General features: G+C 50.0%; 52 protein-coding genes and 2 tRNA genes (1 of these 54 running past the window's edge). 23 read left to right on the top strand and 31 right to left on the bottom strand.

The window, feature by feature from the left end; all coding sequences use genetic code 11:
* From KGZ93_02285 to KGZ93_02275, 3 genes are all read left to right on the top strand, one after another.
* Positions 1-847 carry the 3' portion of a hypothetical protein gene (locus KGZ93_02285; protein MBS3908456.1) on the top strand. 728 nt of this gene lie to the left of the window's left edge, so 847 of the gene's 1575 nt are visible here — the last part of the coding sequence; the start codon falls outside the window, past its left edge; its stop codon occupies positions 845-847.
* Positions 848-856: 9 nt separating this feature from the next.
* Complete coding sequence (locus tag KGZ93_02280; protein ID MBS3908455.1) at positions 857-1477, top strand: hypothetical protein; 621 nt, start codon at positions 857-859, stop codon at positions 1475-1477.
* 367 nt (positions 1478-1844) lie between these two features.
* Complete coding sequence (locus KGZ93_02275; protein ID MBS3908454.1) at positions 1845-3203, top strand: diguanylate cyclase; 1359 nt, start codon at positions 1845-1847, stop codon at positions 3201-3203.
* Here KGZ93_02275 and KGZ93_02270 read toward each other — a convergent pair.
* Entirely contained in the window at positions 3200-5200 is a 2001-nt protein-coding gene (locus KGZ93_02270; GenBank protein ID MBS3908453.1) for an O-antigen ligase family protein, read from the bottom strand. The two genes, KGZ93_02275 and KGZ93_02270, sit on opposite strands and share 4 nt — an antisense overlap.
* Before the next feature lie 348 nt (positions 5201-5548).
* On the opposite strand from KGZ93_02270, the gene KGZ93_02265 reads away from it, so the two are divergent.
* From KGZ93_02265 to feoB, 3 genes are all read left to right on the top strand, one after another.
* Positions 5549-5989 (top strand): transcriptional repressor, encoded by a 441-nt coding sequence (locus KGZ93_02265; GenBank protein ID MBS3908452.1) that lies wholly within the window; start codon positions 5549-5551, stop codon positions 5987-5989.
* A gap of 62 nt (positions 5990-6051) precedes the next feature.
* Positions 6052-6294 (top strand): ferrous iron transport protein A, encoded by a 243-nt coding sequence (locus tag KGZ93_02260; protein ID MBS3908451.1) that lies wholly within the window; start codon positions 6052-6054, stop codon positions 6292-6294.
* Complete coding sequence (feoB, locus tag KGZ93_02255; GenBank protein MBS3908450.1) at positions 6272-8173, top strand: ferrous iron transport protein B; 1902 nt, start codon at positions 6272-6274, stop codon at positions 8171-8173. The genes KGZ93_02260 and feoB overlap by 23 nt, the downstream gene beginning before the upstream one ends.
* A gap of 217 nt (positions 8174-8390) precedes the next feature.
* Here the strand turns inward: feoB and KGZ93_02250 are convergent, their stop codons facing one another.
* Positions 8391-10424 carry an O-antigen ligase family protein gene (locus KGZ93_02250; protein ID MBS3908449.1) on the bottom strand — a complete coding sequence of 678 codons (2034 nt, stop codon included), beginning with the start codon at positions 10422-10424 and terminating at the stop codon, positions 8391-8393.
* A gap of 151 nt (positions 10425-10575) precedes the next feature.
* Positions 10576-11415, bottom strand: coding sequence for a zinc metalloprotease HtpX (locus KGZ93_02245; protein ID MBS3908448.1), 840 nt, complete (start codon positions 11413-11415; stop codon positions 10576-10578).
* A 201-nt stretch (positions 11416-11616) separates the two neighbouring features.
* Here KGZ93_02245 and KGZ93_02240 point away from each other — a divergent pair, with 201 nt between their 5' ends.
* A complete protein-coding gene (locus KGZ93_02240) occupies positions 11617-12663 on the top strand; it encodes a YchF family ATPase (protein MBS3908447.1) in 1047 nt (348 codons plus the stop codon).
* An 83-nt stretch (positions 12664-12746) separates the two neighbouring features.
* Here the strand turns inward: KGZ93_02240 and KGZ93_02235 are convergent, their stop codons facing one another.
* The 9 genes from KGZ93_02235 to KGZ93_02195 form a co-directional block, all read right to left on the bottom strand.
* On the bottom strand, positions 12747-13484 hold the full coding sequence (locus KGZ93_02235) for a cytochrome b/b6 domain-containing protein (protein ID MBS3908446.1): 738 nt from the start codon (positions 13482-13484) through the stop codon (positions 12747-12749).
* Positions 13485-13490: 6 nt separating this feature from the next.
* Positions 13491-14486: a 4Fe-4S dicluster domain-containing protein gene (locus KGZ93_02230; protein ID MBS3908445.1), complete on the bottom strand. Its 996-nt coding sequence runs from the start codon at positions 14484-14486 to the stop codon at positions 13491-13493.
* A 256-nt stretch (positions 14487-14742) separates the two neighbouring features.
* Complete coding sequence (locus tag KGZ93_02225; protein MBS3908444.1) at positions 14743-14913, bottom strand: SEC-C domain-containing protein; 171 nt, start codon at positions 14911-14913, stop codon at positions 14743-14745.
* 180 nt (positions 14914-15093) lie between these two features.
* Positions 15094-15390, bottom strand: coding sequence for a nucleotidyltransferase family protein (locus tag KGZ93_02220; protein ID MBS3908443.1), 297 nt, complete (start codon positions 15388-15390; stop codon positions 15094-15096).
* A gap of 601 nt (positions 15391-15991) precedes the next feature.
* Positions 15992-16597, bottom strand: a complete 606-nt coding sequence (locus KGZ93_02215) for a DUF4352 domain-containing protein (GenBank protein ID MBS3908442.1) — start codon at positions 16595-16597, stop codon at positions 15992-15994.
* A gap of 682 nt (positions 16598-17279) precedes the next feature.
* Positions 17280-18329, bottom strand: coding sequence for an SIR2 family protein (locus KGZ93_02210; GenBank protein MBS3908441.1), 1050 nt, complete (start codon positions 18327-18329; stop codon positions 17280-17282).
* Between the two features lie 11 nt (positions 18330-18340).
* Complete coding sequence (locus KGZ93_02205) at positions 18341-20260, bottom strand: hypothetical protein (protein ID MBS3908440.1); 1920 nt, start codon at positions 20258-20260, stop codon at positions 18341-18343.
* 216 nt (positions 20261-20476) lie between these two features.
* Positions 20477-21175: a hypothetical protein gene (locus KGZ93_02200; GenBank protein ID MBS3908439.1), complete on the bottom strand. Its 699-nt coding sequence runs from the start codon at positions 21173-21175 to the stop codon at positions 20477-20479.
* Between the two features lie 116 nt (positions 21176-21291).
* Positions 21292-23205, bottom strand: coding sequence for an S-layer homology domain-containing protein (locus tag KGZ93_02195; protein MBS3908438.1), 1914 nt, complete (start codon positions 23203-23205; stop codon positions 21292-21294).
* Positions 23206-23348: 143 nt separating this feature from the next.
* Between KGZ93_02195 and KGZ93_02190 the strand changes: the two genes are divergently transcribed.
* Positions 23349-23651 carry a helix-turn-helix transcriptional regulator gene (locus KGZ93_02190; protein ID MBS3908437.1) on the top strand — a complete coding sequence of 101 codons (303 nt, stop codon included), beginning with the start codon at positions 23349-23351 and terminating at the stop codon, positions 23649-23651.
* 1673 nt (positions 23652-25324) lie between these two features.
* On the opposite strand, the gene KGZ93_02185 is transcribed toward KGZ93_02190, so the two are convergent.
* The 3 genes from KGZ93_02185 to KGZ93_02175 form a co-directional block, all read right to left on the bottom strand.
* On the bottom strand, positions 25325-27799 hold the full coding sequence (locus tag KGZ93_02185; protein MBS3908436.1) for a toprim domain-containing protein: 2475 nt from the start codon (positions 27797-27799) through the stop codon (positions 25325-25327).
* A 128-nt stretch (positions 27800-27927) separates the two neighbouring features.
* Entirely contained in the window at positions 27928-28104 is a 177-nt protein-coding gene (locus KGZ93_02180; GenBank protein ID MBS3908435.1) for a hypothetical protein, read from the bottom strand.
* Positions 28105-28191: 87 nt separating this feature from the next.
* Entirely contained in the window at positions 28192-28575 is a 384-nt protein-coding gene (locus KGZ93_02175; protein ID MBS3908434.1) for a hypothetical protein, read from the bottom strand.
* Positions 28576-29075: 500 nt separating this feature from the next.
* Between KGZ93_02175 and KGZ93_02170 the strand changes: the two genes are divergently transcribed.
* The 3 genes from KGZ93_02170 to radC all read left to right on the top strand — a co-directional run bounded on the left by KGZ93_02170 (position 29076) and on the right by radC (position 32240).
* The gene (locus tag KGZ93_02170; protein ID MBS3908433.1) at positions 29076-30209 is read left to right on the top strand and encodes a hypothetical protein; all 1134 of its coding nucleotides are present in this window, start codon (positions 29076-29078) and stop codon (positions 30207-30209) included.
* Between the two features lie 104 nt (positions 30210-30313).
* The gene (locus KGZ93_02165) at positions 30314-31762 is read left to right on the top strand and encodes a recombinase family protein (protein MBS3908432.1); all 1449 of its coding nucleotides are present in this window, start codon (positions 30314-30316) and stop codon (positions 31760-31762) included.
* 1 nt (position 31763) lies between these two features.
* The gene (radC, locus tag KGZ93_02160; protein MBS3908431.1) at positions 31764-32240 is read left to right on the top strand and encodes a DNA repair protein RadC; all 477 of its coding nucleotides are present in this window, start codon (positions 31764-31766) and stop codon (positions 32238-32240) included.
* An 11-nt stretch (positions 32241-32251) separates the two neighbouring features.
* On the opposite strand, the gene KGZ93_02155 is transcribed toward radC, so the two are convergent.
* Positions 32252-32503: a hypothetical protein gene (locus tag KGZ93_02155; GenBank protein ID MBS3908430.1), complete on the bottom strand. Its 252-nt coding sequence runs from the start codon at positions 32501-32503 to the stop codon at positions 32252-32254.
* Positions 32504-32645: 142 nt separating this feature from the next.
* On the opposite strand from KGZ93_02155, the gene KGZ93_02150 reads away from it, so the two are divergent.
* From KGZ93_02150 to KGZ93_02140, 3 genes are all read left to right on the top strand, one after another.
* Positions 32646-32981 (top strand): hypothetical protein, encoded by a 336-nt coding sequence (locus KGZ93_02150; GenBank protein ID MBS3908429.1) that lies wholly within the window; start codon positions 32646-32648, stop codon positions 32979-32981.
* Positions 32982-33435: 454 nt separating this feature from the next.
* Positions 33436-34350: a DNA adenine methylase gene (locus KGZ93_02145; GenBank protein ID MBS3908428.1), complete on the top strand. Its 915-nt coding sequence runs from the start codon at positions 33436-33438 to the stop codon at positions 34348-34350.
* 10 nt (positions 34351-34360) lie between these two features.
* On the top strand, positions 34361-35095 hold the full coding sequence (locus KGZ93_02140) for an HNH endonuclease (protein MBS3908427.1): 735 nt from the start codon (positions 34361-34363) through the stop codon (positions 35093-35095).
* A 348-nt stretch (positions 35096-35443) separates the two neighbouring features.
* Here the strand turns inward: KGZ93_02140 and KGZ93_02135 are convergent, their stop codons facing one another.
* The 4 genes from KGZ93_02135 to KGZ93_02120 form a co-directional block, all read right to left on the bottom strand.
* Positions 35444-36580: a DUF3800 domain-containing protein gene (locus KGZ93_02135; protein MBS3908426.1), complete on the bottom strand. Its 1137-nt coding sequence runs from the start codon at positions 36578-36580 to the stop codon at positions 35444-35446.
* Positions 36581-36870: 290 nt separating this feature from the next.
* Positions 36871-36943, bottom strand: a tRNA-Ala gene (locus KGZ93_02130).
* Between the two features lie 305 nt (positions 36944-37248).
* The gene (locus KGZ93_02125; GenBank protein MBS3908425.1) at positions 37249-37968 is read right to left on the bottom strand and encodes a capsular biosynthesis protein; all 720 of its coding nucleotides are present in this window, start codon (positions 37966-37968) and stop codon (positions 37249-37251) included.
* A 68-nt stretch (positions 37969-38036) separates the two neighbouring features.
* Positions 38037-38113: transfer RNA gene (locus KGZ93_02120), tRNA-Ile, on the bottom strand.
* 303 nt (positions 38114-38416) lie between these two features.
* Here KGZ93_02120 and KGZ93_02115 point away from each other — a divergent pair.
* Complete coding sequence (locus tag KGZ93_02115; GenBank protein ID MBS3908424.1) at positions 38417-38890, top strand: bifunctional nuclease family protein; 474 nt, start codon at positions 38417-38419, stop codon at positions 38888-38890.
* 33 nt (positions 38891-38923) lie between these two features.
* On the opposite strand, the gene KGZ93_02110 is transcribed toward KGZ93_02115, so the two are convergent.
* Positions 38924-39280 (bottom strand): hypothetical protein, encoded by a 357-nt coding sequence (locus tag KGZ93_02110; protein ID MBS3908423.1) that lies wholly within the window; start codon positions 39278-39280, stop codon positions 38924-38926.
* A gap of 270 nt (positions 39281-39550) precedes the next feature.
* Here KGZ93_02110 and KGZ93_02105 point away from each other — a divergent pair, with 270 nt between their 5' ends.
* On the top strand, positions 39551-39889 hold the full coding sequence (locus KGZ93_02105) for an STAS domain-containing protein (GenBank protein ID MBS3908422.1): 339 nt from the start codon (positions 39551-39553) through the stop codon (positions 39887-39889).
* Between the two features lie 46 nt (positions 39890-39935).
* Here KGZ93_02105 and KGZ93_02100 read toward each other — a convergent pair whose 3' ends face one another.
* The 10 genes from KGZ93_02100 to KGZ93_02055 all read right to left on the bottom strand — a co-directional run bounded on the left by KGZ93_02100 (position 39936) and on the right by KGZ93_02055 (position 51835).
* On the bottom strand, positions 39936-41381 hold the full coding sequence (locus KGZ93_02100; GenBank protein ID MBS3908421.1) for an RtcB family protein: 1446 nt from the start codon (positions 41379-41381) through the stop codon (positions 39936-39938).
* A 44-nt stretch (positions 41382-41425) separates the two neighbouring features.
* Positions 41426-41842: an archease gene (locus KGZ93_02095; protein MBS3908420.1), complete on the bottom strand. Its 417-nt coding sequence runs from the start codon at positions 41840-41842 to the stop codon at positions 41426-41428.
* Positions 41843-41925: 83 nt separating this feature from the next.
* Entirely contained in the window at positions 41926-44388 is a 2463-nt protein-coding gene (gyrA, locus tag KGZ93_02090; GenBank protein MBS3908419.1) for a DNA gyrase subunit A, read from the bottom strand.
* 27 nt (positions 44389-44415) lie between these two features.
* Positions 44416-46314, bottom strand: coding sequence for a DNA topoisomerase (ATP-hydrolyzing) subunit B (gene gyrB, locus KGZ93_02085; GenBank protein MBS3908418.1), 1899 nt, complete (start codon positions 46312-46314; stop codon positions 44416-44418).
* Between the two features lie 105 nt (positions 46315-46419).
* Complete coding sequence (locus tag KGZ93_02080; GenBank protein MBS3908417.1) at positions 46420-46965, bottom strand: DUF721 domain-containing protein; 546 nt, start codon at positions 46963-46965, stop codon at positions 46420-46422.
* A gap of 61 nt (positions 46966-47026) precedes the next feature.
* Positions 47027-48094 (bottom strand): DNA replication/repair protein RecF, encoded by a 1068-nt coding sequence (recF, locus tag KGZ93_02075; GenBank protein ID MBS3908416.1) that lies wholly within the window; start codon positions 48092-48094, stop codon positions 47027-47029.
* A gap of 24 nt (positions 48095-48118) precedes the next feature.
* A complete protein-coding gene (locus KGZ93_02070) occupies positions 48119-48334 on the bottom strand; it encodes an RNA-binding S4 domain-containing protein (protein ID MBS3908415.1) in 216 nt (71 codons plus the stop codon).
* Between the two features lie 3 nt (positions 48335-48337).
* Positions 48338-49435, bottom strand: coding sequence for a DNA polymerase III subunit beta (dnaN, locus tag KGZ93_02065; GenBank protein ID MBS3908414.1), 1098 nt, complete (start codon positions 49433-49435; stop codon positions 48338-48340).
* A gap of 188 nt (positions 49436-49623) precedes the next feature.
* On the bottom strand, positions 49624-50970 hold the full coding sequence (dnaA, locus tag KGZ93_02060) for a chromosomal replication initiator protein DnaA (protein ID MBS3908413.1): 1347 nt from the start codon (positions 50968-50970) through the stop codon (positions 49624-49626).
* A gap of 16 nt (positions 50971-50986) precedes the next feature.
* Positions 50987-51835, bottom strand: coding sequence for a histidine kinase (locus KGZ93_02055; protein ID MBS3908412.1), 849 nt, complete (start codon positions 51833-51835; stop codon positions 50987-50989).
* An 817-nt stretch (positions 51836-52652) separates the two neighbouring features.
* On the opposite strand from KGZ93_02055, the gene rpmH reads away from it, so the two are divergent.
* From rpmH to mnmG, 7 genes are all read left to right on the top strand, one after another.
* Complete coding sequence (gene rpmH, locus KGZ93_02050; GenBank protein ID MBS3908411.1) at positions 52653-52787, top strand: 50S ribosomal protein L34; 135 nt, start codon at positions 52653-52655, stop codon at positions 52785-52787.
* Positions 52788-52796: 9 nt separating this feature from the next.
* Positions 52797-53141, top strand: a complete 345-nt coding sequence (gene rnpA, locus KGZ93_02045; protein MBS3908410.1) for a ribonuclease P protein component — start codon at positions 52797-52799, stop codon at positions 53139-53141.
* Complete coding sequence (yidD, locus tag KGZ93_02040; GenBank protein MBS3908409.1) at positions 53141-53350, top strand: membrane protein insertion efficiency factor YidD; 210 nt, start codon at positions 53141-53143, stop codon at positions 53348-53350. The genes rnpA and yidD overlap by 1 nt, the downstream gene beginning before the upstream one ends.
* 17 nt (positions 53351-53367) lie before the next feature.
* On the top strand, positions 53368-54045 hold the full coding sequence (locus KGZ93_02035) for a membrane protein insertase YidC (protein MBS3908408.1): 678 nt from the start codon (positions 53368-53370) through the stop codon (positions 54043-54045).
* Complete coding sequence (locus KGZ93_02030) at positions 54029-54643, top strand: protein jag (protein ID MBS3908407.1); 615 nt, start codon at positions 54029-54031, stop codon at positions 54641-54643. The genes KGZ93_02035 and KGZ93_02030 overlap by 17 nt, the downstream gene beginning before the upstream one ends.
* A 152-nt stretch (positions 54644-54795) precedes the next feature.
* Positions 54796-56178: a tRNA uridine-5-carboxymethylaminomethyl(34) synthesis GTPase MnmE gene (mnmE, locus tag KGZ93_02025; GenBank protein ID MBS3908406.1), complete on the top strand. Its 1383-nt coding sequence runs from the start codon at positions 54796-54798 to the stop codon at positions 56176-56178.
* Between the two features lie 76 nt (positions 56179-56254).
* Positions 56255-57671, top strand: a 1417-nt coding sequence (gene mnmG / locus KGZ93_02020; GenBank protein ID MBS3908405.1) for a tRNA uridine-5-carboxymethylaminomethyl(34) synthesis enzyme MnmG, incomplete at its 3' end; no start/stop codon positions are given.

Here is a 57671-nt window from a genome sequence, read left to right as displayed (position 1 = left end):
CGGCTTCAACAACGCCGGAGATGCGGTCGGCATACGCGCTGTAGTAGACAGCGCGGTGACGCCGCAGAGCAATCAAGTCCTGAACGGCAAAGTTTACGGTATCGTAAACTCCGGTGGTGACGACTGGATTAACGCGCTGAAGAAAATTAACAACCCGCAGCGCACCAACAAACCGTTCTGGCTCTCAGGCTCCTGGCTTCTGATCAAGAACCCTGACCGTGAGATCGCCTCGACGACTACACCCAACGTAGGCAGCGGCATCTTGACGCTCGGCGGCACAGCGATGGCGAATATCGCTTTCGACTCACTCGGCTTGCCAATCTTGGGAGCGGAGCGTGTTGCGACAATTACGGCTGGTCAAGAGATTCCGGACTATATCACGGCTAATCTCTACGAGTTCGACAACACGACGTCGTATCCGGTCAACAAGATCCCGATCGACTGGGACTCTCCTATGGGTAACGCCAGAACCCTGTGGAAGAGGTCTAACACTCTGGGTGTAACGACAAACTACGGCTTGAGTAACGGCAAGCCCGCGGGCTTCCTCGGTTTCAATGTGCGCCGTTCAGAGGCGCTAAGAGTCTGGGAAAACTCGGGCACGGTAGCACCGGTGGACAAGTTCATAGAAAACTATGACAGTACAAGCTCGCAGGCGGACGTGGGTGCTCCGTGTAACGTCTGGAGCGTAAGCGACTTCTGCACCGATTGTCACGACGGTAACGCGGGCAAGCACACCATCCGGGCGCCGCTCTTCAGTGAGGATCGAGCGTTACGGAGCGGAACCGATACGCCTTCGAAGGCCGATTACGACCTGGCATACGGCCACGATGTGCAGCCAAGGCACTGAGGTCGGTCTATGGTGTTCAATCCGGAGGATGAACAGAATTTCGGCCCGCACTGCCGTAACTGCCACAAGGGCTCAAGCAGGTGCGCAACGTGTCATAACACGAGCAGCACCGGCGCTGTTACAACGTCTGCGGCAATAGCGGCGGACAACAGCACGAACAAGTCGCTGTTTACGCAGGCACAGACCAGTGCAGGCCACGCAAACCTTTTTGCCCAGAGCAGAGGGGCGGCTGACTCAACCACAATCGGTTACTTCAAGAAATCCCGCAAGACCGAGTGGACTAGCGACTGGAGAACCACGAATACGGCGTTCACTGCGGCGATGGTCGCCGCGCTCTGCGCCGACGACGGCTTCAGCTGGCCGCACCGCACACTCGGCTGGAAAATGCTCAAAGACGACCTCTTCGGTCTGAACTTTGACAACAACACCTGGGTTGGCGTCGGTGAAGGTAGGTTCGATGGAACGACGACCTATACAGCACACGACCTGGACAGCGTTTGTTTGGATTGCCATAATCCAAACATCTGGAATTCAGGTCAAACGGCTGGTAGTGACGGTCATGTCGACGCACCGCCAACGCTTAACTTCGACGACCACTACGACGAGCTGCTCACTCGCGGCTTGCCGTAGCGGTAGCACCCGTGCCTCAGGGCACACCGCCGACCCTCCGACGGGCGGGCCGGCATTAGTAGCAAATGTTCTCTATGGTTCGGATAAACGTGCGCGGACGCCACGAGCGGACGTATCCGCAAGGCTCCCCGACACGGGAGCAACGAGATGGACGTAGCGCGGCACGCGCATCCGTAAGAAACGATTAAAGCGATTGCGCGCAATATAAGGGCTCGCTTGGCCAGCGAGCCCTTATCGCTTTCTCGGTCAACTCTTCTTCCCTGAAAGACGCTCCCCTATGTTATAATAGCTAAAGCTTCAAATCGCCATGACGATATTTTCGTAAGAGGGCTTTTAGTTCCGTCAGACCAATTGGGGGTAGCAAGCCATGGGCAAAAACGACACTATGAACATCGCAATCATCGGCGCCGGCAATGAAGGTTTCTATCTCGTATCCGCGCTTAACGAATGCCAATCCGCGAACATCGTGGGTTTCTGTGGGCGAGGCGGCGACCGACTCAACGCCGCGCTCGTATCCGAACTCAACATCCCCGTCTTCGAAAGACTTGAGGAACTGCCGTCCATCGGCGATGTCGATATCATAATCGACGTCGGCCCTAGCGACGAAGGACTGTCGGACAGCCTGGAAACGCTCGGCGATGTCGAGGTTGTCCGGGGCCGAGGCGCCGACATCATGCGCGTCCTGGCGGAGAAGAGCCGCGGACACCATGAGAGCGTAGAGAGCATCTTCGCGTCGGCGGTCGAGCTTGCCGCGAAAAAAGAGAGCAAGAGCATCTATCGCGCCATCGTCGAGGGCGCGATAGAACTTACCGGGTGCGCGACGGGGAGCCTTCTCATTTTCGACGAGCGGCGCGAGATTTGCCGGCTCGCGGACGCCGTAGGCTACGCCAAAGACCTCGAAGACTATACGAGCTGGGAGATCGAGCCGGGCGGAATAACCGAACTCCTGCTCGATAAGGAAAACCCGCTATATATCGCGGACGCCGCCCAAGAGCCGCGCTTCGACAATCCCGTCATGAACGAGGGGACGATGTCGGTTATCGCCACCGCGCTTCGCGAGGGCGAGACGGTTATCGGTCTCCTGTTCGTCGGTGATTTTGTAAACCGCGCGTTTTCCGATAATCAATTCCGGGTGTTCTACGCATACGCCGCGCAAGCCGCGATGGCCCTTCAGAAAGCGCTCCTGCTCGAGAAAAACGAGAAGCTGACGACGACCGATGCGCTCACCGGGCTCAACAACAGCCGACACTTCTTTGAGCTACTCGACTCGGAGATCAGAAGAGCGAAGCGCTACGGCGGCTACTTCTCCGTTCTCATGATGGACATAGACAACCTCGCGCTAATCAACGATGCCATGGGGCACGCTAAGGGCGATTGGGCCATCAAGCGGGTTGCCGAGATAATCAATTCCTGCTCACGCTTGACCGACTACAAGGCCCGCTATGGGGGTGACGAGTTTGCGCTCGTCTTGCCGAGCACCAGTTGCCCGCAGGCTTCGGTACTTGCCAACCGTATCAGAAGACAGGTCAACGATGTCTTTATCTCGGGCAACCAAGACGAGATGCGCCTCTCGATAAGCGTGGGTATCGCGGAGTTCCCCTGTCTCGGAACTGACGCCGACAGCCTGGTAGCCGCTGTAAACACGGCGCTGACCGTGTGTAAGCGGCGGGGCCGCAACCTCGTCTGCTGTTATGAAGATTCGGGTGAGCCGGCAAGCATGTCCTAGCGCCCCTCCGTGCGCTCTAAGACACCCGGCTGCATTTTCTCGATAATCTTTAGGTACTTCGTGACTTGCTCGTCATCATCGAGCCGCCGCGCTTCCGCGAGCAAAACATAATATGCCCGAACATCCTCTTGCCCTTCGTCGACCATCTCGCGCGCTTTTGCGAGCGCCTTCTCGTTGTCGCCCCGCAATAAAGCGACCTCCAGCAGCCTGCTGTCTATAAAATCAACCTGCGGCCAAAGCTTCTCGGTCGCCTCAAAGTAATCCTGGGCTCTAGCCAACGATAGCGGGTTCTCCTTGAAGCGATAGCTGAGAAGGCTTGCTTCTCCCGCATAGTATGTCAACTCAAAATCACGCTCGTTGAGCGCAAGCCCCTGCTCGGCGATGAGCGCCGCGCGCTGAGCGAAGATGTCGTTGCCCGCGTAAACGGCATAATCCAGATAAAACTCAGCGGCCATTCTCGAATAAGCCGTCTGATAGGGGTATAGCCTCAGGGCGCTCTCGATATGGGGGGCCGCCCTCTCGGGAGCGACCGTCTCAAAGGACTCCCAGGCCGCTTGTTGGCCTTTGTGGATGCGCAGGTCGGCCGCGACAGGCAAGAACGACGCCAAAGCGAGCACCGCGCATGCGGCGCCGACAACGTAGGCACTCGCAGGCGACCCAAGCCACGCCGGCAACTCGACCCTCACTGCCCGACTGCGCCCCGACAAGTTCATGGCGACAGCCAAAAGCATCCAGACGAGAGGCGTCATAAAGACCGCCGGAATCCCGGTTTGCGCCTGAGCGAAATAGCCGGTGAGCGCCGCAAAGAGTGCGCCGGCATAAGGTGTTGCGCGCCTGCCGCGATATAAGCTCAGCGCAACCGCTATTATCATCCACAAGTAGAAGAGGAGTCCGAGAAGGCCGGAGTCGACCGCGGTTTGGAGAAAATCGTTGTGCGCGCGGTCTGTGACCGCGCTCGGCGCGATTTTCGAGTGCCGGTCGGTCTTAAACTGCGTAAACCGGTAGCCCATTTGCTCTAAGCCGAAACCGGTCAGCGGCCGATCGGCGACCATAGCGAGCGATGCTTTCCAAATCTCGATACGCGTAGCGACTGAACCTTCCGAGAAAGCGAAGGTGGAGACAGCGCGCTTTCCTAGATTGTCCGTTGGGAGAACGGCAAAGAGCGCGATTAGGACGACCAAGACGGCCACCACAATATATATTACGCGCATGCGCCCGCCCCGCTCGGCGGGGTTTCGTCGCTTTTTTTTCGCGTGTGCCGCGGCAGGCGGTCGCCCAAGCGCGAAGAGCGCGACCATGCTTGCGCCCAAGCCGACCAAGGCACCCCTCGACTCGGTCAAGAGGAGGCAGACGAAGAGCGCGGGCATCGACAACCACGAAAGCGAGCGCCAATTCGGCTGAGAGCTATTCTTCCCCAAACCATACAAGAGCGGCAGCATGACTACGAGATAAGTGCCGAGCACAATCGGATTACCCAGGCTCGATTGGGCCCTTCTCTCAAAGAGGAGCACTCCCGGGAAATCATACCCCGCGGCTTGCGCGAAGCCATAGAGCACGACCGGAATCAGTCCGACGGCGAGCACCTTAAGGAGCCGCTCGAGGCTCTTCTCGTCGCGAATGGTCTGAGCCGCAATAAAATAGACGACCGCAAACGAAAACAACGCGGGAAGACCTTCATAGCGCTTGTATTTGCCGACCAACCCCAAGAGCGGCTGGTCGGAGATTAAAAGTGAAACGGTAACCGCCGCCACATAAAGAAAGACTATGCCGTCGAGCGGCGAGCGATAGACGGTGAACCCCCGTGCGGCCACCGCGTATCGAAAATAGAGAAAGAGCAGAAGCAGGGTTGAGACCGATAGAAGGGTCGCCTTGGGCAGAGCGTAGACATCCGCCATAAACGGGTACATAACGAGCGGCAAAAGCATCAACGATGCCGCGAGAACCGCGACGAGCGGCGCGAACGTATTCTCTTCCTTTGTTTCTGTCTTCTTCCTCATCGCACGCGCTCTCATTCTCGCTATCGCCCGCCCTCGGACTATCAATCCGCGGGAGGACGGCACGCTACTCGCCCATGGGGCGCCTTCACATATGCTGAGTGGAAATGCTCCAAGGCGCTACTTGCCCCGCTAATAACCTAAGTATAAGCATTTAGCAGACTCAAATCAAAAGCCGCCTCTCTGTCTATCCTAGGCCGGAATTATCGACCAGAGGAATTCCACAATTCAATTGAGCGTTTGTTTATTCCTCGTTATTTAACTGTTATTTTGAAGAATTTCTTAATAAAGTTGTTGACATGACCACGGACTTTGTATTATTATTGAGATACATTCTCAACGGAGCGTGTTATGAGGCCTGAAACGCAGCAGTTTATGAAGTTTATAGAGACAAAAGGGCTGCTCTTTACGACGGAGCGCAAATCGGTTGCCGAAGAGGTCTTCTCTAGCCACGACCACCTCGACGCCGAGGAAGTGCTCAAGAAACTGAAGAGCGCCGGGAGCAAAGCATCCCGCGCAACGGTCTACCGCACCCTCGACCTTCTGGTCGAGAGCGGCCTGGTGGAAAAGATAGACCTCGGCGAGGGTCGCTCCGCATACGAGCATACGGCGGGCCATCCCCACCACGACCATCTCGTCTGCACGGTCTGCGGCGAGGTGTGGGAGTTCGAGGAGCCGCTCATCGAGCAGCTTCAAGAGTGGGCGTGTGAAAAAGCGGGCTTCAAGGCAATCGGGCACAGCCTGAACATCTATGGCTGGTGCGCCAAGTGTAAGCTTGCAGTTAAAGCATAGGGATATTTTTTTGATAAAGGATTGAGATGGAGTCACAATCTCAGATAGACGAGGAGCGTGTTATGTGTCTAGATCAAGTTAAAACCGGCGAAGAGGTAGTGATCAAAGAGATTCCTGACGATATGGCGAAGACGCAGTTCATCCGATTTGGTATCGGTGAAGGCAGCAGCGTCATATGCCACACTAAGGTCCCCTTCGGCCCGGTGGTGTTGAGAAAAAACCGTCAAGAGATCGCGATCGGCCGCGAGTTGGCCAAAACAATCACGGTCGAAAGGAGCGCGCATGTCCAAGGAAAAAACGGCTAAGAAAGAGCTGGGCGCCGTCAAGACGACTCATGGGGGCCACTCCCATGCCGGCTCCCTCGCTATAAATCTGCCCGAGGGCCGCAAGAAAATAGTCCTTGCGGGCAACCCCAATGTCGGCAAATCGGTCTTTTTCAATTACTTTTCGGGTTTATACGTCGATGTCTCGAACTATCCGGGAACGACAATTGAAATATCGCAGGCGCGCTACGGCGATGACGCCATAGTCGACACCCCGGGAATCTACGGGGTCTCCTCCTTCAACGACGAGGAGATCGTCGCCCGCGATATAATTTTAAGCGCCGACATGGTCGTAAATGTCGTCGACGCGGTCCATATCGAGCGCGACCTCTTCTTGACGCTGCAACTTATCGATATGGGCCTGCCGATGGTGGTCGCCCTTAATTTTATGGACGAAGTCGAGGAACAGAGCATAGCGATCGATGTCGACCTCCTCTCCGACCTCCTGGGAGTGCCTGTCGTTCCGACGGTAGCCGTAACGAAGCGCGGTTTGGCCGAGGTAACGGCCGCGCTGGATGACGCACGCGAAGGCAACCAGGACCCCTTCCTCCACAAAAAGCTGCATGAGATGCTCTCACGCGTCGGCTCGCAGCCGGAGGCGCTGATGGTTCTCGAAGGCGACGAACATGTCGCGGCGCGTCACGGCATAAAACCCGCCGCCGACCGAGAGATAATTTACGTCAGGCGTCGCGAGCGGGTCAACGATATTGTCGGCCATGTCGTAAGAGAGAAGGCGCTCGCGGAGACGGTGCGTCAAAAGATGGGCCGGTTCGTCTTGAACCCGCTTACCGGTGTGCCCTTCCTCGCCCTGGTTCTGTACGGACTCTATCAATTGGTGGCGGTCTTCGTCGCGCAAACCATCGTAGGCATCACCGAAGAGGCCGTCATGCAGGGCTACTGGGAACCGTTTATCCGGGGCATCGTCGAGCCGATTGTCAGCGAGAGCACGCCGTTGGGCGAAATTCTTATCGGTGAGTTTGGCGTGCTGACCATGACCGCCACCTACCTTTTAGGGCTGCTCTTGCCGTTGGTGCTCGGTTTTTACTTGGCTCTGGCGTTGATGGAGGACTCGGGCTACCTGCCGAGGCTGGCGACCTTGGTCGACCGAGCGCTAAACGCAATAGGCTTAAACGGCCGCGCCGTCGTCCCCCTGATCTTGGGTTTCGGCTGTGTGACCATGGCAACGATTACAACGCGGCTGCTGGGAACCGAACGCGAGAAGACTATCGCCACCGCGATATTGCAGTGGGCGATTCCCTGCTCGGCGCAGCTCGGCGTCATCACCGTTCTTTTAGCGGCAATCGGCGGATTTTACATCCTGCTATACATAGGCATCGTCTTTTTGACCTTGGCTATCATCGGAACGATCCTGGCGAGGGTGTTGCCGGGCAAATCGGCTCCGCTCCTCATCGACCTGCCGCCGTTGCGCCTGCCGCGCCCGGATAACGTGACACGAAAGGCCGCGACCCGCACCTACTACTTCATGAAGGAGGCGATTCCATGGTTCGCCATCGGCGCGCTCGTAGTCTCGATAATGAAGATTACCCACGCGCTGACCGCCTGGCAGAACGCATGGGCACCGCTCACGACCGGCTGGCTGAAACTTCCCAAAGAGGCGTCGACCGCCTTTGTCATGGGTCTCGTCAGACGGGACTTCGGAGCGGCGGGTCTCTTCGAGATGAGCCTGGCGCCGATGCAGACGCTCGTAGCGCTCGTAACCATAACGCTATTTGTGCCCTGCATAGCCTCGCTGATGATACTTCTCAAAGAACGGGGCCTTCGGCAAGCGATTCCGATTTGGCTGGGAAGCTGGGTGCTCGCCTTCGGCATAGGCGGCATACTCGCCCAGCTGTTGCTGTAGGGTTCCGGTGGTCCGCTTGAAAACATTTGTGGAAAGGTGGCGAGAGTATGCGGTGCGCTAGCAAGAAACCCGAGCTGAAGGTCTGTAAGACGTGCGGCTTTAAGACAGACGATTTGTTGATACTGGCATGCCCGCGCTGCATGAACCCGCTCCCGAGTCACGCCGCGTGTGGCGGCGGCTGCGGGAGCTGCTCGACTCGGAAATAACCGCTTCCATCTCAGTCGTCGCCCGACGCGCTCTTGGTGCGCGACGCGTCGGGCCTGAGCGCAACCAGCCGCTTCTTTAGCCGCAAGACACCGGGGTGGAGTTCGAGTGTTTCTTTGTAGAGCCGCTCCGCTTCGGCGCGCCTGCCCAGAGCCTCAAGAGCGACCGCGCGCGCGACCATTGAATGAGTCTCGTTTTCTTTGAACGAGCCGACAAAGTCGGCCGTCTCGAGTACCGCCCGGTAATCCCCCTTTAACATGTAGGCTTCGAGCAGGTTCTCGTTTACGGTCAGCAGCAGGGGCGTTCGCTTATGCGCCGCCTCCAGACTTTCGACCGCCTTCTCGATATCGGCTTCGTCTCTCGTAAATTCGGCTATGGTCAGATATGTGGTTCCCTGAACGAGACGGAGTTCAGAGCCATTTGGCGCATACTCAAGGCCTTGCTCGACGATTTCGGCGGCGTTGCGCGCATATGAGGGGTCTCCGTGCTCGGCTGTAAAAATAAGATGGATTCTGGCCAGGTTGGCCTGAAAAAACGGTTGGACGAGCAGATATTTTCCAGCCCGTCGCGCGCGCTCCAATGCTCCTTTGCTCAACGTCGACTTAGCCTCCTCGGAGGCGATTAAATATCGCGCTTCCGCGCCTAAGGGAAAAAGAGCGGCGACGGCGACGATTACAGCCAGTGCGCTCGCCGCAACGACCTGCGGTTTTCCGCCAGGAATCCTCGCTTTAACTTCGCGCTGCCGCCCGTTGGAAACGAGCCCAACGATAGCGCCCATGACAAACCAGACGAAGACCTCTTGATCCAATGTGGCGATGCCCGTCAAGCCTTGCGCGAAAGAGCCGAGAAGGGAGCCGAGAAGGCCGATGACTATATAGTCATCGGGATTTCTCTTCAAGTGCCGCGCGCCTTTGAGCGTCACATATATAAAAAGCCAGAGATTGGCGAAGAGCAGCGGCAATCCGCCATCGAGGCTCATCTGTAGAAATATATTGTGAGCCCGGCTGTGGAGGGTGTTTTCCAGGTCGGCCAGTCCTTCGGTCATGTAGAGGTTGAACCAATCTTTGGTCTGATCTAGGCCGAAACCAAAGAGCGGCTTGTCCGCGATCATAAGGAGCGAGGTCTTCCAAATCTCGATACGGCTTGCGAGCGAACTCGAAGAGGCCGCCGCGTCTACGATGCCGCCGATATCGAAGCCTGCCGGCATCGAGACTACGCCGACGCCGGCCGAGAAAGCGCTGAGAAGAAGGATTATCCACAACACGACATCCCTCAACGGCTTCTGCCCGCTGCGCGCCCAATAGTATATGACGACGGCGAACCCGACGGCCGCCCCCATCCAGGCGCCCCTCGAAAGCGAGGTAAAGAGCATCGCTAAGCCGAATAAGACGAGCGCCGCGGCCGTCCCTCGCATCCTCAGTTTCGAAGAGGTCTTCTCTGTATACATAACCGCTTTAGCCAGAAGAACCGGCAGCGCTAGAGCAAGAAACGCGCCAAAAAAAACCGGGTTTCCGAGGGTGGAGCTGACCCGCGCCCCATGTGTGCCCTTCATGCTTAGAACATCGAACCCCATGATCTCTAGTAGGCCATAGCCTGCAATGATAAAAACCGCGGGCACAAAGAATGTCTCGAAGCGCTCGACAAAAACACGCTTGGATGCCGCGTATTTAAGAGCAAACCAAAAAACGATAGCGCAAGATATAAGGCCGGGCAGGTTGTTGTAGCGGTTAAAGCGCCCGGTGACGCTCGCAAGCGGTGTAGCGGACATCGCGACTGAGATGATTGCGACCAACAAGAGCGCGGCGACGGGCGCCAACGCCGGGCTTAAAGGAACCTCGATATAGCCCTCGGCCAACCACCGGCGAGCCTGAAAGTATAAGAGAAAGAGGGCTCCGAGATACAATGCCGTCAGCTTGGGCAAACCGAAGTAGTCGTAGATTAACGGAAAAAACGTCAGCGCGACGATGAGCGGTACGCCTATAGTTCCCCAGCTTATGATTTCGTCGAGTTCCGCGATAAACCGCTTCTTGCTTGCCGAGGCATTCATACTTAAACGTCCTCCTGAAAGAGCCGCTCCCTTGTGCGTACCGAAGCAAATTAGCCTCGCCCCTTCATGATAGGGATTCTATTCTTAAAAAGCGAGAACCCCAGGCTAAGCCTGGGGCTCGTGTCTTAGCTATATAGAGACAAGCTGCCGCTTACGGCTTTCTTTGCCTTAGTCTCGCTACCCGCTCCTGGACGGGTGGGTGGGTGCTGAAGAGCGCCGCCATGCTCCGCCCCGATAGCGGGTTGACGATAAACATATGCGACGTCGCCGGGTTTACCTGCATAGGAATAGCCTGGGAGCCCCGCTCTAGTTTGAGCAACGCGTTAACGAGCCCATCAGGCCGCCCGGCAATCTTAGCGCCCGCGGCGTCGGCGCCGTACTCCCGCGAACGAGATATCGCCATCTGGACCACCATCGCCGCCAACGGCATAACGATAACCGTGACCAGCACCCCGACGATACCGAGCGGATTGTCTCTGTCGTCTCCGCCGCCGAATATAAGACTCCACTGGGCGACATTGGCGATAGCGCTGATCGCGCCGGCCATCATCGCGGCCATCGAGCCTACCAGAATGTCCCGGTTCTTTATGTGGGCCAGCTCATGCGCGAGCACGCCCTCGATCTCATCGCGCGAGAGCAAACTCAACAGGCCGTCGGTCACGGCAACTACCGCTTTTTCCTCATTGCGGCCGGTCGCGAAGGCGTTCGGCTGCGGTGACGGCGTCTTGTACAGACGCGGCATCGGCATGCCGGCCCGTAGTGAGAGATTGCGCATCATTGAGTAGAGTTCGGGTGCTTCGGCCTCGGTGACCGGTTGGGAGCGCGTCATCTTGATGGCCATCTTGTCGCTCCACCAATAGCTCGAAAAGTTCATCGCTATCGCGAAGACGAGCATGACCAGCATCAACGAGTTTCCGCCGATAAACTTTCCGGTTGTGACGAGAAGAACCGTGAGCGTTCCCATAAGAAGCCAGGTTCTAAAGTTGTTCATTTTTTTACCTCCAATATAGTATACAAGCTAATTTTACACTGATTCACGGGCTCCCGCAATAATCAATCCCCGGCGCCGCGCCCGCTCGCTGCGGCGACCGATCTTCTTCCGCGATACGCACAGGCCCGGCGCGGAACATCAGGGTTGTGAGCAGCTAAACTTTGCGCTATAGTAAAAAGGTTCTTCATCTTCGGAGGTTAAATGAAAGTTGGAATCATCGGCCTGTCCAGGGCCGGCAAGACTACGGTATTCAATGCCATAACGGGCTCGACGGCACAGACGGGCTCCTTCGGGGCCAAAAAGGCGAACCTTGCCGTCATCAAGGTGCCGGACGAGCGCGTAACGCACCTAAGTAACGTCTATAAACCGAAAAAAACCACCTTCGCGGAGATCGCTTTTGTCGATGTTCCCGGCGGCGACGAGGGCTCGCGAGCCGCGCTCGGCGGCACCCAAACCATCGACCTCATCAAAGGGGTCGACACCCTCGCTATCGTGGTGCGCGCCTTCAACGACAGCTCATACGCTACCGAGGTCGCCGACCCGCTCGCCGAATTCGAACAGGTTCTAGGGGAACTCGTCGTGCTCGACCTTATAGTCCTTGAGAAGAAGCTCGAGCGCCTCGACAAAGAGCGGGCCAAAGGCGCCGAATACGAGCTGTTCAGGCGCGCCAAGGAATGGCTGGAGGAAGAGCGGCCCCTGCGCACGCTCGAACTGGGCGAAGCCGAAAAGAAACTGCTGTCGGGCTTTCAGCTCCTGAGCATGAAGCCGGTTCTAGTCCTCGCCAATACCGGCGAGACCGAAAGCGCGGAGCTTGAATCCCTAGCGACGGCTTGCGCCGCCCAAGGCGTGCCGCTGGTCGATTTTTGCGGAGCCATCGAGATGGAGATCGCCGGGATGGACGAGGAGGAGCAGGCCGAGTTCTTGGAAGGCCTGGGGATAGCCGAGTCCGCCAAGAACAAATTTATTCGCGAAGCTTACGCTCTATCGAACCTGATATCCTTCTTGACCGTCGGCGAGGACGAGGTCAGGGCATGGACGGCAAAGAAGCGCTCGCTCGCGCCACAGGCCGGCGGAAAAATCCACTCCGACATCGAGCGCGGGTTTATCCGCGCGGAGGTCGTATCCTTCGACGACTTTGTCGAGCACGGGAGCATCCCCAAGGCCAAAGAGGCCGGCAAAGCGCGCCTCGAGGGCAAAGACTACGTCGTTAAAGACGGGGATATCATCAATTTCCGCTTCAACGTGTAATCCTCGGATTATCGGTCAACCCCGAAAGAGCGCGATTGCGCGCAACACCGTATGGGCGGGCCGCTAAAGGACATACTGCCGGCTCAAGAAGCCCGTTTCTCCTTCCCGCCAAAGCGCTTCTTCACCGCGCACATCGAGCGCCGCAGCACATGCGGCTCGGCGACGAGGTCATTATACCAGTGCGCGTGACGCTCTTTTACGTAGTCGAGGTCGACACAGCCGGAGAACATCGATGAGAGCAGCGCCCGGTTTTCTTTGAACGCAAAGGCGACGAGGTGGCCGGCTATCCCCAGAACAAGCATGACCGCCGCCAGATTATGCAACGTCGCGGCAGCCAACATCGCTCCCGCCGACAGGTCGACACCGGGAAGATTTTTGACGACCTTAATAATGCCGGTCATTGTCGCCAACAGCAAGTTGCCGCCGATAAAAGCATACGCCAGGCGCTGCTCGCCCAGGTATTTGTGGCATGCCGGCCCCTTGCATCGCTTCACCATCGCGACGATGACCTCGACCGACTCCTTGAAGTCACCTCGGCGCGGCAAGATGTCGAACTCGCGGCGCGCCACCATATAGGTAATGTGGTAGACAATCGCAAATATAAGTACCGCGCCGGCGATGTAGTGCGCGGCCAAGGTCACGGCATACTCTCCCGCCCAGGCAAAACCGGGGACCGAGGTGAGGCCGTAGCGTTGATACATCGGCATCTGCCCAAACCCCGTAAATATTAGGGTTAGTGTGGAGAACGCCGTCAGCCAGTGGGCTATGCGATTGTGCAAGCTCTGGCGTTTGATGCGACTCTTTTTGTGCGGTATCGATATGTTCACCTATTTCTCTCCTTTCATAACCCTATAAGCGGCGACGCCCGCGGCGAGCGCGCCGGCTACCGGTGCGACCGCGTAGCTAAGAATCATCCCGTTGCCGGTATCGAGGTAATTTTCCTCCCCCGGCTTCATGCCGGGGATGCCGACGCGCTCCGGTTTCGGGGCCTTTTCTTTCTCAGCCATGATCGCCGCATGAACCTTATCGAACGAGACCGGCGAGACGTAGAAGGTCGAGGTACCGCCGTTCTCTTTATCCCCGTAGATGTGGCCGCCGATCTCCCCGGCTCGCGCTTGCGCCAGCTCGCGCACCTCTTCCTTTTCGCCGAAGACCGCGGCGGCGTTCGGACATGCGTCGACACAGGCCGGGTTTTTGCCCTTTCGAATAAGGTCGATGCACAAATCGCATTTATACATAACACCGCCGCCGATAAGGCCGGGCGCGATTTTCATATAGAGACCGACGCCGGCTTGGCGCTGCGGGATATCCCAAGGACAGACATCGCGGCACTTAGCGCCACCGAAACAGCCATCGTGATCGATGACGACCGCGCCTTCGGCCGTCTTGTCCTGGACTCCGAACGGACAGAGATTGGCGCAGGGCGGATTATCGCAGTGCATGCAGCGACGGGGTACGTTCAGCTCTTTGCCCTCGACCTTTACCGTTTGCACATAGGTCCAGTTGTACGGGGTAAGCTTATCGGTCATCTCCCTCTTTTTGGACCAGTCCTCTTTCTTCCCCGTCGGCCAGTTATCGGGAATCGGCTCCTTCGGGTCGGGGAACCGACCGTTGTTTTTTATCCGGCACGCGCTAACGCAAAGCGGGGTGACCTTGCCCGCGCAGCCGTCACACTTGGTCAAATCGATAAAGGTGCCGAAGCTCTTGCCGTCCGGCGTGCCCGCTTCGGCGATTCCGTTTTTACCGGTCGATAATACCAGTGCGCCGGTAGCTCCGGCCGCGAATGTCCGCTTAATAAAATCCCTTCGTGAAATGTCTTCCATCACGCTCTCCCTCCACACCCTAGATACCCCTGGGGGTATAATATAGAATTTTATACCATGCCGGGGTATGCTTGGTCAATGACAAACTACGGCAGGCTCCTCTTTCCTGTTCGTTTGGTGTGTTGGGCGAACGGATCAACCGCTGCTGAGAAGCCCTAGCGGGGTATCACGAAGAAAACAGGTTGACGACATCGCGGTGTTTACGGGACGGTATGGTTTTCGGGTTCTCGCGCGACCGCGCGTATTTTTACCTGCTTCAGCGGCGGGATGCGCACTGGCCGGCTCTTATCGCAGCTAAGCGCTTCTGGTCTTTCTCGAAGTGGCAGTGCTTGTATTTCTTGTCACTTCCACACCAGCACTTCTCGTTTCTGCCAAGCTCTTGCTCGGGGGGCCGGCTTTTGCCAAACAAATTCTTAAATAAACTCATGTCAACATAATAACATGCTCGCCCAATTAATCAATTTCAATCCCCCGGCAGCTCGTCGAAATCGTGTGTGCTCACAAACTCCTCGCTCGGGAGCGGCTCGGTTTTACTGGTCACCCCGGCTTTGTAAACCAGCAGCCTCAGCCCATACAACACAGGATATCTTTGATATAGAGCGAATAATCACGCATAGATCGCCTCGTTTAAGATTCGCTCTTTTAACTCTTTTCTTATCGCAGGCTTTCTGACCAAATCCACTCTACGGCCCAAGATTCGTCGCAGATATTCTTCAAGCCGTATTAGCTCAAAAAGGTCGGGTAGTTCGTGGAAGTCAACGAGTATGTCAATATCGCTACTTCTTCTTTGCTCACCTTTCGCAAATGAGCCGAAGACGGCAATTTCCTTAACCTTGTATCTATCGTGCAAATATTTCTTCCGTGTCTTTATGATTTCTAGCGCATCATTTACGGTTGCTACCATTTCCCATCCAATCCTTGCTCTTTTCGCTAATGTAATTTTACTATACTCCAAGTTATCGTCAAAAACTTAATTCTGAAATCCCCGTAGCTCCGTTATTTCTTTATCGTTTAACCCTGCTGCCTTCATTTAGAAACTGATTTACTGGTGATGCTATCTTGTGCTATTCCGCTAAATCCTTCTCAACCAGAACATATCTCTTTTACGTCTGGCGACGCATCTCGTTCCTCTGTTAGACGCACAGTAGCCAATTTCATCATCTCCCTTATCCTGTAACAGACTTTTAAAATCTATGCCCCCCAACAAGAAGGATAAACTGTTTCGCGGGGACATATTTTCAAATAATGATAAATGTCATCTGATGTCCTTCTAGAGAAGGGCGTGCGATTTGCCTAGATGGATAAACGCTGACACCCAAAGCCTATTCCTCGTATCCACATCTGAGTTCCTCGTCCGGATCGAGCCTCTATGCAGCCTGGCTCGAAAACGCAATTAGCCCCAGCATTTCTACCAGGGCTTATCGGTGGAGGATAACGGGCTCGAACCGACGGCCTCCTGCGTGCAAGTTCGGTTTTCAGGATTGTCTGATCTTTAACTAAATGGTTTAGCGAACGTCAAAACCGAGAGCTTCATCATCAAACGGCTGATAAGTCAAGACTAGGTCGACTTCATCTTTTGGAACTTCATAAACAGCAGTCACCAGACCATCCTTCCCCGGCTCAATAGGATTCATATTATAAAGACCGCCACGGCCGTTAGTTACTACTCGCGCGTATTCTTCTGCTTCTTTGTTTTCGAGCTTAAGCTCTAAGGGGGCAACTACATGGGGTTTTGAGTCTATGTTCCTAACTTTAAGCGTTACTAATAGATACTCATTACCCTCGGCTGGCACGCCCGTGCTTTCAGGACTTTCTCCGGGCTCACCTTTTTGCAGCAGTGCGGTCGCCTCGGGGGAAGACAGATTATCTGTAGCAGTAACCTTCTCCGCAACGGTCTCAAATTTTTTGTTTTGACCTTTTTCGCCAAGCGGTAACACGGCCACGCTCTCTTCTTTAATCTCAGAGTAGCCTTCATCCGACTCAGTTTGAGAAACTTTTTCTCCCGAGACAGGTTTCACCTCAGCTTTTTGTCCGCAACCGGCAATTGCATAACTTCCAATAATGAGCAATCCTGCCGAGATTATTGAAGCCACTTTCATAAACTCTTTCATAAACTTCACCCCACTGATAAATGAAATACAAACTTGTCTCTGAAAATATTCTTAATAGGATGGTTCCTCAAGATTAATCCCTTGGCAGACAGCTTCAGCGCCGGCCTTTTGCACGATTGAGCCAAAGCAACCGCTTTCATAGCATTTTGTTAAATCATATACTTACCGGAGTGTCTTTGGAAGACATTTCTGAACAGTTCTAGGATAAGGTGATTAAGCTCGGCCTTTAGTGGGAAATGAGCACCTCGCTCAGACCAAAACACAAACCTTCGAACTCATCGAACGGCTGCTTAATCAAGCTAATTCTGCGCGTCAGCACTTCTTAGCGGACAATCTGCTCAAGAGAAGAAGGAATTGCTCTCTATTGTATCTTCGAACCTGGTGTTAGCTAACCGTGAAATAGTCTCCTACCAGCTAAAAGAGCCATTTGAAATGATATCCAAATGGCCCAAAACGACTAATCCTGAGATCTTGTGGAGGATAACGGGCTCGAACCGATGACCTCCTGCGTGCAAGGCAGGCGCTCTACCGAACGTTCTTGAACTACGCCCCCAGATATTCTTATATACTTTTGTTAACCAACTAAGAGCTGGCTCAAATTATATAGGTCAGAACAGCGTGCGCCTGCCCTTCAATCCAAGCATACTATTAATTATTAGACCCTAGTAGAGTCCAAGGCTTTTTAAAAACTACTTTCTTCCCCTGTTTCCTCAACCTCATCCGATATGTTGGCAAAAAAGTCTTCAGATAAGGTGTCAAGGAATTCTTTCGCAGTTTTTAACACTGTAGTGAGCTGACTACCCACACCAGGAAATGTTACCTGGAATTCATCTTTTATGTCCTCGGCATCCGGCGAAACAATGATGACTTTTCGGGTGATGTTATTTCTTAGGGCTTGTTTTAAAATGCCGTTAATATGTTCATCTCTGAAGCTATAGCCCAATGTCAGAATCACTTTAGATTCCAAGGAATATTTTCTCAGTTCATAAGCAAAGAATAGGAATGGGTCGATATATTGCATTTTATAATCGGTTCCAAAAATTAAATCAGGTGTCTCGGGGATGTTTTCAACCCACCGCAAAACATCGCCTTGCTCGAAATCTCTTTCCCAGTCAATAGACCCGTGCAGCTTGTATAAGTAGATACCAGGCTGGTATTCATCCCTTGGTTCAAACCTTCTCCAATCCCAAACCCTAGAACTATCAAAACCTCTCTCCAGGCTACCTTCTTGGGGGGCTGTTTTTTCAAAGCATAAATCATAATTTAGGGAGAAAACTCTTAGCGAATAATTATAGTCTGCTTGTAAATCAAAAAACCGTTTGTAGTAATCAGCGGTCCCATAGTTACCAAGAGATATCCACCTTTTAAGTTGCTCTAGTATCTTTCTTTTAAACCGGTTGACTATTTCCAAGTCATGCCCTGCAATCTCCAAAAGCCTTGGGTTCCAGCTACCTATAAAGGGATAAATGATGCTGTTTTCCTTTTTCTCTAGCTCGCCGAGCACATTAACTAGTCTTTCTATATCAAAATTATTTGAGAACTTGCCAGCTATCCCATCTGCATACAATACAGCGCTCTTAACATAGTTGTATATCTTGAAGAACTCTTGCCACTCATGATTATTATCAATTAAGCCCTCAAGGTTACCAATCATTTGCTTTGAGGCTGGTATGCCAGCATCACAACTACAGCCAGCACCAATTAATATTAATAGTTCGTCTTCTCTAAACATGCTCTCCCTCGCTAGAGAAACCACGGTTTAAATGTACTTTCAATCCCCGTTATCTCCTCCGGGAATTGTTTTAAGAACCCCGCAATTAACTGGCAATAATAAATTGATACAGGAAGACTCTTGGCATTGAACCCTCGCCAGTTTGCGCCAGAGAGATTCAAAACATCCTGCAAATATTTAACCCTATCGGCTTCGCCTAGGCTTTCATTGTTGCTCCAGTAGAATTCTATATATGTGGGTCCCGGTGGCATTTTATGAATGGCTTCCTTGTGGTATTGAAGGCCCTCAAACCATACCAAGTAGCTTTTTTGGCGACCACCCGATAGAAGCACGTAACTGCTTTCATATGGTACAAGGCTGTTCGTATGGGCAAACCCGAAGAACTTATTGTCAGAATTAATTCGGAGAACTACAAAATCGATTTCCGATATCCCTTCTTCTTCAACATAGCTATTGATTGCTTGGTAAATGGCTGTAAGTTCTTTTGTTCTAATTTTAAAAGGGATGTGGAGGACATATTTGGTGTAACTTTCACCTAGGAATTCTTTGATTGTCTTTACGATGTTTTCTTTTAGTTGATTTAGATAATCTGTCTCCTCTGCGGAATTTCCAAGAACATTTATTCTCTTATAGATTCCACTCGAATCCGTACAAACCGAATATGCAAAATACTTCACTATCGTATCGTTTTGCTTTTGGTGAGATTGACCTATACCAAAGATTAAACTCTTTTCGTGACTAGGAGAAACCTTCCAAGCCTTTCCGCCCAGTTTAGAGAAAATCTGCAGAGCAATATTCGACACAGACCATTTTAATGATTCCTTTTTTCTAATAAGCTGGCTGGTTACTACCTGCAGGGGAAGGTTTTGCTTTAAAAGATTATACTTCATGAAGTAATAAGTATCTTCATCGTCTTGGTTGCCAATAAGTATCGGCACGAGTAAAGAATCACCGATATCGGTTTTTAGTGCCTGAAGTCTTTCAACTATATTACGAAGGCTTTCCCTGGTATAATCTGGAATCTCGCCTCTTCTTGTGCCTGCGATTTTCAGCTTAAAGGTCTTCTCTAAGCCATTAAACTGAACGCCATAAAGCTCTCCCTTTAGGGCCTTCAATAAATCATCTGCTAAATATTTGTCAGCTGAACGATATATTAACGCCAGCACTATATTCTCATCAATGGCTTCTAGGGGACCATTACTGGTTAAACCTCTGAATTGAGAAATATCACTCTTTCCGTTGCCGAATATATAGGTTTTAGCTTTTAGTCTCTCGACAGGGAGTTCTTCAGGGGTTCGCGAGATACTTAGGCTTGTTCCATTGTTTTGTATAGCGAGAGGAAAAAGCTTATCGTTAAATACCTGCAAGAACGCCTGTATTTTTTGATATTTATCTATATAATAATTCCTGTTGCTTCTGAAGTTGCGATCCAGACTCAAACTCAGCTGTTGCACATCCCTCGAAAAAGGCACATCTGTTTTTTTTCGAAACTTGAAATCAAGCAAGAAACCAAATTTTCCCTTCGGTGTTAAGTAGAAAGGCTCAACCCACACACCGCTCTGCCCTTGCGGATAGTCTTTTAACACAAAAAAGATGTTCCGCCTGAACTCTTTCTGGGGTAGAACGTAAAGGTTTTCAGATAAAGTGGCTATAGCTTTCTTTACGAGTAGATAATATAAGAAATGCTGTGTTAGTTTGCGATTGTAGTCTGGTTTACAGGTGAACTCTTCGAGCTCTTCTTTTGGCTCAAAGGATATCCAGTAATCCATACGTTGTTCTTGGTCGCTGGTTATTGGTAAGGAATTACGATAAAGACCTGCGATGGTGTCTGCTTTTTCCTCACCCCTATATCCTTTTCTCCATATTTTGAACGCGAACTCTTGTGAAGTGAGAGCGTAAAAGTTCAACCTTATTTGCTCTTCGTTTTTCATATTCCTCGGAACCCTAGAGTACACTTATCAATACTTCATATGTCCTGGTAATTACAGGATACCTAAATCCTTTTCTCTGCGCAAATTAACCGACCCTATGGTTATAGAGAAAAAAGGGGGCTTGGATTGCTTATGGATAATCATGCCTCCTCCTAAGGCAGTGGCTGGGTCCGCAGTCTTATCAATCCCGAGCTGGTTATCACAGTCTGCCCCATGCTAATCATCACCAAAGATTTCTTCCTGGGCAGATAATGTTCTACCCTCGGGCGTTGCAAATACAATGGCAACCTTAAATGGCTGGGCATCGACATCGCTGATGCCATACTTTTCTTTGGTGCTTTTCGGCATGCTAAGCTCCGCGTAATAGATGCGAATTTCGTACACGCCGCCCTCGTGGGGCACATGCTCTCTCAGTACGTAATCGTCAGCATTGATGTGCCTCGTTTGACCATACGCTTTTATCCACGTATCGTGAGGCAAATAGGCGTATATATAAATCTCGAGCGATACCTCACCATCACTTATGGTAGGCTTGCCACCTTCATCCTTTAACGCAAAATCAACATCAATGTATCCTTCGGGTTCTGGCGAGGTGCCCATTGAGATTATCTCGATGTTTTCAGCGGGTGAGGCGGATTTGTTGGCAGATAGTGGCTTGTATGTTAAGGGTGGCTGGGCTTCCGTTGTCGGTGGAGATGCTTCGCTGGATGATACTGTAGTATCGGGAAGCTCAATCTCTGCGGGCTTATTCTGATGACTCGTGATAGTAGTCTTTGACTGTCGAGGCTTATATCCTGGCAGACGACCTGCTTGGTATAAATGCGGCAATACCACTCCGATTAGTAGGACAATTAAAACTGATAGCGTTTTAATAGCAAAACGCCGCTCGTAAGAATCATCACCGCTATCCTTCATAGCATCTCCTTTCTGTCCAAATTCGGCCAACATTTAGTATTGTTTAAAGCCAAACCTCAGTTATTACGCTTTATTCAGCCAACTAAGATTTTGGGCATTAGTTAATCGAGATTTTGCTAGTTCAGTTTATCTTTGCCCAGGCACACAATCTTTGAGGCCTCGGCTCTTGTAACCGCTTGCTCTGGCCTAAAACTACCGTCAAGATAACCCCCGACAATGGAATTGTTTCTTGCAGTTAAAACATAGCGATATGCCCAGTGAGAGGTCGATATATCGCTAAAGCTACCCCCCGAGGTGCCTACGGAGAGATTGCTGGCCGTAACTATGATTTTGCTTATCTCAGCCCTGGTTATTCGCTCTGTCGGCTTAAAGGACCCGTCGGGATAACCGCTAATTACTCCAAGCTCTTTGGCTTTTTCTACATAGCCTGATGACCAACCAACACTAACATCTTTAAAGTAGCCTTTGTATGATGCCCCAGGGCTCTCTCCAAGGGCAATTATTATGACTTTTGCAAATTCAGCTCTTGTCATGGGATTATTGGGCTTAAAGGTGCTATCTGGAAATCCGCTAATAATGCCATTTGAGGCTAGCTCTTGAATATAAGAAAAATACCAATCTGTTGTGTTGACGTCACGAAAATCAAAGAGAAGCTTTGCCGATACTGCTTCACTGGCAACACTCTCGCTTCCAGTAGTATCGAGGGCTTTTATTCCGTAATAATAAGTAGTGTTTTGCATAACATGGGTATCCACAAAGGATGTCTTTGTTATAGGCTCCCAGTTAATTCTTGAGCCAGTCTCAGTCGATGAAGTTGAGCGGTAAATGTTATAGCCTGCAATATCATCTTCAGTGTTTGCGCTCCAAGACAATGTTATAGTTTTGCTGTCTGCTTTTGCCTGCAACCCTTGGGGCTTTGCTGGAGGCTCTGGATTGACTTGGGTATAGATGTATAGGTTGGAGCCATTTGCCATAGCAATGTCGGTTCTTCCATCTCCATTGAAATCTCCTGCAGCAAGATACCCTGCACCGAACCCTAATATCTTTTGTGATAATGAAAGTGTGCGGTTCGAGCCCTGGGTAAACACTAAAAGGTTTCCATTATTAGCACTCCAATTATCCATATTTGCAACCATAATTACTACATCGCTTAATCCATCTGAGTTAAAATCAGCAACCACAGGATTCGAAAAACTATTATAGCCGCTTGGCTCAAGGTCATATCGGTTGATTAACCCTTGAGAATAGACATGAAGTCCTTGGGGATCTGAAGATAATATTTCTGCCACACCATCTGAATTTACATCGCCCGCAGCAAGGCTTACCGAAGACATTCGGCTCCAATCGCCAAGCTGTAATTCCTCTGCAAGATAGCTCCCATCATCTTGCCGGTAGCAAATCCAGGTCCTTGAGCTTACACCGCGCGAAGCTATCAGAATCTCCGCTTTGCCGTCGCCGTTAACATCGGCGACATCCAATCTATCGCCATCATAATATGTGATTTCAATTGAGTTCCTGTCTAGCGTGCCATCGGCCTTCTGCAAAAAAGCACTGGTGCCACTAGTCCAATAACCACCGGTAATAACAAGATCTTTTCTTCCATCATTATTAACATCTGCAATCTTTACATCATTGCCACCCATTTTGATAGGCTCAAGCTTGTCAAACGTACCATCAACATGCTGAATAAAGACTGCACACTCGTCAGCACCAACAACAGCAATATCGTCCCTACCGTCACTATTGATATCTCCAGATGTGATAGCTCTGCCGTTAACCGCAAATATAAGCTTAGAGTGTAATTTCCTGTCAGTGCCCTGAACCAGTATAATAAGCGAGCTGTCGGTAAGAACCGCTAAGTCTGTACGGCCATCACCGTTGTAACCACCAGCTGCAATTGCCTTAATCTGCCCAGATAATTTATACTCTACGGGTCTATTTAGCAGGTTCTGAGATGATGATAGAGCAATCGCTGGCGACACAGTAAAGATTAATAGGAAGATAACAACACACACGGATAAGCATTTCATGTTTGCCTCCTAAGCAAGGGATTTCTCTACAATTATAGTTTATGCCCGATCAATAAATCAACAATTAGTAAAGTCGTTGCTCAACATATAAACCCATTGCTACGTTGGCTTAAACAGCTTTAACTAACGGAGCAGGATAAACCATGTCTATAGATAAAAGATTACGGGAAAGACGTGCGGCCTTGGGTCTTACCCAAAAAGAGTTAGCGAAAAAGGTGAACGTTTCTGAACAGCTAATCAGCCTTTGGGAGCTTGACCGAAGATCTCCTTCAGCGACAAAACTTGCTGAGCTATCAGACGCCCTAGGTATTACAACGGATTTTTTGATTAAGGGCATGGAAAGTGAACTGGTTTGTGATATTGAGCTTGCCATCCGTTCCAGTGACCTCTCATCAGAAGCTAGAGACGCGCTTCTAAAAGTCGCAAATCTCTTGAAAGAAAAATAGGCTCGATGTGTATTTAACATGGAGCCCGCTAATAACCCCGGCATTGCTCTTTTCCTCCCTTCAGATTGTCAGCCAAGGACTAACGCCAGTCTCCAAAATAACGAATACTATCCTATTCGTTATGCAGCGCCATTATCCCTTCTGTGAAAATGGGGCCATCGGGAACGATTCTATTTTATTAGCATCGGAAGTCTTGCGAACACTGGAACAGTCGTTTAATTATTGACGTCCTCTTTTGGCTTTTAGCCAGCGCTATTTAATATAAGCCCCTTTCTACGCTTGAGCTGATAAAGCTTGTTAGAGCCAATCCTAGGACTGTTTGCACAAAGATATGGGAGAGCTGGCGGTCTAAGCGAAATATGTCGGTATTTGGGGCTGGCGATTTATGGTTCGACTGATTAATCCATTGAACTGCAAATGAATATATTTCTGAGAACGGGTTGATTTGTCATTTCAGGCAGTGCTTCTTCCCAGCTTCCTGAAATATATAGCTTTACCTGCTAAGACATAACAAATAAAGGAAATATTAACCTCTAGTCTATTCCTCATCTAAATCGCTGTTCATAGTACAATTTGGATCTTTGGTCGATTAATAATGAATTCCCATCTCATCTAGCCCCTAAAGAGTCTGGCATCTATTAAAATAAATATGGGCCGAGGAGTTGTCGCTATTAGTTGCTCGGGCTTATGTTTTACTCAGAGTTATTGCTGGTTCATTTTTATACAGATCCGCCATAATGCTCAATTTCCTTACGCATCCTCTAAGAGCGATATTTTTCATACCATACCCTTTGATATTTGGTTGGCCGACGTTCTTTTAAAGAACTAGCTCCCGACTAATTCCCGACTGGTTCTTCCTAAAATAAGCTTATCTACCAGGCGATATGGTTAACTGGGTCGCTAGACCCATAGGGTACAACAAAAAATATTTCTAAAAACTTATCTATTCGATTTTGCCTATGTCGGCCTTAGATGAGGTAAAAACCTATCCGGTCTTTTCAGTAAAGCATCCAATAATGCAGTATTTACTATGATTTCTGTATTCTCGATTCTATATATCATATGCCTGCTATGAAAAATTCATTGGCTTATCGGTAGTTGACCCCACTGAATTTTTCATTATTATCCCCAATCTTATATCCAGTAAGCCCCATATGGATTTTAATATGTTTGTCCCGGAAAGTAATTATCAAGTAGATACCGCTTGAAATAATTACCATACTAAAGAATTCATCCTCTTTTGTGGGAATAACCTTCAAAGCTGGAATACCTTTTATGTTTTCTAGTAAATGTAGAGGTCTATAATTTATTCGGTAAGCGCTATCCCTTATATTTCAATAAATCCTCCATTTAATAGGTGTTTTAGGTTTTGGTATTTTGTACAACAACCGATTTTAAGACACCTTTAGGGTATCTGATTGCAAGATTAGATGGTTGTCGTTTACGATAATTATTGTTTTAATAGATGACCAAGCAGCTTGGTTTCAAAAAACCAGACTCTATCTACCCTATAATCAACTCAGCATATTTACCTTGCTAATATAGTGAGTCGCTAGCTCAAAAGGTAAGTAAAAATATTTTTTGCTATACCTAGAGAACTAGCGACCCAGTTAGGTGTTTTACCTGATAAATGGCTAAATATGGGGGAGAACTAGTTGGGGTCCAGTATGGAGCTAGTTCGCTCTTGAGCCCATATCACACCCCTGATTATTGTTCTGAGACTCCATAAAACGAGTTTCAAGTTCTTCGGGAGTAAGCAGGGGTGATGCTATATCTTCAATCCCCTTTACAAATCTGTATTGATACAGCTTGCCGGCTCTACCCTCAACAACTTCTAGGCATCCCGCGTCAACCGCCTCATCTATGAATTGTTTTGCATAGTTCTTTCTCCAGCCGAGTTTTTCGCAGAGTAAAGGGCGTGTAACATAGCCTCTCTTTCCATGCCCAAGCACCTTCCAAATGCTTTCAGCTGCATTAACCAGCTCCTCACCCTTTTGAGAGACACGCTTCATAAGGGTTTGGTTTATTACGCTGCCTGCAAGGCTATAGGCAATTTCATAGTCCTTTATGGAGGCCACAACATACTCTTGGCCCTCTACGGTTTGGTGCTCGCGCTGGTATTGATGAAAAAATGCAGAAGCCGCGATTAAGGTTAAAAACCGGTCGTGGTCTCTTCGGGCGCGAGGCAGTTTAGTGGGAAATTCTATAAGCCCTGCGAATGGCATGACTACCTCAAACCCCCGCAATAGGCGCTGTGCGTTTTGAAATGCAGCGACAAGCGCTTGAATGTTATCTTGAGGCTGTGTTTTTTGTATGTACTGCTGGCGCTGCAAATCAAGAACTCGCGCAGTATGCGCAGATGAATCGTCAGTGCTAACAATAAATACTCTTGTTGAGTTTTCATCATGCAAAGAGCCCTCCGTCGTAGTCACTATAAAGGAAAGTGGACCCTCGACCCTTTTTTCATCGGTTGTGATATTTCCCGTCCCTTCATTTTTAATAGGGACAAGCAAAGATACTCCGCCTTCACTTTGCATTGTTCTTATCGTGTAGTCGCTCTCCTCGGAGCCATGCCGCTCGGCGATAATTAGAACCTTGTGCTTTAGGTTTTTGCTAGGCAGATAATAAAGAGCGTTCTTGGTTACCCTCGATACATCCTTTATAGCCTCTGGCGGAAATAGTTTGCTAACCGAATAAACTACATAGCTTTTCCCGGTCGAAGCCTGCCCAGTTACAACGACATTGATGGGCTTCTTAAAAAGGCGCGAGACCATGGCGAGAAAAAGCATTAGTTTCAAAGGTATTTCATCGACGCATCCAAGCCTCCAAAGCACCTCCAACACTTTATCAAGTAGATCCGGTGATTTTAAAAGCTCTATCGCTTCAGCTTTTTCGCTCTCTGTTAGGACAATCTCGGGCTCCGGGTCAGCGCTTGATTCGATGTCCTGGATTGAAAAAGCATCAACTTCTTTCCCTAGTACCCTTATCCCAAGCTTTAGCTTGGCGCTGGCCTTCTTAAGATAGGCTTCGCGCTCGACGCCCTGCAAGGTGCTTAATAGCGGCACAAGCTGGGTGCGTATTGCTTCAACCTTATCGGCATCTGAGAGGCTCTCTATTTCGCTAAGCAGGACATCAAACCATGGCTTAGCGCTCTTAAAAAGTTCGGCAAATTCAGCCTCTTTGCCTTCCATGAAAAGATCGCTGACATCCTTACCATCTGGAAGCGCAGCTACATATGCCTTTATCCCTAGCTTTTGACATATGCTTTTGTATGCTTCCTGGCCAGCCTTATCACCGTCAAGACATACATAGACTTTCTTAACATGATTAAATTTCGATAACCACTCGTCTTTTAGATTGGTTCCGACTAAAGCGGCAGAGTGGTATCCAGCTTGCTCTAAGCTTAAGCAATCAAACGAACCTTCAACCAGAATTATTTTGCTGTGCCTTAACGCAGCTTCATTAAAAAGGTGATGTCTCTCTCCTGTTAGGTTGAGATATTTGGGGCCGCTATCATCAAGATTGCGACCAATCATATTGACCGTCTCACCTCTAGCAAGATAGGAAAAGACAATATGATTAGTAAAGTAATCTATATATTGCCCGTCGCTCTGCTTCTTTATTACACCTGTCTCAGCAGCCAGGTCAAGGTCAACACCTTTGCTCTTTAAATAATCGACCAACCCACCGTCTGCATATCCTATCCTAAATTTCTCAAGAAATTCTTTGTCTATTTTTCTTTCTTTTGTGCAATACTCCAAGGCTTTGCCTTCTAAGTTTCTGGCATAGTAATCTGCAGTAAGTTCTAAAATGTTTCTTCTTTGCCAGTACTTGTTGTCGGGCTCTGAATCGCCAAACCGCTCAGGCATTGGCATGCCTGCCCGTTTCGCCAGATAACGAACAGCATCCAAGAAACTTAATCCCTCATGATCCATGATAAAGCTGACAACATCACCATGCTTTCTGCACCCAAAGCAGTGAAAATGATCCTCATAAACTGTAAAGGACGGCTTGGTGTCTGGATGAAAGAGGCATATGCCTTGAAAAGCGCTGCCAACCTGCTTTAATTTAATGTGTTCTCCAACTACATCCACTATGTTGTTTTCTAATTTAATTCTATCTACAAAATCTCTAAATTTTATTTCCACGTTTACAACCTCCAATTCAGGCTATTTTTCTACAATTGTGACTACATTTCGAACTTCAACTGAAATAAAGTAAAATTAAAGAAGCCTGGGGCCACATGTCGTGACCCCTCTGGCATACCACTCCCGGGCTAAGGGCCTGCAAAACCAGATGCCCGGGAGTTCTTTTCTGCTTGCTCGATCTTTTCTTTCTCACCTCCTTCTTTGTCCTTTTGAACAGAAACATCGACCGTCTCTCTTAGCATCGCATTGGCCAATATAGACGCGGTTATTCTGTAGGCCTCATGTTGCTCCTCGCTTTGTTCCATCACTGCCTCCTTTCGTGAAATGCTTCCTGGGCGATGGTGTACAAGCCCGGCTACCAGGAGCGATGCTGCAAGGTTGTTTGCGCCTATTTATTTCTTGCTGCGCTTTTTTCTGCAAAACCGCTCTTTCGCCGCCAGAATCCTTGCTTCTAAAACAGGATCTATATCATCGAACGTTTCTGGAATTTCGATTTTTGATTTGATAGCCAGAAAGATGAGGGCACCGAGGCGCGTTGTTTTCTTGAGCCGTGCCATAAAGTCAAATACATCTCCGTTCGAAGGGCACGAAAAGCACCAAAACTGGTTTGGACTGTCCTTATAGACTTTGAGACTAGCGTATGAATCTCTGTGAAAACAGCAATACGTTTTCCATAGATCAAGGTATTCCGACATAGGACTTCTGCCATACTTACTGATGGTATCAACAAGTGGGTTGGCATCGGCTACTTGTTTGACAAATTCACCGAATCTCATGATTATCACCTCCTTTGCAATAACTACTTGAGAAACCTGTGATTTACTTACCGATATTGAATTGTCAAAGAACAGCTATCCAGGACCTTGCATTGGATTTAGGCAAGGCTTAACTAAGGACTTGGTATCTGGTTTTTTGGCACAAACCAAGTGCAGATAGTTAAAATGCCTAAGGTTAAAAGTTGCATTTAAATAAAAGGGGGTTTTGTTTTTTTACTTTTCGAGGTAAACTTAGAGGCGAAGAGACCTAATATTCTTCGCTTGAAAGCCTCTGGAGTCCGGCAAGATTACGGAGGCTTTTCCTATTTTCACCGCACGAAAGCATATGCTATCTATCACTCCTTCCGTTTCGTTAGTTGTTTTGCCATCCACAAGGATTATAACCCAATAAAATCAAAAACTAAGAAATATATCGCACATTTACTGTTAATAATAGTGTGTGCAAATTTGGTTTAATCTGTTATCGTTACAACAACAGACTTTTTATCAAGGAGAAGCAAGTGGATGACGATGAAGTAACGCTGGATTTCTTTGACTACTTCGACTTAATCGACCGAGAGCAAGGCTATCCAGAAAAAAAGCTTAAGAAAAACAAGTACTATGAGTCTCTCCTGAAGTTTGATGTGGCTAACCAGACAGAGCTTGAAAGGTTTATATTCGAGCACTACCCATACTTCATTAATATCCCTACCGGTGAAACCAGCGCCTCCTCTCAGGTTAAATGGCTAACCATGGTGCGCGTTGAACTCGATTGGCTAAAAGAGCTGGACGTAAACGTAGGTACTTTTGCTGAGGAACTCCTTTCTAGAAACTTCTACGTCAAACAAAGAATTGCGGGCTATCACCACCCCACAAACGAAGAAATTATGAAGTTCAACAAATCATACGATAGGCTAAGACGTGAAGAGCTGTCACCAGAGAGCAAGGAGCCTTTTTGTCGGCATTTTAGCAAAGGTGCGACAGAAGCATTCTTCGGACCAAAATTGAAGCACACGATATTCCTTACTCATAAAGAATATATAAATATTATTGGTCAAACTATCGAGCGCTTCAAATACCTAGCAGATATCGCTGCCGATTTTTCAGATAAGCTTTACTTCCATGGCCAGCGTGACTCAAATGTCGGACCCTTTCTACAGCCACACATAGAGGGAACAATGCTTATCAGAACGATAAGCGCTTATCTTGAAAGGGTCTCCCCTTGTCTGGTTGAAGTCTTTACGCCTGTGGATATTACCAAGAAAATCAAGCGACCCAAAGATATAATTGTTGGTGAATTCGCTCACCGCTTTATCTTGCCGGAATTTGTAACAAGCGATGGCAAACATAACGGGTATCTTTATTTTCACACCAAAGATAGCTATTTTAGGGTGCACGGCGTTGACTTTATACTTCAAGCCTATTTCGAACTATACGATGCCTTTCGAACAAAAAGACCTTTTATAAAATGCTTAGTGTGCGATAAGCCCTTTCAGCGCGGTATGAAGACAAAATACTGCGGCCAAACATGCCAAGATGCTGCCAGAAGCAAATATATGCAAGAGCGATATGGTAGCAAGGAGTATAGGGAAATAAGGAAAAACTGGCCAAGCTACCCTGAGCCCAAGAAAAAAAACAAGAAAGGTAAGGATTGAAGCCTACCTATCAAGAGACCTTTTGTGGGTCTCTTTTTTACCGCAAAATTTGCACACATTAAAAATACTTTTCATTGTGCAAGATACGGCGTAAACTTATTCTTATGAATAAGTTAGCCACTCTTAGCAAACCAAAACGAGCGGCAGGTTATGTGCGCGTTAGCAAGGAGAACGAAGAGAGCGGCATTTCCCCTGACGTTCAAATAGAAAAGATTAAAGAGCGCTGCTCCAAAGAGGGCTGGCCGCTCGTTGAAGTGTTCCGAGACATCGACTTCTCCGGAAGAACTACCAATCGTCCTGCTTACCAGGAAATGATGGGGCGCCTGAATGAATTTGACGTCGTCTTGGTCTATAAGCTCAGCCGATTTGGCAGGCGCTTGCGCGATATCTTCAATGACATTGCCACGCTTGAGCAAAACGGCGTTGACTTTGTCTCGACATCAGAGGAGTTTGACACATCAGCTCAAGGCCAACTTTACCGGGGAATGACGGCGCTTATCAGCCAATTTTATTCCGATTTGATGAGCGACTACACCAAAGACAACCAGCGCCACTTAGTTAAAAACGGCAGATGGAGAGGTGGTAATGAGCCCTATGGGTTTAAGGCTGATAAAGAAAAGCGCCAGCTCGTGCCTCACCCAAAAGAAGCCAAGGTTGTAAAAAGGGTCGTGCGAGAATATTTAGATGGCACAACGCTTCGCCAAATCGCCTTTGCCTTGAACCGTGAAGGCATACCCACCAAGATGGGCGCTGAGTGGACCAATACCGCTCTCAGAAGAGTCTTGCGCTCGCCGCACCTAATCGGCAAAACCCCGCTCAATGGGGAGCTTCTCGGTGAGCATAAAGGCATTATAAACATTGATACCTGGGAGAAGGTGCAAGCAAAGCTAAGGGAAAACAGCAGACTGCCGGCGCAGACCATCTCTGCTAAAAATGCGCTATCCGGCCTTATTAAATGCTCAAGCTGTAATGGCACCATGACCCGGTTTCACTCTTTTAAACGAGGCAAGAAATGCCTTATATATATCTGTCGCAATCGCCAGTATAAAAATACCTGCCCCAACGGAAACAACATCCGGGTGCATATTGTCGAAGGCGTTGTCGAAGAGGCACTATTTGCCCGGATAAACCTTGGCAGGCTAAACAGCATGGTAAACCAAGAAGCCGCAAAAATCACCCCGAAAGAACAGGGTGCCATCAGCAAACTAAAACGCAAAAAATCAAGCCTTGAATCACAACAAAAGCGACTGACCAACGCTATAGCCATGATGCCTAATAAACCCATTGAGCCACTGCTTCAGAGGCTCTGTGAGATTGAAGAGGAATTAGAAATGATTGGCAGGAACCTTGAGGTTGAACAAGACCGCATCAAACTTCGCAACCTTGAGCAAGAAAAATTAAAGGGCAGCTACGAGCTTATGCTTGATGCCAAGAAAATCTGGCCTCAGCTTACCCCGCAGGAGAAAAACCAGATTTACCGGCTCTTTATCGATGAAATCATTATTGAAAAAGGCATTGGGCCTGCGCGTGTAAGGATAAGGTGGAAAATCTAGCATGGATAGTGAAAAGGTACCCCGTAATGGTGAGGGCAAGATTAAATACATACAGAAACTATCGCTCTCGGTGCTAAGAGAGAACACCGCCACCCGCTATCAGGAGATTTCAGGTCCTGAAGATGTTTACAAGCTGCCCTTCGTGCAAGAGCTCGCCTTCCTGGATAGAGAGAGCTTCATCTGTATCCACCTGAATACAAAGCACCGGGCTATCTCCTATGAAGTCGTCTCTATCGGGAGCCTAAATTCATCGGTGGTTCATCCCAGGGAGATTTTCAAGGGAGCTATTTTGGCCAATGCGGCCGCCGTTATACTATGCCATAACCACCCCAGTGGAGACCCAACCCCATCGGTAGAAGATGTTGTCGTTACGGGAAGAATCAGAGATGCCGGAAAGATAGTCGGCATTGAGGTGCTTGACCATATAGTTGTCGGAGAAAAGTCGTTTGCCAGCCTGAAGGAGCAGGAGTGGATGTAGCCATACATCATTTATTTAGATTTCCCCTTTTGCTTATTAGCCACAACTCGCTCAATTGCCGCCAATACATCGTCCTCGTTTTTACATCCGTCTATGTCAAAGCCAGATGCTAATCCAAAGCGCACAAATGCTCGTACCAGCTCAGTATTAGCAAGCTTTTTGCCGCCTGTAACCTTAGCCTTAAGGCTTAGATCCTCAAGTTCCTCGACCATATCTGGCGGCACAGTGATTGGGATACGTAGGTAATCTGCTTTTTTAGTCATAATAATTACGCCTTTGCATCTTTGTGCATATATATTTCACCGACTGTATGCAAACTCCTGCTTGCAGGAACAATTTATTATATACAAACATGTGTTCGCTGTTATATCATAGGAGCTGCCCACTAAGTGAAAGGATTATCCTATGCCAGGTATGCGAATCTTCGGTGGTCACTCTATATCAACAGGAGCAAAGAAGGAAGAAATCCTAAAGCAGGGTGAGAAAATTGATGGCGACCTTGCAACTGGAAAACGAATTCTTGCAGACCTCACTAGAGAAGAGAAAAAGTTACTTATAGAAATACTCAAGAGTAGTTTAAGGCACTTCCCAGTTGTTGGTAAGTGGCAATATTGGCAAGAGGGGTGCGTGACATTTCAAGCGAAGCATAGAGGTCTCGCCCCTGCTGTCGGTTCCTGCTCTCGGTCTCAATCAGCCACCTATTTCTTACACAGGCTCTGCTTAACTATTCCGATCTCTTAAAGACGTAGTCGACTTAAGTCAGGACTAGTGGACGGAAGCCTCAAGGCAAGGTTTGCTTTGCTACATCGGACAACGCCGCTTAAACGACAATTAGATATGTCGACAGCGGTTTAGGCTAAAGCGGTTTATCACCTAAGAATTGCGCTTTGCTGTCCAAAACAACCCGGCCAGTTCTATCAACCATGAAATCCATACAAACATTAACACTATGCATACTGCTTAATGGGTCGTCATACTATAAGCGCTTTTCAGCGACAATTAGATTACTGTCTTATAATAAAGGGATGTGTTCTCAGCTTTGACTTAATTCAAAGTAGTAGCTCGTCTGAACAGTCAGTTTATTTAAATTGCAATTGCTTGTATAATAGGTTTAACTCTCAATTTCTATGAAAAGATATATACAAATCGATGCGCTTTTTAGTCACAATAGTAGACTTAAATGAGGAGGCAATAATTGAGATTACCACACCCGATTCCATATCAAGGAAGTAAAAGAAATCTCGCACCATTCATACTGGACCATTTTCCGTCAGGCATTAAGACTTTGATTGAACCGTTTGCTGGATCGGCAGCGATAACTATAGCTGCTGCTGCATATAGTAAATGTAATAGTTTTTTTATCAATGATATAAACAGGCCCTTAATGATGCTCTTCGATGAGATAATAAATCATCCAGAAAGAATTGCTGCTAATTATGAAAAGCTTTGGAATGAACAGCTGGGGCAAGAACGCGATTTTTATAAGCTTGTTCGAGATAAGTTCAATGCCACGCAGAGGGCAGACTACTTTCTTTATCTATTGGCCCGTTGTGTAAAGGCTTCAATAAGGTATAACTCAAATGGTGAGTTTAACCAGAGTCCTGATAACCGAAGGAAGGGCAGAAACCCTATTAATATGCGACAAAATATTCTTAACGTATCTCGTCTATTAAAAAGTAGGATAAAGATAAATTCCTTGGATTACCAAGAAGTATTAAGACAATCCACGAAACACGACCTTGTTTACATGGACCCACCATATCAAGGCACTTGTGGGAATCGTGACTCACGTTATTATGCGGGTATAGATTTTCCTGAATTCGTTTCGGCCTTGCGTGACTTGGTCGAGCGTGAAATATCGTTTATCATAAGCTATGATGGAAGAACCGGCGACAAGATGCATGGCGAGTTGTTGCCAGAGGCACTTAATTTACACCGTATTGAGGTAAATGTGGGGCGCTCGTCTCAGGCCACGCTTTTAGGTAGAGACCATGTGTCTTATGAATCGCTTTATTTATCGCCTGCTCTTCTAAAGAGCCTTGATAGTTCTATCCGTAAGTCGGCTACATTAAGTATCGCATTAAATAACCACCAATTGTCTATTATATAGGTGCTCTTATATGAAAGAATTACCTTCAGAGTTCATGGCGTTATTGGGGTCAATCACCAATAAGCGAGCAAGAGTTGTGATTGACCATATTCTCAAGCACGGTTTTATAACTACAGAGGATTTAGAAAAAACCTATGGTTATAATCATCCGCCTCGTGCAGCTCGCGATGTTCGCGAAGCAGGAATACCCCTAGACACTTTTCATGTGAAATCTTCAGAAGGGCGATCAATAGCAGCTTATGGTTTTGGCGATTTATCAAAAATCCAGAATGGAAGGCTTGCTGGTAGAGCAATAATCTCAAAGGAATTTAAGCAAGCTCTTTATGCAGCTAACGAAAGTAAGTGCTACGTTTGTTCTGGACATTTTAAGTCTCGGTATTTGCAGGTTGATCACAGAGTCCCCTATGAGGTTGCAGGCGAAAAGAGTGTTTTTGATAGAGAGCTAGCAGATTATATGCTTCTTTGCGGCTCTTGTAATAGAGCGAAATCTTGGTCATGCGAGCATTGTCCAAATTGGATGGGCGAAAAGCTTTCAGAAATTTGTTTGAAATGCTATTGGGGCAAACCCGAAGATTACCAGCACATTGCATTACGCTCAATAAGGCGCGCTGATATTATTTGGGAAGAGGACGAAGTGGACGACTATGAAAGATTAAAATACCAATCCCAAAATACTGGCGCACCTTTGCCAGAATATGTTAAAGAAATTGTCGCTAAATATATTGATCAAATTCAACACGACTAACGGCACTTTGATTATTTCTAATAATTAACCGTTAAAGCGCTTCTGGGCTTTTGCGTATCAAGAATAGCAGCTATAGCGTTTATAATATGGCAACAAACCGCCTATGGATAATACAAGAGAGTGGCCCGCTATTGCTTATATCTTCGGCAATTATCTTTTTATTGTGACCGTACCTCATTTTCATTACAAACCGAACCCAGAGATATTCTCATCATATTAGGGCCATATGTTGCTCTGCAAACGCTTGCGGGCTTTTTGTACTTTTCCCTCTCTTCTGTCAAGGCTTTCGTGGCAAATCACGGGGACTATCACAGCTCTGTTTTTATGAGTGTCTTACAATCCGTCAAATTATAGGAAATGGACCATCGCAAAGTCCTGTCTAGATTGCTCCATGCTGCTTAAATCTAGGCCTAAAAGCGAGATTACAAAATCAGCAAATTCATCCTTATGTTTCCTCGCAGCAGAATCCGACCTATTTAACACACGGCTTATGCTCGCAGCGTAGAGGTCGGAGAGCTGAATACAAATATCACCTCTTGACTCAACGGCATCTAACACCTGTAGGGATAATTCATCGCTAAAATGATATAAGAACCCGGCTTTCAGGCTCTGTTCTAGCTCGGTCATGAATAGTTTATCGTTGCCGTCATCCTTGTCTTTGAACAGATTAACCTGACGAGGCAAACTTGCTCGCTTGGTCTCTATCTCATGCTCCATGCCCTTATGCACTAACTGGTAATGAAGGTCATATATCATTTTATTCTCAGGTCTCGCTACCCCAGCTTTTTCCAAAACAACTGCTTTGAAACTAAGGCAACCCGCCGCAAGAGCTTCAGCAAAAAAGTCCTTATACGATTGTAGCTCTTGCCTGCCCATTTTCTTAAAATGAAACTCATGCTTAATGTTATTCTTGTTGCGCCAGTCGAACCTAAGGTAATGCGAAAGCTTTGAAGCTAGCATTGCATCCGGCGTACACACACCTCCAACAACCACATATTTTTGATTCTTTCCGCTCTCATCAGCATAGAAAGTTATAACCGGTACACCGGGCTTATCTGCTAATTGTTCTTCGATTTCCTTAGATTCTCGTTTCCTTCTGTGAGCCCGCACCTCATCGCTTGCCCGAAACAAGCCAAACTCATTCTGGATCTTTGCACGCGCCCTGACTATTGAGGTTATCCTCTCAACTTTATGCATGTTAGCTTTATCAATAGAGCCATCGGGATTCATGTAATCTGGATAAAAGGCTTCCCAGTACTTATAGGCCAAGGCTACGTCCGAGTTGCGAGTTCCAGGGAATTGATTTAAGATAAACGCAACCCTAGCGCGGATTTCGGTTAAGTTAAAGGCGGCAAGCTTATTAAGCAAGCTTGCCTTTTCCTTCGCAATTCTCTCAGCCCTTGAAAGCTTATGTTTAGTGGGCTTTTCTAGCTCATTTTCTTCTGGCTTCAAATTTTCATTCGAAAGCTCAAAGTCGTTATTCATAAATAAAGCCCCTGCTTGTAGAACAACTCTGCATTAATGTAGTATTGCTAAACATTGTATTTAGCCAATGCCAATACTTCTATTATCGCATAAACAGCGTGAGTGCTGGCAAGTCGTAAGTAGTTGCATAAAGATCGGTAGACAAGGCTGTGGGTGAAGGGGCGTCTGTGTATCAATGTCCCTGCATACCATAGAGGGGTACATTAATCATTCCCATGCTGATGTTTCTTCAGACTACAATAGGTGGTGCTAAAACAAAAAGCCCCAGCATCTCTACCAGAGCTTATCGGTGGAGGATAACGGGCTCGAACCGATGACCTCCTGCGTGCAAGGCAGGCGCTCTCCCAACTGAGCTAATCCCCCGTGACCTGCGGTTTTGCAGGCGAACTTTCTATTCTTTTGTAACTTTGCCCCTTGTAGAAGGCCCTATTTGGCTTTCTTGGGGGCGTTGTTTGGGGTCTGTCGCCCTCCCAACTGAGCTAATCCCCCATATGCCGTTATCGGACCCGCTTTTGCGCGCCGGGCGCTTGCGGTCAACACCTGGAACAACCGGTGCGATGTCCTTGAATATTGTATAGTATATCGTTCGCGACGGCAACTTATTTCCAGCACACCTCTGGCGGTCGCCTCATTCGACCGGCGAGAAGCAAATTCCTCCCCGCCTCAGCCTATTGCTCCTCTTCGAAGATACGCGCCGGGTTTTCGTCGACCATGGCGCGCGCCGCCCCCTCGCCGACTATCTTGGCTGCGACGGCGAGCGCGGCGCCAAAGTCCGGCGGCCGGTTCTCGGCGCCGTGGGAGTCGCTGGCGATGATCTCCACCCACCCGCGCTTGAGGAGCGCGACCGCGGTATCGAGACACGAGCGTCCCAGCTCACCCGTGAGACTGCCCACATTGATATGGGTGAGACAACCCATATCAATAAACCTCGCGAGCCGCTCGGGATTTCGCTGGATATCATAGACCCGCTCCGGGTGCGCGATAATCGGCTTCCAGCCGGCGGTGCGCAGGCGAAAAACGACCTCTTCCGAGAAGATGGGTATCGTGTCGAAGTAAAACTCTATCAACACGTAGCTGCTTGCGGCGAGCGGGAGCGCGGTCTGCGACGCGAGCCGCTCGGGGATGTCCGGCGACATCCGCAGCTCGCTCCCGGCATAGACCTCTACCGGGATTTCGCGCTCGCGCAGCGCGGCTTGGAGCAGCTCGACGCCGGCGAGCGTCTCCTGCGCCGAAACGTGGTGCCAATCGTTTTGGTGCGGTGTGGCTACGATACGGGTGATACCGTTTAGGTGCGCGAAGCGCGCCATCTCGACCGCCTCTTTCAGCGTCTCGGCCCCATCGTCGAGCCCCGGCAAGATATGATTGTGGATATCGACAAACCCGGCCATCGCGCCTCCCAGTCCATACCTTAGATAATTATACCTCTAAATAAAAAAAGCTCGCGCGAGCGAGCCATTGGTGGGCCTAGCTGGAGTCGAACCAGCCACCTCACCCTTATCAGGGGTGCGCTCTAACCAACTGAGCTATAGGCCCGAGGCAAATCACGGCCAACTTTAGCGACCAGCTTCATATTGTACAGCTCCCGCCTGAAAAATTCAAGGCGAAGATTTCCCTTGCCCGCAAAGAATTTACAGTACCATTTCCCCTGCGCCGGGCCGCGCGCGACGGCCCATTGTCGCGCCTTTCACGTGGAGCGAACCCGCTGAGGCACGCTGTTAACCCATCCTCTTTTTGGCGAGCGCACGCTCATGGGACGACCGGCTTGGTTTGATTAATTGATTAAATCTTTGCTATTGTGAGCATAGACGATTAAGCGCGTTTTTCGAGGTGAAACAATTGTTTGAAATGGAAGTTCACGGCGTCAATCTCGACATTCTGACCAATCAGCCGGTAATCATATTGAGAGACAACGCCACCAGCAGGTACCTGCCTATCTGGATAGGCCAGTTTGAAGCGACCGCCATCCTCATGGAGATACAGGGAATCCGTCCGTCGAGGCCGCTCACACACGACCTGCTCAAAACCATCATCGACAAGCTCAGCGCCGAGGTCGACAGCGTCGTCATTAGCGACCTGAAAGAGGGGACCTTCTACGCCCAAATCCATATCTCTATAAACTCGAACAAGCTGCGGATAGACGCGAGGCCGAGCGACGCCATAGCGCTCGCCGTCCGCACCAAGGTGCCGATCTTCGCCGATGAATCGGTCTTGGACCAAGCCGCCATCTTAAGCGAGACGGGCGAAGATGAAGAGGTCGAGCGGTTCCGGGAGTTTCTAAATAATATCAGGCCGGAAGATTTTCAGGAGTAGCGGGTCGCGACAACGGGGCGCGGGCCTTCGGTGCTAGAACTTGACCTCGCCCAAGACCGTCATGTTCTTGATAGTGCCCTTCGGGATAATATGGAAGTCGTTGTGACGATAACCCCGGCCGCGGTTTGTAAGGTCATAATCTTGAACGAGGACGATATAGTCATCGGTCTCTTTCCATACTAAGCCAACGGTAATCTTCGATAGTCTAAATACCTCAAAATCATCGGGTATTTCGACCCTCGAATAAGCGGTAATATCCTCCCACCATACAGCCGCGACACATTTTATCTGCGCCTCGACCAATTCATCCTCGTTAAAAAAGTCGGCGGCGGGCTCGAAAGATACTTGCGATACGGCTTTGCCGCTCGTCTTTATTGGCTGTTCTTTCAACAGATAACTCTCCTTTATGGTGCCCGGCGGGTTTGAGCCTATGGCAAGATTTTAAACTTTATGGGCGTCGGTGTCAAACTGTTTGTAATTAAAACCGCAGGTCATACGTATAGTTAGTCAGCAATACACCGTTTGCTTGCATCTGGTGGCGGTATTTGTCACAGCGCTCGACTTAAATATAATCGCATTATATGTTTTATATCCGTAATGGTCGGGAATAACAAAACGAGACGTAACACATCCGCACCTGGTACGAAAGGCAGGCCGTGTATGGAAATAATCAAAAGAGCGGTTGACCATGTGCCGATTATTGAGATACACGGCCAAATCGACCTTAGCAACTGCCACATGCTTCACGATGAGATTTTTTCCGCGGTCGAGCAGGGTGACTACCGCTTGATAGTCGACTTGAAAAAAATCAGCTACATCGACAGTTCGTGCCTCGGCGTCCTGCTCGGGGGGCTTGATTTAGTCAGAAAGCGGGGCGGCGGGCTCGCCATCGTCGGCAACCCCCTCGTCGACAGGGTCTTAACGCTCACCGGTCTCACCCGGCTCTTTCCTTTTCATTCAACGGTAAACGACGCTCTCGCGGGTCTCGAAACCAACTAGCGCCCGCCCAAATTAACACCCTTAAATCAAGCGGGTCTCCGCGAAGCTATCCCTTTATCACACCGATGGGGCGTAGCCGCGCCACCTTCTTGGCGATATCGGTGTTGTGACACACCTCGACCACCCGGCTTACGTCTTTATAGGCCCCCGGCGCCTCTTCCGCGAGGAGTGCCGGGCTGCCCGCGAGGACTCGGATGCCTTTTGCCTCAAGCTCTCTCTTGAGCGCCTGTCCGCTGATCTCGCGCTTAGCTTCACTGCGGCTCATCAGCCGCCCGGCCCCGTGACAGGTCGAGCCGAATGTCTGCCTCATCGCTTCATCGGTCCCGACCAGGATATAAGAGGCGCTACCCATATCGCCGGGGACCAGAACCGGCTGCCCTATGTGGCGGAATTTCTCCGGGGTTAGGGTATTGCCCGGACCGAAAGCTCTCGTTGCTCCCTTGCGGTGGACGCAGACCTTCTTTACCTCGTCGTCGACGAGGTGCTCCTCGAACTTGGCGATGTTGTGGCAGACGTCGTAGAGAAGGCGCATCCCCATCGACTCCGCGCTTTTGACAAAGACACGCTCGAACGACTCCCTGACCCAATGCGCCATCACTTGGCGGTTGACGAAAGCATAGTTTACCGCGCATGCCATCGCCGCGTAATAGTCGCGCCCCTCGCGAGACAAAATCGGCGCGCAGCCGAGTTGCCGGTCGGGAAGGTCTATGCCGGTCGCGCGCACCACCTTGTCCATCACCTTGATATAGTCGCTGCAAATCTGGTGGCCCAAACCACGGGAGCCGGAGTGGATCATGACGACGAGTTGCCCCTCAAAGAGGTCGAAGACGTTAGCCGCCCGCTCGTCGAAAATCTCAACCACCTCTTGTATTTCAAGGAAGTGGTTGCCGGCCCCGAGGGTGCCGGGCTGGTCGTAGCCGCGCTCAAACGCTCGGTCGCTTACGGCTCCGGGGTCGGCGCCGGCCAGGCGGCCGCGCTCCTCTATAAACTCGGTATCCTCGTCCCAAGCATAGCCGTTTTTTATGGCCCAATCGACACCGTCGACCATGACCTTCTCGAGTTCCTCTCGCTCCAGCCTGATCTTTCCCCTGCTGCCCACCCCCCTAGGGACACTCCTCGCGATTTCGTGCATTAGGGCATCGATCTTGTCTATTACGTCTTTTGCTAAAAAATCGGTCTTAAGGAGGCGCACCCCGCAGTTGATGTCGAAGCCGACACCGCCGGGCGAGATGACCCCCGTCTCGATGTCGGTCGCCGCAACGCCGCCGATTGGAAAACCGTAACCCCAATGGATATCGGGCATCGCGTAAGAGGCTTTTATTATGCCGGGAAGAAACGCGACATTCGCGACCTGCTCGACCGCCTTATCCTCGTGCGCCTTGAGCAAGAGTTCCTCACTGGCGTAGATGATGCCCGGAACCCGCATTCCTTTTTTGTAGCTTACCGGGATTTTCCAGATATACTCTGAGACTCTTTCGAGAGCGTCAAACATCTTTACCACCGTCCTAAAACGCTTTCAAAACACTTTAAGGGCGTTTAGACATCGAAAATTACCTGGGCCGACCAGTCCTCGTTGTGCTCGATTTTGAGCATGTGGTATGTGCAGGCTTTGATTTGGGTGCCAATCTGGTGGCGGCCGAGGTCGAGCGGCTCACCGTAGGCTACGGCGCGCATGTGGTGTTCCTCATCCCATTCGACGATTTCGAAGCGCTTAAAGACCGTGTATTCCACTTCGAAGCGGTACAAAAGCTCGTTGAGCCATTCGACGAGCATGCTCTCCCGGTCCTCGGCTTCGACCGATATCTCTCGCGACATCGACGGCTTGATGTTCTCGAGGTCCGTAATGAGACTGAACATTCCGGTAGCGGCGTTTTCGAATGCCTCTTTGAGCGTGTGGCCGTGCGCCTTGAGGCCGACATCGGCGGTGTGCTCTAAAACCTCAAACGGCAACATCGGCTCCCCCGGCGTGCGCTAAAACGGCTATCTCTAATCCATGCCTACATTATCCGGCGGTTTCCACGGACTCGTCGGTCGCCTTAAATCTCCGGCTCTTCGTTCCCGTTAGGCTTGTCCTTGTCGTCAACGATTAAAGCGACGGCGCTTACCGTATCGTTTTCGTTTATGTTCATTATTCTGACGCCTTGCGTGTTTCTACCCATTTGCGAAATCTGTTTAACAGGCGTGCGCATCACGATGCCTTCCGTCGAGATTATCATGAGACTATGGCGTTCTTGAACCATCTTGGCGGCCGATACCTTGCCTCGCGCGCTGGTCTCTTTGAGCGTCTTTACGCCCTTGCCGCCGCGCCCTTGTTGCGGGTAGTTGTGCATCGGGGTGCGTTTTCCAAACCCGTTGTCGGTAATGATCAGGAAGTCGGCTTCATCTTTTGCGACCTCCACCGCGAGAACCTCGTCGTCCTTGGCGAGACTCATCCCTTTGACCCCGGTCGCGGTGCGCCCCATCGGCCGCACGTCGGTCTCGTTGAACCGGATGGACATGCCGCCGCGCGACACCAGAATCATATCGTCTGAGCCGCGGGTGATCTTGACTCCTATCAGCTCGTCGTCCTCGCGCATGCTGATTGCGAGAATCCCGTCGCGCCGCGAGGTGTTGTACTCCTTAAACGGCGTCTTTTTGACAATGCCCTTCTTCGTAGCCATCATGAGGTACTGGTCTTCCTCAAACGCCTTTGTCGAGATGACCGCGGCTATCTTCTCGTCCTGCGCGAACGGCAGGACGTTGACGATGGCGTGTCCGCGCGCCGTTCGGCCGGCGGTCGGCAACTCATGCACTTTTATTTTGTATACTTTCCCCTTGTTCGAGAAGAACAAGATGAAGTTGTGCGTCGACGATATGAAGAGGTGCTCCACAAAATCGCCCTCTTTAAGGTTGGTGCCGGAGACCCCCTTGCCGCCTCGGGCCTGCTGGCGATAGGTCGTTACCGGCAGACGCTTGATATAGCCGGAGTGGGTAATCGTTATCACCATGTCTTCCTCGGCTATCAAATCTTCTATCTCAAGCTCCGCCGCCGCCGAGACAATCTGGGTGCGGCGCTCATCACCGAATCTCTCTTTGACCCCGATGAGTTCCTCTTTTATGATATCGAGGACCATCTGCTCGCTCGCGAGGATTCTCTTAAGGAGCGCTATCTTCTCCAGAAGCTCTTTATATTCCATCTCTATCTTTTGGCTCTCCAGCGCGGTGAGGCGCTGGAGGCGCATATCGAGGATGGCTTGTGCCTGTATCTCGGAGAGGTTGAAGTTGGCTATGAGCCGCTTCCTGGCCTCGTCTACCGTCTTCGACTGCCTGATGGTCTTGATTACCTCATCGAGATTGTTGAGCGCGATGAGGAGGCCTTCCAGGATGTGCGCCCGTGCTTCGGCCTTTTCCAACTCGAATCGGGTGCGGCGCACGATTATCTCTTTCTGGTGCTCGATATAGTGGCGGAGCACCTGCGGCAGGCTGAGCGTGCGCGGGATACCTTCGACCAGGGCGAGCATTATAACGCCGAAGCTCGTCTCGAGCTGCGTGTGTTTATAGAGCTTATTAAGGACTACCTGGGGAATTGCCTCGCGTTTCAGTTCGACGACGAGTCGCATACCGCTGCGGTCCGACTCGTCTCGAAGGTCCGATATCTCCGATATCTTCTTTTCGCGCACCAGCTCGGCTATCTTCTCGGTCAAACGTGCTTTGTTGACCTGGTAGGGTAATTCGCTAATGATGATTCGCGTCTTGTTCGACTTGGTCTGCTCCATGTGCGCCTTACCGCGCACCTTGATGCTGCCGCGCCCGGTCTCATAGGCGTCCCTTATCCCCGCCCTGCCCATTATGGTGCCGCCGGTCGGGAAATCAGGGCCTTTGACGATTTGCATAAGGTCGCTCGGCTGGGAGTCGGGGTTGTCTATCAGTTTAATAGTAGCGTCGATGACTTCGTTAAGGTTGTGCGGCGGGATGTTGGTCGCCATGCCTACCGCGATACCGGACGAGCCGTTTACAAGCAGGTTCGGATAGCGCGCCGGCAAAACGACCGGCTCCTGCTCGGTCTCGTCATAGTTGGGAACGAAGTCGACGGTCTTCTTGTCTATGTCTCGCAACAGCTCGACGGCGAGTTTGGAGAGGCGCGCTTCGGTGTAGCGCATCGCCGCAGGCGAATCGCCGTCGACCGAGCCGAAGTTGCCGTGCCCGTCGATGAGTTCGTAGCGCATCGAAAAACTCTGGGCCATGCGCACGAGGGTGTCGTAGATGGCGCTGTCGCCATGGGGGTGGTACTTACCCATGACGTCACCGACCATGCGCGCGCACTTTTTATAGGGTTTACTCGGAAGAATTCCCATCTCGTTCATGCCGTAAAGAATCCTCCGATGGACCGGCTTCAAGCCGTCGCGCACATCGGGTAGCGCCCGCCCCACGATTACGCTCATCGCGTAATCGATGTACGAGCTTCGCATCTCGTCTTCTATTTCAATCGTCTCTATTCTGCCTGTAAGGGCATCGACCATCGTCATTCTCCTTCTTGACCGAACTCGTTAAATATCTAAAAAGCGCACGTCTTTCGCGTGCCGCTGGATGAATTCCCTTCGAGGCTCGACTTTATCCCCCATGAGCGTCGAGAATATCTCGTCGGCGGCGATGACGTCTTCCAGGTTTACCCGCAAGAGCGTCCTCGTCTCCGTGTTCATAGTCGTATCCCAGAGCTGGTCCGGGTTCATCTCGCCAAGACCTTTATATCTCTGCAGGCCGACGTTCTTTTCGACGCTCTTTATGTATGTTTCGAGTTCCCTGTCTTTATAAAAATATCTTGTCAGCCCATCGTGTGTCACCTTATAGAGCGGCGGCTGTGCTATATAGATGTAGCCCGACTCTATCAGCGGGAGCATATGGCGATAGAAGAAGGTCAGTATCAGTGTGCGGATGTGCGCACCGTCGACGTCGGCATCGGTCATGATTATTATTTTATGGTAGCGCGCATTGCCGATATCAAAATCCTCGCCTATGCCGGTACCGAGAGCGGTTATTATCGCTTGAATCTCTTCACTGCTTAGAACCTTGTTTAATCTGGCTTTTTCGACATTTAATATCTTTCCTTTTAGCGGCAATATCGCTTGGAAACTGCGGTCGCGCGCTTGCTTGGCCGAGCCGCCGGCCGAGTCTCCCTCGACCAAAAATATCTCCGAGAGGGCGGGGTCTCGCATTGAACAATCCGCCAGTTTTCCCGGCAGGGACGTGCTTTCAAGGAGCCCTTTTCTCCGCGTAAGCTCGCGGGCCTTTCTGGCGGCGGCGCGGGCATGGGAGGCCTGTATTACCTTACTTATTATGATCCGCGCGATCTGCGGGTTTTCCTCCAAAAACTCGTCGAGCTTAGACCCCAGGGTTCCCTCGACCAGACTTCGGATTTCCATGTTGCCGAGCTTGGTCTTGGTCTGACCTTCGAATTGCGGATCGCGAAGCTTGACGCTGACTATGGCGGTCAACCCCTCGCGAATATCCTCGCCGGAGAGATTTTCCTCCTTCTCTTTTAGGAGTCCTTTCTTTCTGGCATAATCGTTGATCGTTCTGGTCAAGGCCGACCTGAAGCCGGAGAGGTGCGCGCCCCCTTCGTGCGTGTTTATATTGTTGGCAAAAGTGAAGACGCTCTCGCTATAGCCGGTATTATATTGCATGGCGATCTCTACTTCGTTATTGCCGTCATCGTTTTCAAAGTAGATTATCTTTTTGTGAACCGCCTCTTTTGTTTTGTTCAGGTGATTTACGAAATCTACGATTCCACCCGAATATTTATATTCTACCTGCTCATAGGGGGCCATGCGCTCATCTATCAGCTCGATCCTGAGGTCTTTGTTGAGAAACGCCATCTCTCGCATGCGTTGACGCAGTGTGTCGAAGACATATTCAACCTCATCGAAGATCTGCTCATCCGGATGAAAGGTGACGGTGGTGCCGCTCCTGTTTGTTTTACCTAACTCTTCGAGTTTGGTAACAGGCTTTCCATACTCATAGGTTTGGTGGTAGGCTTTGCCGTCTCTGTGTACCTCAACGGTCAATTTTTTAGAGAGCGCGTTGACGACGGATATGCCTACGCCATGAAGGCCGCCGGAAACTTTATACCCCTCCCCGCCGAACTTGCCGCCGGCGTGCAAGAGGGTCAATACAATCTCTACGGCGGGTTTTTTATATTTATCTATGATGTCTACGGGAATACCCCGTCCGTCGTCGCTTACCTCTATCGCGTTGTCGGGCTTGATCTTTACTATTATATTTTTACAATATCCCGCAAGGGCTTCGTCGACACTATTGTCGACTACTTCATAGACGAGGTGGTGTAGTCCTCGTGGCCCGGTGCTCCCGATATACATACCGGGGCGTTTACGAACCGCTTCCAACCCTTCGAGCACGGTTATGTCTTTAGCGGTGTATGTTGCGCTCACGAATATTCCTTCTTTCCATTACAAGGTAGGGTTTTACAGTAAGAAGCGGCTCTTGTCGGCCGCCGTTACAACCCTTATATTATAGCATATTTCAAATACACAAGGTTATTTCAGTGAACACCTCCGGCACCTCTTTTCGGCTGTTGGTGTCTGGCGGCCGCATCTTTTACAAACCGCCCATCCCTCAGCGGCTCGCCACCGGTTGAGTTTTTTGCTCTGTATTATCAGCGACGCGAGCCGCTTCCGTAAGTCATCGTCAAGTATGGGGGAGGTTGTCTCGGCCGCCTCCTCTGCCTCCCGTTCCCCAAGGGGGATGTCTTTTAACTCCGGCCCGGCAGCCGTATCTTTATCACCGGCCGGCCTCACAAAAGACTCACAAGAAAATTTTATTTCTCGGACTATGGGGGCGGCTAAATAATTGTTCAATAATTCCTTGAGTTTAGGGGTAAATCCGCTCAGCTCTTGCGCCCAGGTCGGACTTTTGGTTTTAACATAAAGGACGCCGTTTCGTATATATTTAGGAGACGTGTTCCCGGCGATATCGTCCGCGACTATCTTGTTCCACGCTTCGACCGCCCTGACCTCTTCGAGCCTGTCTTTAAAGTTGCGCTCATTATTAACTTCGTCTATGACGTCGGAAAATCTCTTCATAAAAGCTTCCGCCTAACGACTATTATCACAACGACAACGGTAAAATTCGCGGCCCGGTCGATTATTTCACCGAAATGACATTGTGTCCACACTCTCGCTCTTTAAAATACTCCATGTTCGTGCTGGTTACTAATACCTGTATTCCTTTTTCTATATATTTTAAAAGAGCCGCTCTGCGCTTGATATCCAGCTCCGACATGACGTCGTCGAGTAAGAGCACCGGATATTCCTTAATTTTTTCGGTGATTATCTTATGTTCCGTAATTTTTAAAGCAAGCGCGACCGACCGCTGTTCACCTTGTGAGCCGTAGATCCTCATATCGATGCCGCCGACAAACATCCCGACGTCGTCGCGGTGCGGACCGAGGAGGCTCTGTCCCCGCTCTATCTCCGCTCGCCTTTGCGCTCGCAATCCCTCCATAAAACGCTCTTGAAGGTTTTCGACCGAGCCGTCTTCGCCCACTAGCCGACTCTCGTATTTTAAACTAAAGCGCTCCGTTGCGTCCGAAATTTGCGAATATATCTCCGCGGCATGTTCGGCTATGGTCGCCACCGCTTCGTTCCTATATTTTATGATTTTAGTTCCCGCCTCAACGAGCTGCGCGTCCCAATAATCGATCATGTCGGGATTCATTCGTCCCGAGCCGACCTTTTTTAGAAGAAGATTTCTCTGGCGCAACACCTTGCCGTAGTGTTGGCGCCAATATAAATAATCCGCTTTCGTTTTTTCTAGAATCTCGTCGAGATAAGCGCGCCTGTGTTCAGGCATCTCTTTGACGATTTTTAGGTGGTCCGGCGTAAACATCACCGTTTGAACAGGCCTCGCGCGACCGGAAAAACCCTTTTGTAGAACGCCGTTGATCTTAAGCCTTCTGCCGCCTTTTTTTTCTACCACGGCCTCTACTACGAGGTCTCTATCGGTTCTTTTTACGGAGGCTTTCACATGTAAAAATTCCTTGCGCCACGCGATAAGTTCTTGGTGGTTTCCGGTCCGGTGTGAGCGTCCGTTTTCGAGAAAATAAACGGCTTCCAAGATGTTGGTCTTTCCAACGGCGTTCTTCCCTATTATAAAATTTATGCCTGGTGTGAACTGTGTGGAAAAATCTTCATAATTTCTATAATTTTTCAAAAATAGCTTTTCTATATACATACATTATTTCAATAACAAAGAGACACCCAACACGTCGTCTTCGACCTCGACAATGTCTCCCGCTTTTATTTTATAACCCCTTCTAGTTTCTTTTTTGCCGTTAACATCGACAAACCCGCCTTGAATAAGGTATTTTGCCTCTCCGCCCGTTGAGGCGAGGTCGGCATATTTCAAAAGCTGCTCCAATTTAGTTCCGGGCTCCACAACGACTTCCCTCATCTATCAGCCTATTCTAACCGGCATTATTAAATATATAAAACCCCGGTCTTGGACCGGCCTTACGAGCCCGGGCTTGAGTGGGCTGTTTAATTCAATATTTATTTCATCTTCGCCGATAGATTGAAGGCCGTCTAATAAATAGTTCGCGTTGAAGGCGATCTCTATTCCCTCCCCAAAGGTCTTCGCCGAAACCCTTTCTATCGCGGAGCCGAGGTCTTGGGATATCGCCGATATCTCGACCTCATTATTGTCTATCTTCATCTTCACCAGCGAGGTGCTTTGCGCTAAAAGAGCGACCCTTCGCACGCCGGCGATGAGGTCTTGTCGGCTGAATTTCACCCTTAAATCGCAATCGCTCGGCAGCAGTTGCTGATAGTTGGGAAATTGCCCTTCGATGAGGCGCGAGATTATAACCGTATCTCCGAGGTCGAAATAGACCAGATTGGGCTCTAAAATAATCTCCACGTCTTTATCACCGACCGCTTTTGAGACCTCGTCGAGACAGCGTCCGGGAATAACGGCGCTACTCTGGGTCGCGTCGAGCCCCTCTACCGCCACATCTTTTATGGAAAGCCTATAGCTGTCGGTCGCGACCATCTTAAGGTGACCCTTATCGATATTGATCAACACGCCGCTCAAGATAGGGCGCGTTTCGTCTCTTGAAACCGCCTTAATGACGTGCTTTATCACGTCCGATAAGACCCGGCCGCTTATCTTAACACCGCTATGGCCTGTTATATTCGGAAACTTCGGAAAGTCGGAGGGCGAGTATGAACGAATATCGAAGACCGCATTCAAGCTGATAATTTTTATATTGCCGCCCTTATCATCGCTGACTATTTCAATATTGCCGGCGGGTAGATTCTTTACTATCTCTCCTAACAGCCGCGCGGGAATCACCGTCTCTCCTTCTTCTCTCACCGTTGCGGGCAGAACACACTTTATCGATAATTCCAAGTCGGTCGCGTATAAGTGCAACATACCGTTGGCCGCCTTAAAATGAACACCGCTTAAAACAGGAAGCAGCGCCCTCGGCGAGACGGCCTTCTGTACGGTTTGAACGGCTCTGTTTAATTCTTCTTGTGATATTTGTATATTCACACTTCCTCCTATTAATATTTTATATAAATAAGTATAGTTGTAATTAATAGGCGCTGTTAATTGTGTTAATAACACCTATTTGCGCACTTCGGCCGCGTCTTCAACCTGTAAAAAAAGTACTGATGAAAAATGTGTAAACTCTTAGTAAAAAAAATTTCAACTATTATTAACAGATATATCAACAGGTTTTAAGTCTTCTGCTTTATACGATTTGTCAATTCTTGAATTTGATTATATACTTCCCGGCTCGTGCTTATCATCTTATTTACCTTGGAGTTCGCATACATAACCGTTGTGTGATCGCGGCCGCCAAACTCTTCGCCAATTTTTGGAAGACTCATGTCGGTCAGTTCACGCGCGAGATACATGGCCAGCTGCCGCGGATAGACAATATCCTGTGAGCGCTTATTTCCAACTAATTGTGTCTTAGATAGGTTGAAATATTTACACACTTCGGACTGGATAGTATGTATGGATATAGGGCGGCCGGCCCGGTTGGGAAAGATGTCCTTAAGTACGGTCTCCGCAAGAGTTCTCGTTAATTTCTCCTTATTCAAGTTTGAAAAAGCGATGATGCGGATGAGCGCGCCTTCGAGTTCACGGATGTTGGATTGTATGCGCGACGCGACAAACTCGAGAACATCCTTGTCTACGGATAAGTTTTCTAGTTGGGCTTTCTTATCTAATATGGCGATTCTGGTCTCGAGGTCGGGGGGTTGTATGTCGGTTATGAGACCCCACTCAAAACGAGAGCGGAGACGGTCCTCAAGGGTCGCTATATCTTTCGGAGGCCGGTCGCTAGAGAGCACGATCTGTTTGTTGGCTCCGTGAAGAGTATTAAAAGTGTGAAAAAATTCCTCCTGCGTCGCCTCCTTGTTCTCGAGAAACTGTATATCATCGACAAGGAGTATGTCATTGTCCCGGTAACGTTTTTGAAAGCCGGTGATTTTGTCTTTGTCCCGGATGGAATTGATAAAATCGCGGGTGAATTTTTCACACGAGACATATTTTATTTTAAGAGACGGATGATGTTTTAGCGCGTAATATACGATGGCCTGGAGGAGGTGGGTCTTACCGAGCCCCACGCCCCCATATATAAAAAGCGGATTATACGCTTTTGAGGGAGACTCCGCGACAGCGAGGGCCGCGGCGTGCGCAAACCGGTTGCTTCCCCCTATAACAAAAGAATCAAAAGTATATTTTTCGTTTAGATTTATGGGACGTCTATTATTTTCCGGCGTCTTTTGACGCTTTTCATCCTGTTTTTCCGGCGTCTGCCCGGCATTTTCATCGACGACGACCTTTATAAACATCTCCTCCGCGAGGACCTGGAAGAGAGCGTCTTCTATAAGGCTGCTGTAGCGCGTCTCGAGCCATTCTTTAGCGAAAGGGCTCGGAGCGAAGATGGTAATGGAGTCGTCTTCTATTAGAGCAGGCTTAGTACTCTCAAACCAGGCATTAAAGGTGGGTGGGTTGAGCTGGTTTTTTATTATTTTGAGTACTTCGTTCCAGATGTGATCGAGCTGGTTTAGCAAGAAAAAAGACACCCGCCTATTGGTTGAGAATATTGTCTAAGTATTCTATCCCTAACGATGTGAGAACTCTTTTACCCTGTTCATCAGAGGAAATTAGAGATTTATCTTCCAAGTATATCAAATCGCGGTGTGCGGTGCTAAGGCCTATGCCGAGTTCGGCGGAGACTTTGGATGGTCCGGTAGAGCCTATCTCCATTATCAAAAAGAGAACCTGTTTTTGGCGTTTATTTAGTGCTATTTCCGCCGGAACAGGGGTTTGTTCGCGGCTCGCGGCGGCTACTTTATTGGGAACGCTCAGCGTTATTACCGTTCCGGTGTCGAGGTTGTCTTCCACCTCGATGGCACCGCCGAGGAATGTTATTGTCTCTCTGATAATAGGCAATCCGGAGCCGACCCCTTTTATATATTGTTTCATATGGGGGGTGGCTGTTGAAAAACCGGGTTCGCACGCCTTATCCTTGTTTTTTATTCCCGGGCCTTGGTCTGAAATACGCACCGTGTTTCCATTGTTATAAATACTTATGACTATATCTTTAAAATATGCGTGTATTAGATTTTCGATCGCTTCTCGTAAGATCGTGTAAGGAACATTTCCCCCTATCTCTTTGGAGTATTGGTAGGTTTTAGCGGCAAGAAGATTAATAAAATCGTCATAATCCTTCAAATTTAATTCCACAACGCGCGGCGCGGCCATAAAGGTATCATAAATAGCAAGCCTGGCGATATTGTTGAGCCGGCCTGACGGCTCTACGGCGGCGGAGACGGCGTCGTCTAAAACCTTAGGCGGCTCAACCGCCGTCTCTTTGACCGCGGAACCCTCGGCAGCCTCTAAATTATTAATGAAGCGTAAAAAATGGCTTTCCATGTCCCGTCCAATAAATATTCTTAACCCAACTTATCCCCTGAGTTATTAACAATACATTAAAATCTATAAAAACGAAAAATCTCGACGTAAGCGGGCTGTTTTATGTAAAGACTCTATCTTTGATTGTATCAAAACGAAAGGCCGGCGAAATCGTTTTGACAATAAAAATGCTGGCGAAAGAGTAAAGTTTTACACATAAATATACACAGCTGTGGAAAAGTCTTGGAAAACATTAGAAAGTATTTCATCGAACGGCTTGTAGAAAAAGAATAACCCATAAATTGGCTTTCCAAAAAGACAAGAAGTGTTTTAAGTAGCCGGCTCCTGTGGAAAACTCCGTTTTTTTAAAGAAAACCCGAAACCGCCCCACCAAGAGGGGCTCGTTTAATAAATAATAACGACGACGGCGCGCGAAATATTTTACCCTATCTGAGCAGCGAATTTTAAAAGCAATATAAATAAAAGGTTTTTAGAAGGGGCAATAATTGCGTCTCAAGACGAATAGGAAAACATGCAAATAAAGGCGATAGAAAAAGTTATTAACATTATCCACAATATACGGGCGAACGATTGCGGCGCGGACACACCGAACATTCGGATACCCGGGATAGTATTTTTGGCCGGCTTTATAAAAAATCCATGGAAAATAATTATTACGGCGCGGCGAACGCCCGCCCCCGGCATATATTTAAGTCGGAGCCATATCCTTGGTGCCGTGAGCGGGCGCCCATAAGCGACACCGAACGGTAAAATCCTTGACACCAGCAGCTAGAGAGCAATATAATATAGCCTGTTCTTTTTATATTAAGGAGTCACCTTGAAGCGGACATATCAACCGAATAAAAGAAAAAGAAAAAAGACACACGGCTTTCGCATAAGGATGCGTACCAGGGCGGGAAGAAAGATCATCGCCAATCGCCGCAGAAAAAACAGGGCGAGGCTAACCGCCTAAGTGCATGCGATGCGCAGAGATACTCGGCTGACCGTCGGCAAGGAATACGGAGAGGTATATTCGCGCGGCGGGTCGGTCGCGAACAGAGAGCTGGCTTTATATTTTTTAAAAAAGGAATCCGACGTAACGCGCGCGGGAACATCGATCTCGCGGAGAGTCGGCACGGCGGTCGTAAGAAATCGCATAAAGCGATTGATAAAAGAGTCCTTTAGAAAAAATGAGGCAAGAATCAAAGAGGGATATGATTTAGTCTTCATCGCAAGACACGCGGCAAAGGGAAAGTCTTTTCACGAAGTTGAAAAGGCTTTTATTGATGTTTTAAGCAAAGCCGGGCTGCTGAGGGAAGAGAGATGATGAAGAGATTGATGATAGGCGTGATAAATGTCTATCAGAAGACCATATCCCCGCTATTTCCACCATCGTGCCGGTTTTACCCATCGTGTTCCAGCTACGCGCTCCAAGCGATTCAAAAACACGGCGTGATAAGGGGCGGGTTGATGGCGGCCGGAAGAATATTACGGTGTCACCCCTTCTCTCCCGGGGGGCACGACCCAGTTAAATAAAGGGGGTTTTTTGTTTGATGAGCCTTTGGAATGGCTTAATAGACCTGCTCAAAGAGGTCATGGAATTTTTTTATTTATACGTTAACGATTATGGCGTGGCCATAATCCTGCTGACTGTGGCTATAAGAATCGTAATATTGCCGCTGACGATAAAGCAGACCAAGTCGATGTATGAGATGCAGCGGCTCCAGCCAAAACTAAAGGAACTCCAGGAAAAATATAAAGACAACAAAGAGAAACTCCAGAAGGAGATGCTCAAGTTTTATGCGGAGCACAAGGTCAACCCATTTGGCGGTTGCTTCCCGCTCCTGCTGCAAATGCCGGTATTTTTCGCCTTGTTTCAGATGTTAATGAAGAACAAGGACCTCTTAGAGGCGACATCGCTCGGTATCTTCGGGCTCGGGACAAAGCCGAGCGCGGTATTTGGGGAAGGAATCGTCGTATTTTTTCCATATTTTATACTGATTGTGTTGATGGCGCTTACCACCTATATACCGCAGAAGATGATGACGACCGACCCTCAGCAACAGCGCATAGGCCTGATACTCATGCCGTTAATGGTATTTTTCGCTTGGACTCTGCCGACGGGAGTCCTATTATATTGGATAACCACAAATGTCTGGACGATAGCTCAGCAATACGTAACCCTGAGGCTGGCAAAACAAGCGGAGGTCGCTAATGGCAAGGGCAATTGAGAGTGAGGGCAACTCGGTAGAAGAGGCAATCGAGGCGGCGTTGGTAGAGCTGGGATTGGGCCGCGACAGTGTCGAGATAGAGGTCTTAGAAGAGGGGAGCCGGGGCTTTCTCGGGATCAGCGCGGCTAAAGCGCGTGTCCGGGTGAGTGTGGCGGAGAGCGGCTCGCAGCCCGCCACCGCCTTTGTCGAAGAACTCATCGACAAACTGGGGGCGAGCGGCGACGTGGACGTATCCGAAGACAGTGAGACCATCAACATAAACATCACGGGCCCCAACGCCGGGCTGCTTATTGGTAAGAGGGGCGAGACACTCGCCGCGATTCAGACGATCACCGGTGTCGTCTTGCGCAAGAACAACATAAAGAAGAAGCTCGTGCTCGATGTCGAGGATTACCGAAAGCGCCGGGCGGAGAGCCTCACGGAGATTGCGCTGAGTGCGGCCGAGAAGGCTCTAAACACCGGAAGGCCGGTAGTGCTGCAGCCGATGAATTCATTTGAAAGACGACTCGTCCACCTGGCATTGCAAGATAACGACGAGGTGATTACAATAAGCGAAGGAGAAGAACCGAGTCGGCAAGTAAGGGTCGCGCCGAGATAGCCTGCCTTAAAGCAAAATTTTAACACCCGGCGTCTCTTGAGCCGGGTGTTTTTGTTTCTCCCCGGTGAGCTGCTTGTTTATTAAAAGTTTACGATTGTACATGCAATATGAACGCGCAGCAAGGAGTAGGTATATGAGGGTAAATGTCAATTATTGTTAACGACACCATTGCGGCGATATCTACGGCCGCCGGTCAAGGCGGAATCGGAATCATTCGGCTGAGCGGACCGGCGGCTATCGATATCGCGGAAAAGATGTTTAAGGGAAACAAGGGCGCGACTCTGGCCGGGCGAAAAAGCCACAGCCTTCTTCTGGGGACCATTTACGACCCCGCCGACGGCTCCGACGTCGACCAGGCGCTCATCGCGGTGATGCGCGCTCCCGGCACCTATACCCGCGAGGACGTCGTGGAAATCAATTGCCACGGCGGCGTCGCGGCAATTGAGAAGACCCTCAACCTGGTGTGCGCCGCCGGGGCACGCCCGGCGGCGCCCGGCGAGTTTACCTTGCGCGCCTATTTAAACGGCCGCATCGATTTAGCGCAGGCCGAAGCGGTCGTCGATATCATAAACTCGCGGACCGAAGCGCAGCTGAGGGTTGCGGTAGACCAACTCGAGGGCGGGCTATCGCAAAAGATCGGGCGCATATCCGATGCGCTCGTCGAGGCCTTGGCCCAGCTCGAGGCGGCGGTCGATTTCTCGGATGAAGACATCGAAGTCCTTCCGGTAGACGACATCGGCCGCATGCTCCGAGAGGCCCACAAAGAGCTGATAGCCTTAGGGGAGACGTCCAACAGGGGAAGAATTCTAAGAGAGGGCATCGATGCGGCCATTGTGGGGCTTCCCAATGTCGGAAAATCAAGCCTGTTGAACGCGCTTCTTCGCGAAGAACGCGCTATCGTGACGGCGGTGCCGGGAACGACGCGCGATGTCATCGAGGAGGCAATAAGCATAAAAGGGGTTCCCTTGCGGATAAAGGACACCGCCGGCATACGCCATTCGGTCGACGAGGTGGAGATAATCGGGGTCGAGTTGTCGCGCAGGACCATTAAGACCGCGACGCTGGTCCTGTGCGTCATAGACGGGAGCCGACCCATAAGCGCCGGGGATATCGGGCTGGTCGAGGAGGTAAAGAGCGAACCGGCCGTTCTCGTGATAAACAAGGCCGACCTGCCCGAGGATAAATCGGTTGCGGGGCTGGAACTTCCGCAAAACTTTAAAGCACGGGCACGGGTCTCGGCGCTTACCGGGGACGGCATCGACGAACTCGAGACCACCATAGAGAAGTTGTTCTTTGCCGGCGAGATCGATATGTCTGATAAGACGCTGATAACGAATGCGCGCCACGCGCAGCTCATCGAGCGCGCCGTCGGCGCCACCCGAGAAGCGTTTGAGTTGCTGGAGGCGTCGATGCCGGAGGAGGTAGTCGCGACGGTTCTCAAAGACGCCCTAAGCGACCTCGGCGAGATTACCGGGGAAACGGTGTCGGAAGATATCCTGGGGCGGATATTCAGCCGGTTTTGCATAGGAAAATAGGGGGGCGCGCCAAAATGTCTTGACACAAGAGAGATTGGCGCCTTCACGTGTAACAAAAGGATGAGCGTGCTTGGGGATGGAAAGATTTGATGTGATAGTCGTCGGCGCGGGGCATGCCGGCTGTGAGGCCGCCAGTGCCGCGGCCCGCATGGGATGCCGTACGCTGCTGCTGACCATAAGCTTGGATGCGGTTGCGCTGCTGCCGTGCAATACATCGTTCGGCGGCCCCGGGCGCGGACAGTTGGTCCGCGAAATCGACGCGCTCGGCGGCGAGATGGCGAAGATGGTCGACGCGCACACCATCCACTCCCGCTGGTCGAACACGGGGAAAGGTCCGGCGGTGCAAGCGCCGTTTGCGCTGGTCGACAGGGTCCGGTACCAGCTCGGGACGACCTACCTGCTCGAACACACCGAAGGCCTGTATGTGCGCCAAGCGCACATCGAAAGCATCGCAAAAAAGGCCGACCGCATTGTCGTCAAGTCGCTCTTCGATGAGGAATTCGAGGGCGAGGCGGCTATCGTCACCACCGGCACATTTCTCGGAGGTCGGGTTGCATACGGCGCCGTCCGCGAAGATGCGGGCCGCCACAGCGAGCGCGGCTCGGACGAACTCTCGACAAACCTCTCCGCGCTCGGCTTTCGCATGGGGCGCTTTAAGACCGGGACTTCGCCCCGTGTTTCAGCGGAGAGCGTCGTCCTAGACGGCCTTGAGGAGCAACTGCCGGATGTCGAGCCCGAGCCGTTTTCGTTTTGGACAGACGATTACTCACCGTCTTCGTTATCGTGCTATCGAACCCAAACCGGCGAGCGGACGCGGCTGGTTCTGGCGTCGCGAGTCAAAGAATCCCCGCTGTATTCGGGCGCGATACACGCGGGCGGCGCGCGGTACTGTCCCTCGATAGAAGATAAGTTCGTGAGATTTCCCGAGCGTGAGCACCACCCGATATTTCTGCAGCCTGACAGTATCGACCAGGCAGAGCTATATGTCCAGGGCTTGTCGACGAGTCTGTCGCTCGAAGCCCAAGAGGAGCTAATCGGCTCTATCCCCGGCCTCGAGAACGCCCGCATCATGCGCCCGGGCTATGCGGTCGCCTATGACTTCATCTATCCGGACCAGCTCTATCCGACATTGGAGACCAAAGCGGTCCCGGGGCTTTATGCCGCCGGGCAGATCAACGGTACCTCCGGATATGAAGAGGCCGCGGCCCAGGGGTTGATGGCGGGAATTAACGCCGCTTTAAAAATACAGGGACGCGCGCCCTTTGTTTTAGACCGTTCCCAGGCCTATATCGGTGTCCTCATCGACGACCTGGTTACCAAGGGGGTGGACGAGCCGTACCGGATGTTTACCTCGCGCGCCGAGTACCGCCTGCTGCTCCGCTCCGACAACGCGGATATCAGGCTCTCGGGTTTGGCTTTTGAGCTCGGCCTCATCGACGGCGAGCGCCGTCGCCGGACCGAAGAGAAAGAGCGCCTGACGGCGGAGGTGTCGG

It is taken from the genome of Actinomycetota bacterium (genome assembly GCA_018333515.1).
GTDB lineage: Bacteria > Actinomycetota > Aquicultoria > Aquicultorales > Aquicultoraceae > Aquicultor.
The sequence above is the reverse complement of the archived record's forward strand: the minus strand, read 5'-3'. Positions and strand labels throughout refer to the sequence as shown.

Excerpts from the sequence above, each read along its gene's own strand:
- KGZ93_02105 (MBS3908422.1), top strand. The coding sequence starts at position 39,551 with ATGGAAATAATCAAAAGAGCGGTTGACCATGTGCCGATTATTGAGATA.
- KGZ93_02100 (MBS3908421.1), bottom strand. The coding sequence starts at position 41,381 with ATGTTTGACGCTCTCGAAAGAGTCTCAGAGTATATCTGGAAAATCCCG.
- KGZ93_02240 (MBS3908447.1), top strand. The coding sequence starts at position 11,617 with ATGAAAGTTGGAATCATCGGCCTGTCCAGGGCCGGCAAGACTACGGTA.
- feoB (MBS3908450.1), top strand. The coding sequence starts at position 6,272 with ATGTCCAAGGAAAAAACGGCTAAGAAAGAGCTGGGCGCCGTCAAGACG.
- radC (MBS3908431.1), top strand. The coding sequence starts at position 31,764 with ATGGATAGTGAAAAGGTACCCCGTAATGGTGAGGGCAAGATTAAATAC.
- KGZ93_02225 (MBS3908444.1), bottom strand. The coding sequence starts at position 14,913 with ATGAGTTTATTTAAGAATTTGTTTGGCAAAAGCCGGCCCCCCGAGCAA.
- KGZ93_02210 (MBS3908441.1), bottom strand. The coding sequence starts at position 18,329 with ATGTTTAGAGAAGACGAACTATTAATATTAATTGGTGCTGGCTGTAGT.
- KGZ93_02215 (MBS3908442.1), bottom strand. The coding sequence starts at position 16,597 with ATGAAAGAGTTTATGAAAGTGGCTTCAATAATCTCGGCAGGATTGCTC.
- KGZ93_02080 (MBS3908417.1), bottom strand. The coding sequence starts at position 46,965 with ATGAAGAGATTTTCCGACGTCATAGACGAAGTTAATAATGAGCGCAAC.
- KGZ93_02055 (MBS3908412.1), bottom strand. The coding sequence starts at position 51,835 with ATGGAAAGCCATTTTTTACGCTTCATTAATAATTTAGAGGCTGCCGAG.
- KGZ93_02175 (MBS3908434.1), bottom strand. The coding sequence starts at position 28,575 with ATGAGATTCGGTGAATTTGTCAAACAAGTAGCCGATGCCAACCCACTT.
- KGZ93_02030 (MBS3908407.1), top strand. The coding sequence starts at position 54,029 with ATGGCAAGGGCAATTGAGAGTGAGGGCAACTCGGTAGAAGAGGCAATC.
- KGZ93_02265 (MBS3908452.1), top strand. The coding sequence starts at position 5,549 with ATGAGGCCTGAAACGCAGCAGTTTATGAAGTTTATAGAGACAAAAGGG.
- KGZ93_02190 (MBS3908437.1), top strand. The coding sequence starts at position 23,349 with ATGTCTATAGATAAAAGATTACGGGAAAGACGTGCGGCCTTGGGTCTT.
- KGZ93_02180 (MBS3908435.1), bottom strand. The coding sequence starts at position 28,104 with ATGGAACAAAGCGAGGAGCAACATGAGGCCTACAGAATAACCGCGTCT.
- KGZ93_02070 (MBS3908415.1), bottom strand. The coding sequence starts at position 48,334 with ATGAGGGAAGTCGTTGTGGAGCCCGGAACTAAATTGGAGCAGCTTTTG.
- KGZ93_02035 (MBS3908408.1), top strand. The coding sequence starts at position 53,368 with ATGAGCCTTTGGAATGGCTTAATAGACCTGCTCAAAGAGGTCATGGAA.
- KGZ93_02270 (MBS3908453.1), bottom strand. The coding sequence starts at position 5,200 with ATGAGGAAGAAGACAGAAACAAAGGAAGAGAATACGTTCGCGCCGCTC.
- yidD (MBS3908409.1), top strand. The coding sequence starts at position 53,141 with ATGAAGAGATTGATGATAGGCGTGATAAATGTCTATCAGAAGACCATA.
- KGZ93_02165 (MBS3908432.1), top strand. The coding sequence starts at position 30,314 with ATGAATAAGTTAGCCACTCTTAGCAAACCAAAACGAGCGGCAGGTTAT.
- KGZ93_02275 (MBS3908454.1), top strand. The coding sequence starts at position 1,845 with ATGGGCAAAAACGACACTATGAACATCGCAATCATCGGCGCCGGCAAT.
- KGZ93_02205 (MBS3908440.1), bottom strand. The coding sequence starts at position 20,260 with ATGAAAAACGAAGAGCAAATAAGGTTGAACTTTTACGCTCTCACTTCA.
- KGZ93_02260 (MBS3908451.1), top strand. The coding sequence starts at position 6,052 with ATGTGTCTAGATCAAGTTAAAACCGGCGAAGAGGTAGTGATCAAAGAG.
- KGZ93_02125 (MBS3908425.1), bottom strand. The coding sequence starts at position 37,968 with ATGGCCGGGTTTGTCGATATCCACAATCATATCTTGCCGGGGCTCGAC.
- KGZ93_02140 (MBS3908427.1), top strand. The coding sequence starts at position 34,361 with ATGAAAGAATTACCTTCAGAGTTCATGGCGTTATTGGGGTCAATCACC.
- KGZ93_02250 (MBS3908449.1), bottom strand. The coding sequence starts at position 10,424 with ATGAATGCCTCGGCAAGCAAGAAGCGGTTTATCGCGGAACTCGACGAA.
- KGZ93_02245 (MBS3908448.1), bottom strand. The coding sequence starts at position 11,415 with ATGAACAACTTTAGAACCTGGCTTCTTATGGGAACGCTCACGGTTCTT.
- gyrA (MBS3908419.1), bottom strand. The coding sequence starts at position 44,388 with ATGGTCGATGCCCTTACAGGCAGAATAGAGACGATTGAAATAGAAGAC.
- KGZ93_02150 (MBS3908429.1), top strand. The coding sequence starts at position 32,646 with ATGCCAGGTATGCGAATCTTCGGTGGTCACTCTATATCAACAGGAGCA.
- rnpA (MBS3908410.1), top strand. The coding sequence starts at position 52,797 with ATGCGCAGAGATACTCGGCTGACCGTCGGCAAGGAATACGGAGAGGTA.
- KGZ93_02135 (MBS3908426.1), bottom strand. The coding sequence starts at position 36,580 with ATGAATAACGACTTTGAGCTTTCGAATGAAAATTTGAAGCCAGAAGAA.
- KGZ93_02220 (MBS3908443.1), bottom strand. The coding sequence starts at position 15,390 with ATGGTAGCAACCGTAAATGATGCGCTAGAAATCATAAAGACACGGAAG.
- KGZ93_02280 (MBS3908455.1), top strand. The coding sequence starts at position 857 with ATGGTGTTCAATCCGGAGGATGAACAGAATTTCGGCCCGCACTGCCGT.
- KGZ93_02095 (MBS3908420.1), bottom strand. The coding sequence starts at position 41,842 with ATGTTGCCGTTTGAGGTTTTAGAGCACACCGCCGATGTCGGCCTCAAG.
- KGZ93_02200 (MBS3908439.1), bottom strand. The coding sequence starts at position 21,175 with ATGAAGGATAGCGGTGATGATTCTTACGAGCGGCGTTTTGCTATTAAA.
- KGZ93_02155 (MBS3908430.1), bottom strand. The coding sequence starts at position 32,503 with ATGACTAAAAAAGCAGATTACCTACGTATCCCAATCACTGTGCCGCCA.
- KGZ93_02195 (MBS3908438.1), bottom strand. The coding sequence starts at position 23,205 with ATGAAATGCTTATCCGTGTGTGTTGTTATCTTCCTATTAATCTTTACT.
- KGZ93_02230 (MBS3908445.1), bottom strand. The coding sequence starts at position 14,486 with ATGGAAGACATTTCACGAAGGGATTTTATTAAGCGGACATTCGCGGCC.